57 protein-coding genes (1 of these 57 running past the window's edge) are annotated in these 55835 nt (G+C 62.8%); 34 read left to right on the forward strand and 23 right to left on the reverse strand.

The window, feature by feature from the left end; genetic code table 11:
• Positions 1-181 precede the first annotated feature (181 nt).
• A complete protein-coding gene (locus H7C86_RS27015; RefSeq protein ID WP_020908968.1) occupies positions 182-1144 on the reverse strand; it encodes a GGDEF domain-containing protein in 963 nt (320 codons plus the stop codon).
• Between the two features lie 175 nt (positions 1145-1319).
• Between H7C86_RS27015 and H7C86_RS27020 the strand changes: the two genes are divergently transcribed.
• Positions 1320-2585 (forward strand): VWA domain-containing protein, encoded by a 1266-nt coding sequence (locus H7C86_RS27020; protein WP_182262586.1) that lies wholly within the window; start codon positions 1320-1322, stop codon positions 2583-2585.
• A 1-nt stretch (position 2586) separates the two neighbouring features.
• Here H7C86_RS27020 and H7C86_RS27025 read toward each other — a convergent pair whose 3' ends face one another.
• From H7C86_RS27025 to H7C86_RS27040, 4 genes are all read right to left on the reverse strand, one after another.
• The gene (locus H7C86_RS27025; RefSeq protein ID WP_182262587.1) at positions 2587-3678 is read right to left on the reverse strand and encodes an alpha/beta fold hydrolase; all 1092 of its coding nucleotides are present in this window, start codon (positions 3676-3678) and stop codon (positions 2587-2589) included.
• 170 nt (positions 3679-3848) lie between these two features.
• Complete coding sequence (locus tag H7C86_RS27030; RefSeq protein ID WP_182262588.1) at positions 3849-4475, reverse strand: superoxide dismutase; 627 nt, start codon at positions 4473-4475, stop codon at positions 3849-3851.
• The gene (locus tag H7C86_RS27035) at positions 4468-5040 is read right to left on the reverse strand and encodes a flavin reductase (RefSeq protein ID WP_020970650.1); all 573 of its coding nucleotides are present in this window, start codon (positions 5038-5040) and stop codon (positions 4468-4470) included. The genes H7C86_RS27030 and H7C86_RS27035 overlap by 8 nt, the downstream gene beginning before the upstream one ends.
• A 105-nt stretch (positions 5041-5145) precedes the next feature.
• Positions 5146-5991, reverse strand: a complete 846-nt coding sequence (locus tag H7C86_RS27040) for an LLM class F420-dependent oxidoreductase (RefSeq protein WP_080909546.1) — start codon at positions 5989-5991, stop codon at positions 5146-5148.
• An 88-nt stretch (positions 5992-6079) separates the two neighbouring features.
• Here H7C86_RS27040 and H7C86_RS27045 point away from each other — a divergent pair, with 88 nt between their 5' ends.
• From H7C86_RS27045 to H7C86_RS27065, 5 genes are all read left to right on the forward strand, one after another.
• Positions 6080-6991, forward strand: coding sequence for a bifunctional 2-polyprenyl-6-hydroxyphenol methylase/3-demethylubiquinol 3-O-methyltransferase UbiG (locus H7C86_RS27045; protein ID WP_182262589.1), 912 nt, complete (start codon positions 6080-6082; stop codon positions 6989-6991).
• Between the two features lie 244 nt (positions 6992-7235).
• Complete coding sequence (locus H7C86_RS27050) at positions 7236-8093, forward strand: ABC transporter permease (RefSeq protein ID WP_020970648.1); 858 nt, start codon at positions 7236-7238, stop codon at positions 8091-8093.
• A complete protein-coding gene (locus H7C86_RS27055) occupies positions 8090-9205 on the forward strand; it encodes an aliphatic sulfonate ABC transporter substrate-binding protein (protein WP_092764288.1) in 1116 nt (371 codons plus the stop codon). The genes H7C86_RS27050 and H7C86_RS27055 overlap by 4 nt, the downstream gene beginning before the upstream one ends.
• Positions 9189-10016: an ABC transporter ATP-binding protein gene (locus H7C86_RS27060; RefSeq protein WP_019745131.1), complete on the forward strand. Its 828-nt coding sequence runs from the start codon at positions 9189-9191 to the stop codon at positions 10014-10016. The genes H7C86_RS27055 and H7C86_RS27060 overlap by 17 nt, the downstream gene beginning before the upstream one ends.
• Positions 10017-10097: 81 nt before the next feature.
• Positions 10098-10325 (forward strand): hypothetical protein, encoded by a 228-nt coding sequence (locus tag H7C86_RS27065; RefSeq protein WP_021345436.1) that lies wholly within the window; start codon positions 10098-10100, stop codon positions 10323-10325.
• Positions 10326-10348: 23 nt separating this feature from the next.
• Here the strand turns inward: H7C86_RS27065 and H7C86_RS27070 are convergent, their stop codons facing one another.
• The 6 genes from H7C86_RS27070 to H7C86_RS27095 all read right to left on the reverse strand — a co-directional run bounded on the left by H7C86_RS27070 (position 10349) and on the right by H7C86_RS27095 (position 15016).
• Entirely contained in the window at positions 10349-10537 is a 189-nt protein-coding gene (locus tag H7C86_RS27070) for a helix-turn-helix transcriptional regulator (protein WP_019745129.1), read from the reverse strand.
• On the reverse strand, positions 10537-10947 hold the full coding sequence (locus H7C86_RS27075) for a hypothetical protein (protein WP_020970646.1): 411 nt from the start codon (positions 10945-10947) through the stop codon (positions 10537-10539). Before H7C86_RS27075 ends, H7C86_RS27070 begins: the two co-directional genes overlap by 1 nt.
• Positions 10948-11037: 90 nt before the next feature.
• The gene (locus H7C86_RS27080) at positions 11038-11556 is read right to left on the reverse strand and encodes a GNAT family N-acetyltransferase (protein WP_092764286.1); all 519 of its coding nucleotides are present in this window, start codon (positions 11554-11556) and stop codon (positions 11038-11040) included.
• A gap of 19 nt (positions 11557-11575) precedes the next feature.
• Positions 11576-12454, reverse strand: coding sequence for an SDR family oxidoreductase (locus tag H7C86_RS27085; RefSeq protein WP_182262590.1), 879 nt, complete (start codon positions 12452-12454; stop codon positions 11576-11578).
• Positions 12451-14007 carry an NAD(P)/FAD-dependent oxidoreductase gene (locus tag H7C86_RS27090; RefSeq protein ID WP_182262591.1) on the reverse strand — a complete coding sequence of 519 codons (1557 nt, stop codon included), beginning with the start codon at positions 14005-14007 and terminating at the stop codon, positions 12451-12453. Before H7C86_RS27090 ends, H7C86_RS27085 begins: the two co-directional genes overlap by 4 nt.
• Before the next feature lie 13 nt (positions 14008-14020).
• Entirely contained in the window at positions 14021-15016 is a 996-nt protein-coding gene (locus H7C86_RS27095) for a patatin-like phospholipase family protein (protein WP_019745125.1), read from the reverse strand.
• Positions 15017-15146: 130 nt separating this feature from the next.
• Here H7C86_RS27095 and H7C86_RS27100 point away from each other — a divergent pair, with 130 nt between their 5' ends.
• Positions 15147-15737 carry a TetR/AcrR family transcriptional regulator gene (locus H7C86_RS27100; protein WP_019745124.1) on the forward strand — a complete coding sequence of 197 codons (591 nt, stop codon included), beginning with the start codon at positions 15147-15149 and terminating at the stop codon, positions 15735-15737.
• Here the strand turns inward: H7C86_RS27100 and H7C86_RS27105 are convergent.
• Positions 15673-16797: an alpha/beta hydrolase gene (locus H7C86_RS27105; RefSeq protein ID WP_259349308.1), complete on the reverse strand. Its 1125-nt coding sequence runs from the start codon at positions 16795-16797 to the stop codon at positions 15673-15675. The two genes, H7C86_RS27100 and H7C86_RS27105, sit on opposite strands and share 65 nt — an antisense overlap.
• Positions 16798-16816: 19 nt before the next feature.
• Between H7C86_RS27105 and H7C86_RS27110 the strand changes: the two genes are divergently transcribed.
• From H7C86_RS27110 to H7C86_RS27120, 3 genes are read left to right on the forward strand one after another with little or no spacing between them, the layout of a single operon-like run.
• Entirely contained in the window at positions 16817-17581 is a 765-nt protein-coding gene (locus H7C86_RS27110) for an MBL fold metallo-hydrolase (RefSeq protein WP_020970640.1), read from the forward strand.
• A complete protein-coding gene (locus H7C86_RS27115) occupies positions 17578-18225 on the forward strand; it encodes an alpha/beta fold hydrolase (protein ID WP_133727026.1) in 648 nt (215 codons plus the stop codon). Before H7C86_RS27110 ends, H7C86_RS27115 begins: the two co-directional genes overlap by 4 nt.
• 50 nt (positions 18226-18275) lie before the next feature.
• Positions 18276-18827: an SRPBCC family protein gene (locus H7C86_RS27120; protein WP_182262593.1), complete on the forward strand. Its 552-nt coding sequence runs from the start codon at positions 18276-18278 to the stop codon at positions 18825-18827.
• Between the two features lie 4 nt (positions 18828-18831).
• On the opposite strand, the gene H7C86_RS27125 is transcribed toward H7C86_RS27120, so the two are convergent.
• Positions 18832-19902, reverse strand: a complete 1071-nt coding sequence (locus H7C86_RS27125; protein ID WP_182262594.1) for a LacI family DNA-binding transcriptional regulator — start codon at positions 19900-19902, stop codon at positions 18832-18834.
• Between the two features lie 159 nt (positions 19903-20061).
• Between H7C86_RS27125 and H7C86_RS27130 the strand changes: the two genes are divergently transcribed.
• Positions 20062-21234: an acyl-CoA dehydrogenase family protein gene (locus tag H7C86_RS27130; RefSeq protein ID WP_029256136.1), complete on the forward strand. Its 1173-nt coding sequence runs from the start codon at positions 20062-20064 to the stop codon at positions 21232-21234.
• The gene (locus H7C86_RS27135) at positions 21231-22379 is read left to right on the forward strand and encodes a CaiB/BaiF CoA-transferase family protein (RefSeq protein ID WP_182262595.1); all 1149 of its coding nucleotides are present in this window, start codon (positions 21231-21233) and stop codon (positions 22377-22379) included. Before H7C86_RS27130 ends, H7C86_RS27135 begins: the two co-directional genes overlap by 4 nt.
• Positions 22380-22434: 55 nt before the next feature.
• On the opposite strand, the gene H7C86_RS27140 is transcribed toward H7C86_RS27135, so the two are convergent.
• Positions 22435-23436, reverse strand: coding sequence for an NADP-dependent oxidoreductase (locus tag H7C86_RS27140; RefSeq protein ID WP_003939765.1), 1002 nt, complete (start codon positions 23434-23436; stop codon positions 22435-22437).
• 111 nt (positions 23437-23547) lie between these two features.
• Between H7C86_RS27140 and H7C86_RS27145 the strand changes: the two genes are divergently transcribed.
• The gene (locus H7C86_RS27145; protein ID WP_182262596.1) at positions 23548-24471 is read left to right on the forward strand and encodes an alpha/beta fold hydrolase; all 924 of its coding nucleotides are present in this window, start codon (positions 23548-23550) and stop codon (positions 24469-24471) included.
• Positions 24468-24899, forward strand: a complete 432-nt coding sequence (locus H7C86_RS27150) for a nuclear transport factor 2 family protein (RefSeq protein WP_046379194.1) — start codon at positions 24468-24470, stop codon at positions 24897-24899. The genes H7C86_RS27145 and H7C86_RS27150 overlap by 4 nt, the downstream gene beginning before the upstream one ends.
• Before the next feature lie 32 nt (positions 24900-24931).
• Here H7C86_RS27150 and H7C86_RS27155 read toward each other — a convergent pair whose 3' ends face one another.
• Positions 24932-25705 (reverse strand): SDR family oxidoreductase, encoded by a 774-nt coding sequence (locus H7C86_RS27155; RefSeq protein ID WP_021332096.1) that lies wholly within the window; start codon positions 25703-25705, stop codon positions 24932-24934.
• A gap of 213 nt (positions 25706-25918) precedes the next feature.
• Here H7C86_RS27155 and H7C86_RS27160 point away from each other — a divergent pair, with 213 nt between their 5' ends.
• Positions 25919-26845, forward strand: coding sequence for a hypothetical protein (locus tag H7C86_RS27160; protein ID WP_182262597.1), 927 nt, complete (start codon positions 25919-25921; stop codon positions 26843-26845).
• Here the strand turns inward: H7C86_RS27160 and H7C86_RS27165 are convergent.
• Positions 26833-27444 (reverse strand): phosphoribosylanthranilate isomerase, encoded by a 612-nt coding sequence (locus tag H7C86_RS27165; protein ID WP_042952822.1) that lies wholly within the window; start codon positions 27442-27444, stop codon positions 26833-26835. The genes H7C86_RS27160 and H7C86_RS27165 overlap by 13 nt on opposite strands.
• Positions 27445-27530: 86 nt before the next feature.
• Between H7C86_RS27165 and H7C86_RS27170 the strand changes: the two genes are divergently transcribed.
• The 3 genes from H7C86_RS27170 to H7C86_RS27180 all read left to right on the forward strand — a co-directional run bounded on the left by H7C86_RS27170 (position 27531) and on the right by H7C86_RS27180 (position 30876).
• Positions 27531-28832: an esterase family protein gene (locus H7C86_RS27170; RefSeq protein WP_020908943.1), complete on the forward strand. Its 1302-nt coding sequence runs from the start codon at positions 27531-27533 to the stop codon at positions 28830-28832.
• Positions 28833-28923: 91 nt separating this feature from the next.
• A complete protein-coding gene (locus tag H7C86_RS27175; protein WP_007733810.1) occupies positions 28924-30153 on the forward strand; it encodes an acyl-CoA dehydrogenase family protein in 1230 nt (409 codons plus the stop codon).
• Between the two features lie 126 nt (positions 30154-30279).
• Positions 30280-30876 carry a CatB-related O-acetyltransferase gene (locus H7C86_RS27180; RefSeq protein WP_230090996.1) on the forward strand — a complete coding sequence of 199 codons (597 nt, stop codon included), beginning with the start codon at positions 30280-30282 and terminating at the stop codon, positions 30874-30876.
• A 12-nt stretch (positions 30877-30888) separates the two neighbouring features.
• On the opposite strand, the gene H7C86_RS27185 is transcribed toward H7C86_RS27180, so the two are convergent.
• Entirely contained in the window at positions 30889-31494 is a 606-nt protein-coding gene (locus H7C86_RS27185) for a hypothetical protein (protein ID WP_042952816.1), read from the reverse strand.
• A 67-nt stretch (positions 31495-31561) separates the two neighbouring features.
• Between H7C86_RS27185 and H7C86_RS27190 the strand changes: the two genes are divergently transcribed.
• Positions 31562-31915, forward strand: a complete 354-nt coding sequence (locus H7C86_RS27190) for a VOC family protein (protein WP_020970627.1) — start codon at positions 31562-31564, stop codon at positions 31913-31915.
• Between the two features lie 88 nt (positions 31916-32003).
• Positions 32004-33296 (forward strand): M18 family aminopeptidase, encoded by a 1293-nt coding sequence (locus H7C86_RS27195; RefSeq protein WP_024487294.1) that lies wholly within the window; start codon positions 32004-32006, stop codon positions 33294-33296.
• Positions 33297-33307: 11 nt separating this feature from the next.
• Here H7C86_RS27195 and H7C86_RS27200 read toward each other — a convergent pair whose 3' ends face one another.
• Positions 33308-34285: a Dyp-type peroxidase gene (locus tag H7C86_RS27200; RefSeq protein WP_182262599.1), complete on the reverse strand. Its 978-nt coding sequence runs from the start codon at positions 34283-34285 to the stop codon at positions 33308-33310.
• 250 nt (positions 34286-34535) lie between these two features.
• Between H7C86_RS27200 and purL the strand changes: the two genes are divergently transcribed.
• The 9 genes from purL to purM all read left to right on the forward strand — a co-directional run bounded on the left by purL (position 34536) and on the right by purM (position 44848).
• Positions 34536-36824 carry a phosphoribosylformylglycinamidine synthase subunit PurL gene (gene purL, locus H7C86_RS27205; RefSeq protein ID WP_019745104.1) on the forward strand — a complete coding sequence of 763 codons (2289 nt, stop codon included), beginning with the start codon at positions 34536-34538 and terminating at the stop codon, positions 36822-36824.
• 3 nt (positions 36825-36827) lie between these two features.
• On the forward strand, positions 36828-38612 hold the full coding sequence (locus H7C86_RS27210; RefSeq protein WP_020970624.1) for an alpha/beta-hydrolase family protein: 1785 nt from the start codon (positions 36828-36830) through the stop codon (positions 38610-38612).
• Positions 38609-39265 carry a CPBP family intramembrane glutamic endopeptidase gene (locus tag H7C86_RS27215; RefSeq protein WP_019745102.1) on the forward strand — a complete coding sequence of 219 codons (657 nt, stop codon included), beginning with the start codon at positions 38609-38611 and terminating at the stop codon, positions 39263-39265. Before H7C86_RS27210 ends, H7C86_RS27215 begins: the two co-directional genes overlap by 4 nt.
• On the forward strand, positions 39265-39654 hold the full coding sequence (locus H7C86_RS27220) for a sterol carrier family protein (protein ID WP_003939745.1): 390 nt from the start codon (positions 39265-39267) through the stop codon (positions 39652-39654). The genes H7C86_RS27215 and H7C86_RS27220 overlap by 1 nt, the downstream gene beginning before the upstream one ends.
• 126 nt (positions 39655-39780) lie before the next feature.
• Positions 39781-41358 (forward strand): amidophosphoribosyltransferase, encoded by a 1578-nt coding sequence (gene purF, locus H7C86_RS27225; RefSeq protein ID WP_003940541.1) that lies wholly within the window; start codon positions 39781-39783, stop codon positions 41356-41358.
• Between the two features lie 153 nt (positions 41359-41511).
• Complete coding sequence (locus H7C86_RS27230) at positions 41512-42120, forward strand: AIM24 family protein (protein ID WP_020970622.1); 609 nt, start codon at positions 41512-41514, stop codon at positions 42118-42120.
• Between the two features lie 3 nt (positions 42121-42123).
• Entirely contained in the window at positions 42124-42801 is a 678-nt protein-coding gene (locus H7C86_RS27235) for an AIM24 family protein (RefSeq protein ID WP_003939918.1), read from the forward strand.
• A gap of 13 nt (positions 42802-42814) precedes the next feature.
• A complete protein-coding gene (locus H7C86_RS27240) occupies positions 42815-43561 on the forward strand; it encodes an AIM24 family protein (RefSeq protein WP_019745100.1) in 747 nt (248 codons plus the stop codon).
• A gap of 207 nt (positions 43562-43768) precedes the next feature.
• A complete protein-coding gene (purM, locus tag H7C86_RS27245; protein WP_003940225.1) occupies positions 43769-44848 on the forward strand; it encodes a phosphoribosylformylglycinamidine cyclo-ligase in 1080 nt (359 codons plus the stop codon).
• A gap of 150 nt (positions 44849-44998) precedes the next feature.
• Here the strand turns inward: purM and H7C86_RS27250 are convergent, their stop codons facing one another.
• The 4 genes from H7C86_RS27250 to H7C86_RS27265 form a co-directional block, all read right to left on the reverse strand.
• Positions 44999-45202, reverse strand: a complete 204-nt coding sequence (locus H7C86_RS27250; protein ID WP_003940337.1) for a DUF3073 domain-containing protein — start codon at positions 45200-45202, stop codon at positions 44999-45001.
• Between the two features lie 202 nt (positions 45203-45404).
• The gene (locus tag H7C86_RS27255) at positions 45405-46358 is read right to left on the reverse strand and encodes an asparaginase (protein ID WP_003940365.1); all 954 of its coding nucleotides are present in this window, start codon (positions 46356-46358) and stop codon (positions 45405-45407) included.
• Complete coding sequence (locus H7C86_RS27260) at positions 46355-47023, reverse strand: MOSC domain-containing protein (protein ID WP_019745099.1); 669 nt, start codon at positions 47021-47023, stop codon at positions 46355-46357. The genes H7C86_RS27255 and H7C86_RS27260 overlap by 4 nt, the downstream gene beginning before the upstream one ends.
• Positions 47020-48141, reverse strand: coding sequence for a folate-binding protein YgfZ (locus H7C86_RS27265; protein WP_020908934.1), 1122 nt, complete (start codon positions 48139-48141; stop codon positions 47020-47022). Before H7C86_RS27265 ends, H7C86_RS27260 begins: the two co-directional genes overlap by 4 nt.
• Before the next feature lie 79 nt (positions 48142-48220).
• Here H7C86_RS27265 and H7C86_RS27270 point away from each other — a divergent pair, with 79 nt between their 5' ends.
• The 5 genes from H7C86_RS27270 (at position 48221) to cydC (ending at position 55216) form a co-directional block, all read left to right on the forward strand.
• A complete protein-coding gene (locus tag H7C86_RS27270; RefSeq protein WP_019745097.1) occupies positions 48221-49084 on the forward strand; it encodes an aminodeoxychorismate lyase in 864 nt (287 codons plus the stop codon).
• Positions 49085-49238: 154 nt separating this feature from the next.
• Positions 49239-50738: a cytochrome ubiquinol oxidase subunit I gene (locus tag H7C86_RS27275; RefSeq protein WP_020970618.1), complete on the forward strand. Its 1500-nt coding sequence runs from the start codon at positions 49239-49241 to the stop codon at positions 50736-50738.
• 9 nt (positions 50739-50747) lie between these two features.
• On the forward strand, positions 50748-51791 hold the full coding sequence (cydB, locus tag H7C86_RS27280) for a cytochrome d ubiquinol oxidase subunit II (RefSeq protein WP_021332107.1): 1044 nt from the start codon (positions 50748-50750) through the stop codon (positions 51789-51791).
• A gap of 58 nt (positions 51792-51849) precedes the next feature.
• Positions 51850-53538: a thiol reductant ABC exporter subunit CydD gene (gene cydD, locus H7C86_RS27285; RefSeq protein WP_182262600.1), complete on the forward strand. Its 1689-nt coding sequence runs from the start codon at positions 51850-51852 to the stop codon at positions 53536-53538.
• Positions 53528-55216 carry a thiol reductant ABC exporter subunit CydC gene (gene cydC / locus H7C86_RS27290; protein ID WP_182262601.1) on the forward strand — a complete coding sequence of 563 codons (1689 nt, stop codon included), beginning with the start codon at positions 53528-53530 and terminating at the stop codon, positions 55214-55216. The genes cydD and cydC overlap by 11 nt, the downstream gene beginning before the upstream one ends.
• A gap of 233 nt (positions 55217-55449) precedes the next feature.
• On the opposite strand, the gene H7C86_RS27295 is transcribed toward cydC, so the two are convergent.
• Positions 55450-55835, reverse strand: partial view of a type IV toxin-antitoxin system AbiEi family antitoxin domain-containing protein gene (locus tag H7C86_RS27295; protein ID WP_182262602.1) — the final stretch only. The gene runs 655 nt beyond the window's last position; only the last 386 of its 1041 coding nucleotides appear in the window; the start codon falls outside the window, past its right edge; it ends in the stop codon at positions 55450-55452.

A 55835-nucleotide genomic window follows, 5' to 3' on the forward strand; every position in this document is an offset into this window, starting at 1 on the left:
ATCGGCGTCGACAACAAACCCTGGTTCATCCCACCACCCTCGATCGACCCGCAGCGGCATCCGCGGCCCGCGAACACCACCTTCAAAACCTGAGAAGAACCTCGGGCACAACAGAACACGGGCCAGCACCGCATCGAAGGGATCCTCCGATGCGGTGCCAACAGGCCGTGGGGGAGTCGAATCAGTGCTTCGAGCGCTTGTGGCGGTACATCTCGGCATCGGCCGTATCCCAAGTCTCGGAAAGGCTTTGGAACATGGAAAAGTCGGCTCGACCGATCGAACAACAGACGTCGGCATTCCGGAACGCCTTCTCCAAACACTCGACCAGGTAGTCGACGGCGCGCGGCTGTGTATCGGGCAGAGCGATTCCGAACTCGTCTCCGCCCAACCGTGAAACCACCGCACCAGGGTGCGCGCATGCTGCCAAGATCTTGCCGGCCCGTTGAACATATTCGTCACCCGCGGCGTGACCGAGTTCGTCGTTGATGGTCTTCATGCCGTCCAGATCGACGATGATGATAGATCCCGGATCGGCGAATTGGCGGTACCGAGTTTGCTCGGCCTCGAGGATGCGGTTCCACCCGCGCCGATTGAGAAGACCTGTCAACGGGTCGGTCTCGGCATCGAGTTGCGCAGTTTCGGCCAGTCGCACTGACTGCGCGCGCTGATAGTCGACATCGAGAATGGTTCCGAGGAGTCGGCACAGGAGAGTGAGGAGGGCCAGGTTGTCCTCGAGTACGGAGTCGCCCGTAATCGGGTCGGCGCCACACAGAGTGCCGAAGAGACTGCCGTCGTTGTGAAGGATTGGGATGCTGACGTATGCGCCTATGCCTTCCCACCTGTCATCTCGGGAAAGTGCAGGTACGAGTGCGCGATTCGATGAGACTGGCGGCGCATTTCCGAGGACTACCTCGCTGCACATGGTGTTTTGCCAAGTACGGGTCTCGCCGACTTCGATGTGAAGTGGGTTGGGTGAGACGGTGAGAAAGATTTGATTCGACCCGTCGAACCGCGTGATCGACCACAGTGCCAGCGGAAGATATTCGTCGAGGTAGGACACGACCGAGCGACTTGCGTCGTCGAAATTCGTCAGTGGTGGCAGGAGTGGCAGCATCGGGATGGTGCGCGCCTGGCCGTGCGGCATTTGGTGACCTCCTGATCGACCCTAAGATTCTGTCGATGTTCAGGCTCTTGGTCCCGCGTGCGACAAATCTTCCACGAACAGTCTGCCTCGAGAATCCTGTCGATTGCTGAAAGTGTGCTGTGATTCTTCCGACCGCGGGGCCGTTGATTCTTTGGTGGCCCGCTAATCTTCCGGTATGGAGCTGGCGCGTGGAGCGAACACAGTCGTTGACGGAACTTCGCTGAAGGTGGCGGTGAACGGTAGCGCCCCGGGCACGGTGGACCTGATGGTGTTCCAGCTCGACGAACGGAACAAGGTGCGGAACGACGCAGATTTTGTCTTCTTCAATCAGCCGGTGTCGCCCGAAGGTGCGGTGCGCTTGGAGTCCGGCGGCGTCATCGAAATCGACATTGCGAGGTTGCCCGCCGACATCCACCAGCTGAGTGTTGCCGTGGCGCTTGATGCGGCGGCAAACGGAACCCTTTCTGCTGTCGGGGGCCTTGGTGTCGTGGTGGAGCAGGCTGGTTCCACCGCTATCGTGGCTCAGGCTTTGGGTTTGACGAGTGAGAGGGCAGCGGTCCTCGTCGAGATCTATCGCCGCGGCACGGACTGGAAGGTTCGGAACGTTTCGGCGGGTTGGGACAGCGGATTGGCAGATCTGGTCACTGCATTCGGAGTCTCGGTCGACGAGGAACCGCAGAGCCGACCCGACTCGGCTGAATCGGCAGATGGCATTCGGACCGTGCCCGACGAAGCCAAACTCTCGATGGTGAAGCGGGAAAAGCTGGACCTCCGAAAGCGCGAAGTGGCCAAGGTCTTGCTGACCAAGGGTGGCAACGGAATTTGGGCGCGAGTGGTCCTGGTGATCGACAAAACCGGAAGTATGGCCAAGCAGTACCGCACCAGAGTGGTGCATCGTGTTGTCGAACGCATGGTTCCCGTTGCGATCCAGCTCGATGACGACGGCAAGCTGGAGCCGTACTTGTATGCAGTCAGCTTCGTCAAGCTTCCCGAGATCTCTGTCCATGACGCGGAAGAGTGGTCGGATACCTACCTGCACTTGCGCGGCTCGCACGGCGGATTCAACTATGACAAGATCGGCGCCGCAAATCGTGAAGTGCCGATCATGACTGAGATTCTCTCCGGCCTGACACGTGGTTCGGCGCCGACGCTCGTCCTGTTCTTCACCGACGGAGGCTTCAGCGAGCGCAAGGAAATCACGAAATTGATGCGTGAAGCGTCTGGGCTCCCGGCCTTTTGGCAGTTCGTCGGAATCGGCAAGGCCAACTACGGAGTGCTGGAGAAGCTCGACGACCTCGACGGCAGGGTGGTCGACAATGCCGGATTCTTCGCGCTGGACGACATCGACACCGTCGACGACGCCAAGTTGTACACCCATTTGCTGAGTGAATTCCCGGATTGGCACAAGGCAGCTGTAGCCGCGGGCATCACGACGCCGTGATTTAGCTGGTCGAAACCAACTGCGGTGCATTCTCTTTCAAGAATTCGTCGATGTGCGCCCAGGTGGAGTCTCTCGCGGTGGGGCCGGCAACGAGCCCGAGGTGACTTCCCGGCGCCTTCTCGAACCGGACCGACGGCGCGCCGGTGAGGACCGACGTGATTGCTTCCACCGAAGCGATGGGTGCAATCACGTCAGTGGTGCCGCCGATCGCGAGAACGGGAACGCTCAGAGCTGACAGTTTGATCTCGCGTCCGGCAAGCGTGACGGCGTCGTTGTAGAGATTGTTGCCGAGCATGAGTTGTTCGCAGATCTGCTGAAATGCCTTGCCCGGGTATCCAGGCATGGCTGCCATGAACTTGTCTATCGATTCCATGCGAGCCAGAGTCTCGGTGTTGTGGAGGTTGCGCACGATGAACCATGGCTTGAGGACTTCGCGCTGCAACCCCGTCACCTTGTAACTCGCCTGAACGAGTGGAGCAGGTAGTCCGCCGACCAGATTGGTCGCGGAGGTGAGCGGGGTGTCGCCCGTGTATTTGCCGATCAGTCTCAACGGGCTGATAGCGGGAATCTTCGTGTAGTCGATTGGCGTGCCGATTGCCGTGATCGATGCGATCGGAAAGTCGGAGTGAGCGGAGCCCGTGAGCAGAGACATGGTCCCGCCGAGGCTCCACCCGATCAGCGAAACAGGTGCGCCGTCATGTAAGTCCGAGATCGTACGGATCGCTTCCGGGATGATGTCGTCGACCCAGGCCTCGAAACCCATTCCGCGGTCGGAGTACCGCATGGTCCCGTAGTCGAGGAGGTAGGGCGTGTTTGCGCCATCCAGTAGGTGTGCGGCGAGGCTCTGGCCTGCACGAAGGTCGTAGCAGTCGACTGAAACCGCGAGGGGAGGTACGAGGAGAACCGGATTGCCTCTGGGCGTCCACAATGCGCCGAAGCGATACAGATCGCGGTGTAGACCTTCGCTGATCAGTACCGACGGCGTGCGTTCGGCCTTCTCGACACCGTCGCCGAACGAGAGTCCCCATGCATTGCGCGCCGCGGTGTCCAGCGTCGGACGCCACGTCGCGATCAAACCACTGATATCGAGCACTGGTTCCCCTCGGAGTCGAATCGGCGGACGGCCGAGTCAGCCGCGCTCGGTGTATGTTACCTGCCTTCACATACATCGATCTCGGGGGTGCAAAAACCCAGCTCGGCAACGGAGCCACCGTGCCGAGCTGGGCTGATCGGGGTGATATGGCAGTGATCGGGTGGGGACGATCAGGCGGGGACGATCAAGCCGGTCGAGGCTGTGGCCGTCGCATATCGCTGTGCAACGTCTTCCCAGTTGATGACGTTCCAGTAGGCCTTCACGTAGTCGGCCTTGACGTTCTTGTACTGCAGGTAGAAGGCGTGCTCCCACATGTCGAGCATGAGCAACGGAACGATACCGATGCTGATGTTGCCTTGCTGGTCGGTGAGTTGCTCGATGACCAGGCGCTGCCCGACCGTGTCGTAGGCCAGTACCGCCCAGCCGGACCCCTGCAAAGTCGTTGCTACAGCAGAGAAGTGGTTGACGAATGCGTCGAAGGTGCCGAAGTGCTCGTCGATCGCGGCTGCCAAATCGCCTTCTGGTCGCTCACCGCCGTTGGGGGAGAGGTTCTTCCAGAAGATCGAGTGATTGGTGTGGCCGCCGAGGTGGAAGGCGAGGTTCTTACTGAGCAGCGGCGCCTTCGCAGTGATCGTGCCGTCTTCGCGTGCAGCAGCCAACTGCTCGATTGCGCTGTTGGCGCCCGCCACGTACGTGGCGTGGTGCTTGCTGTGGTGCAGTTCCATGATCTCGCCGGAGATGTGCGGTTCGAGTGCGGCGTAGTCGTAGTCCAGCTCGGGGAGAACGTATTCAGTCATGTGACATGCCTTCCTTTGAGGAAATGTTGTGAGACGAGAGATTTCGATAGGTTCGATCGTGATAGACGAGCGGCGCTGACACGTGCTGCGGATCGATGACGTCGACGACGCGCGCGGTGACAATCACTGCGGAGCCACACGTCGTGGCATTCAAGGGAACCGCCCGCAAGGCGTGGCCCGTGCCGTGCAGGAATGGTTCACCCGTCGACAGAAACGACCAGCGCATGTCGTCTCCGAAGCGGACAGCGCCGCGGGTCGCGAACGTGGCCGCCAGTCGCGCGTTCGCCGAATTTGCCAGGTGAACAACAAAACTGCTTGCGGAAGCAATGACGCTCGCAGAACCACGCAACGACTGCAGTGAGAACGCCAGAACTGCCGGATCGGCGCTGATCGAGATCACCGAAGACGACGTGATGCCGGCCGGGCCGTCATTGCCCGTCGCGGTGATGATCGAGACGCCGGCGGGATGATTTCGGAATGCCTCAACGAATGCGCTTCGGATGGACGGCGCCGAATCAACAGCGACATCCGAAACAGGTTGGGTGCCAACCAATTTTGTCGTCACACTTAGCACCTCTTCTGACTCGGGTTTTGCTGTCGTTGCACTGTCTTGTGCAATACCGACGTTAAAACCTCGAGTGCAGTTGAGGTCAAGGTGCTGTGGCGGACCTCACCGTCCGAGCTTGGCTGCCAGACGTTCCATGTATCCGACCACCTCTTCGGGGCTCTTGTCCGGAGTGCCGAACATCGCCTCCGTGACACCGATATCTGCCCAGTGGGCGAGCTTCTCCGGATCGGGTTTGCCTGCCAGGACGGTTATTTCAGGCTCGCCGACTCTACCTGCTTCGGCCCAGATCTTTCGGAGCAGTTCCACGTTTCCGTCGATCTCCTGCTCGATCGGTGTGGTGATCCACCCGTCGGCAGACTTTGCGATCCACTTGAAAGTCTTCTCGTTGCCGCCGCCGCCCAACAAGATGGGAGGACGGGGCTTCTGAACGGGCTTGGGCCAGGCCCAACTTGGCCCGTACTTCACGAATTGGCCATCGTACGAAGCTTCTTCCTTCGACCACAGTTCACCCATGGCTTCGAGATACTCGCGGAGTGCGGTCCGGCGTTTGTTGGGCGGTACGCCGTGGTCGGCGAGTTCCTCTGCATTCCAGCCGAATCCGACGCCGAAAACCACGCGTCCGCCGGAAAGATGGTCCAGCGATGCGATGGTTTTCGCGAGAGTGATCGGATCGTGTTCGAGGGGGAGGGCCACCGAGGTGCCCAATCGGATGGTGCTCGTGACCGAAGCGGCGGTGCCGAGGGCAACCCATGGGTCGAGTGTGCGCATGTAACGGTCGTCGGGCAATTCTGCCGACTGGGTTCCGGGGTGATCGGAATCCCTCGATACGGGGATGTGAGTGTGCTCCGGAACGTAGAAGGCGTCGAATCCATTCGCCTCCGCAGCCTTTGCTGCATCGGCAGGGCGGATGCCGCGATCACTGGTGAACAGGCTGAGTCCGTAGCGCACTGGTTCTCCTTCGATGGTCCGTCGAAAAACTGTAACCTGTTGCATCTTCGTTCGGATAGGTTTCCAGCCCAGTAAATCGATTGCCGACGTGACCGGGGGCGTGGTGAACTCGGGCGGAGTTGTTGTGGGCCGAGAGGTGGATGCAGTAGAGATGGACGCAGTGGAGATGAATCGGTTGTCGTGGAATGCGGCGACCGTCGCTCACAACAGTCACAAAGGTGACCAAGCACAGTTCTTTCGCAACGGCGGGTCGACCTTGTTTCCGGAAGAAGTGGCGCTGCTCGGCGAGATCGACGGCTCCTCGATTCTTCATCTGCAGTGCAATTCCGGTCAGGATTCGTTGAGTTTGGCTGCTCTCGGTGCCGCGGTGACCGGCGTCGACATCTCGGATTCTGCGATCGACTTCGCCCGAACGTTGTCTGCGGAATCCGGCATTGCCGCCGATTTCGAGCGAGCGGATGTATCTGCGTGGCTCCGAGCTGCTGGCGCTACCGGGAGGAAGTTCGATCGAGTCTTCTCTTCGTACGGAACGGTGATCTGGTTACCCGATCTCGACGAGTGGGCCGAGGGGATTGCCGGTGTTCTGGCGCCGAACGGTCGATTCGTTCTGGTGGAGTTTCATCCGTTTGCCATGTGTTTCGACGAGAAGTGGTCGCTGACATACCCGTACGGAGGCGGGACTCCCGTGACCGAACCCGGTGGCGTTGGCGACTACGTGGCAGATTCAGCCGATCTCGTCTTGCCGGGCGCTCAGGGAGACGGAGTCGAGGACTTCGAAAATCCCTTCCCTTCATGTGAATTCAACTGGTCCATCGCCGAGGTGCTCGGCGCCCTGCGGCGTGCCGGATTGACGCTCGAGTCCTTCGACGAGTACCCGTACGCCAACGGTTGGCAAGGATTCGAGGAGATGGCAGAACTCGGCGGCAAACGTTGGGGAGTCCAGGCCGGACGACCAGAGATACCGCTGATGTATTCGCTGTCTGTTCGCTTGGCCGACTGACGCCTATTTCCCCCGCATTTGCGGGTAATTGCAGACACAGGTAGTAATTACCCCCATGCCCACGACGCCACTGACACGACGCATCGCCGTCGACCTGTGCCGTCTTGGTGCCAACTGCTGTTGCTGTTGATTCCTTCCGACTCTCCTGAGTGAGAATGGCGCCGCTCTGTGTGCCTTCGCCCCTGCATGTGCGCTCGTTGCTGCATGTGTGCCGGAATTTTCCGTACGTCGAGGAAGAACAGCGATGTCGACTCCTGTCGAAGCAATAGAACCAACATCAGTCGCGGAACCGAACCGTGAGCCGCGTCGGCCGTGGACTTCGAGTGTGACCACTGTCGGACTGCCGGTGCTTTCCGTGATCGCATTCTTGGCCTTGTGGCAGGTCGCCGCGGCGAGCGGCACCTGGAGTGAGACCTTCGTGCCCTTTCCGAGCACGGTCTGGCATGCCTTCGTCAACACGATGACCACGCACGACGGAGTGCGTGGCTACCAGGGGTATTTGCTCTGGGAGCACCTCTACATGACGCTGCGACGGGTGCTGGTCGGTGTGATCATCGGCGTCGGATTGGGCGTGATCTTAGGTTTGGCAATGGGATCGGTGACATGGCTGCGGAGCCTGCTCGAACCGTGGTTGACCTTCCTGCGGGCACTGCCGCCCTTGGCGTACTTCTTCCTGCTGGTGATCTGGCTGGGAATCGACGAGGCGCCGAAGATCACGCTTCTGGCGCTGGCTGCGCTACCGCCGGCAGCAGTGGCCACCACAGCTGCTGTTGTCGCGGCACCCGTCGGGCTGGTCGAAGCTGCCAGGGCGCTGGGAGCCTCACGGGCGCAGGTGATCCGAGACGTGGTCGTCCCGTCGGCGCTGCCTGAGACTTTCACGGGCATTCGCTTGTCGGTGGGTATGGCGTACTCGTCAGTTGTCGCGGCTGAATTGTTCAACGGCATCCCCGGAATCGGCGGAATGGTCAAGGATGCAAGCAATTACAACAACACTCCGGTAGTGCTGGTGGGGATCTTCGCCATCGGATTCTCCGGTTTGATCATCGACGGACTGTTGCGGGCTGCTGAGCGCCGCGCCGTTCCCTGGAGGGGAAAAGTATGACCGACAATGAGAAATATGGCAGCATTTCCGAGCCCAGCGGCAATCTGAAGCGCAACAGCAATCCGAACCGCAACGAGGGAAGGGCTTCCCGGACGGCGTTCACGGTGCTGATCGGCGTTCTTGCCCTTGTTCTCGGTGCGTGCTCGGTGGATCATTCGGGCCAGGATTCGTCCAAGGAAACGATCCGTATCGCCTACCAGTCGTTCCCGAGCGGCGACTTGATAGTCAAGAACAATCGCTGGCTCGAAGACGCACTGCCCGAGTACAACGTGAAGTGGACGAAGTTCGATTCGGGAGCCGACATCAACACCGCCTTCATCGCCGGTGAAATCGATTTCGGCGCAATCGGTTCGAGTCCGGTTGCTCGTGGTCTCTCGGCACCGCTGAACATTCCGTACCAGGTCGCGTTTGTTCTCGACGTGGCCGGCGACAACGAAGCCCTGGTGGCGCGCAACGCAACCGGAATCAAGACCGTCGCAGATCTGCGTGGCAAGAAAGTGGCCACGGCATTCGCCTCGACCGCGCACTACAGTCTGCTGGCAGCACTGAACCAGGCCGGACTCAGTGCCGACGACGTCCAGTTGGTGGATCTCCAGCCGCAAGCATCCCTCGCTGCCTGGCAGCGCGGTGACATCGATGCCGTCTACACCTGGTTGCCCACGCTCGACGAACTCCGTAAGGACGGAACACAGTTGATCGCCAGCCGCGAGCTCGCGACGGCTGGAAAGCCGACACTCGATCTTGGTGTGGTGTCGACCGCGTTTGCCAAGGACCACCCCGAGATCGTCGACACCTGGCGAAAGGTTCAAGCCCGCGCGCTCACGACAATCGCCACAGACCCGGACGCGGCAGCGGAAGCTGTTGCCGCGCAATTGGGTGCCTCGAAGGAAGACGCGGCAGCACAGCTGAAGCAGGGAGTGTTCCTCACTCCCGAGCAGATCTCCTCGCCGGAATGGCTGGGCACCGAAGGCGCTCCCGGGAATCTTGCAGTGAACCTGCAGAGTGCAGCGCAATTCCTGGCCGAGCAGAAGCAGATCGACAGTGTGCCTGATCTGGCGGTCTTTCAGAATGCTCTCTATGTGAAGGGGCTTCCCGATGTCCTTGACCAGTAGCGAGACCGCACAGCAGGCCGCGGGAGGATTCGCTGCCGACCGCCCGGGCGCGATCCGAATCGACACCGTCTCGCACAAGTACGGCCACGGTCGAGAGTCCGTCACGGCACTCGGGCCGGTATCGATCGACGTCGCCCCTGGTGAGTTTCTGGTCCTCGTCGGAGCCTCGGGTTGCGGCAAGAGCACGTTGCTGCGGCTGATTGCGGGTTTCGAAAATCCTTCCAGTGGAACAGTTCAGGTATCAGGATCCGACCCGATTCCCGGGTCGAGTGCCGGCGTGGTGTTTCAGCAACCACGACTGTTTCCGTGGAAATCGGTGGGCGGCAACATCGATCTGGCACTCAAATATGCCGGGGTGACGAAGAGCGAACGCGGGCGAAGGCGCGACGAGCTTCTCGACCGCGTCGGTCTGGGCGGCACAGCGGACCGGCGTATCTGGGAAATATCCGGCGGGCAGCAGCAGCGGGTGGCAATTGCCCGGGCCTTGGCGGCCGAAACGTCGTTGCTGTTGCTGGACGAGCCCTTTGCCGCATTGGACGCCCTCACTCGCGAGCGTCTGCAGGAGGACCTCCGCAGTGTCAGTGCCGAATCGGGGCGAACAAGTGTCTTCGTCACTCACAGTGCCGACGAGGCGGCCTTTCTCGGCTCCCGCGTCGTAGTTCTGACAAGCCGGCCCGGCAAGGTCGCGCTGGACCTGAAAATCGATCTGCCACGAACCGGCGTCGATCCCGACGATCTCCGAGGCTCACCCGAATACGCGGCATTCCGAGCCGAAGTCGGCCATGCGGTCAAGGTTGCTGCTGCAGCGTAGGTACCCTGCGCGTCGACTACCAGGTGGCCGCGTCGATAATAGGAAGGAGAACGTGCAGGACACGACGAACAAGGAGTGGTCATGGCAACTGAGGTGGAGTCCGGTGACCTCGTGCAGGCAGCCGGCCATGCGGGTCCGTGGACGGTAGTCGAAGTTCGCCAGGGCATGGCGTTGCTCGAACACAGTGACGGGCACAGGTTGTCGCGTCGAACGACGACGTTGACCGTCGTCCGCAAGGGCTCGGGCAAGAAGACGACGGCGGTCGACGACGGGAAAGACGAAAACGGGTCGCCTACCCTGTTCGACTGACCTTCTGTCAGCCCGAGACGGCGTCAGCTGGAGAAGACGTCGTCGACGCGTTTGTCGAAGTACTCGGCGATTCGGAACGCCAGCGACAGACGCGGGTCGAAGTGGCCCTTCTCGATCGAGATGACGGTTTGGCGCGTGATTCCGAGTGCGTCGGCGCACGCTTGCTGTGACAATCCGGCTGCCGTACGAAGTTCTTGAAGGTTGTTGCGCATCAGATCTCGATCGTGGGGGCGCGGTCCCTCGACACCGCCCAGTACCGAATTCCGAAGTCGACCAGGCCGAGGGCAGTGAAGATCAGGAGCGGCAGTTCGGGAGCGCCGAAGACATTGTGCGCGATCAGCGCGATTCCCATGGCAGTGATCAAGTCTGTGAACGCGCCGAATCCGGCCTTGCGACTCCATTCTGTTTCGACGGTGTCCTCGGGATAGGCGGGAGCCTTGTTCTTTTCCGATGGGAAAAGGGCCCATACCGATCCGATGCAAGCCGGCGCCATGACGATTGCGAAGACGACGAAGGTCAACGTCTTCTGGTCGCCGGCGGTCAGTGCTGCGAAAAAGCCGAGGGTCAGCGTTACTGCGACGCCGATGCCGATAACCAGGCTCCACCGTGCCGTGGTGCTCATGAAGCCTCCCGGATGTAAGAGTTCTTTGACAGGGTTGAGCGTAGATTCACGCACGCCGTATGTCAAAGAACTCTTACATCGCGCTCCGGGTCACGCGATTCCGAAAGGCGCTGCGTATGAAAACTTCCCCGTCTGATCAGCGCGATGTGTGGTGAGCGTTCTGATCTGAAAGTGAGCGCCCCACTCAGCTTCCGGAGACTCCACTCCGACGTCCGTGCTGGTGACGAATCCGAACCGCGGGTAGTACTCGGTGCTGCCCAAGAGTGCGATCAGCGGCACGTCCAGGGCGTCGCACGCGCCGACCACCGCGTGCATCAGTGCCGAACCAACCCCGCTGCGCTGGTTACCCGGGGTGACAGCCAGCGGGCCGAGGCCAACAGCCTCCACGGGACCGACCCATCCGCGTGTCCCGATCACGAAGCCGACGATCTCACCGCCGGCTACGGCGACCAGCGACAACTTCGGTAAGTAGTCGTCCGAGGTGAAGAGTTGGCGTGTCAGTTCGATCTCGTAGGGAGTCTCGCCGGGCGGTGCCTGGTCGGCAAACGCCGCCCCGAGCAGTGAATAGATGGCGTCACGGTCGGAAGAAGTTTCGCGGCGGATGTACATGGCCACGAAACTACCCGGTTCACTTCGGATTGTGCTCCCCGTTTTCGGCCTGACGTGCCACTCGCTTTTCGTAGTCCGCACGCCCGTTCGGATCTACCGATGTCAGTGCGCGGCGATCATCGATCACCCGGCGGCCGATGTTGATGATCCATTCGGGGACCAGTGCGTCGACGAGATCCCAGCCCGCAAGGTAACGGGGAACTGCAGTTTCGGCTCGCCGATGCGCGACCGTGTCGACGACGGCCTTGGCCACTACCTCGGGCTCAACCGTCGGCATTCCCTTTCCGAGTGGCACGCCTGACGAGAGGCCGGTCCGCACCGCGCTGGGCAGGATCGCGCTGACGCTGACCCCGGAATCTGCGAATTCGACACGGGCAGAAGCCGAAAGACCCACTGCGCCGAACTTGCTGGCGTTGTACACGGCCATCCCGGGTACCGGAAGTTTGCCTGCCATCGATGCGATGTTGACGACGTGTCCGCGTCGTCGATCCACCATGCCGGGCAACACGGCGCGCATCCCGTGAATAGGCCCCCAGACGTTGACGTCGAGGGTGACTCGACTGGTGGCGTCGGACTCGTCGAGGAAGCTGCCGAGCGGCATCACTCCCGCGTTGTTGACGAGAATGTCGATGTGGCCGAATTCGCCGATCACCTTGGAGGCGAACACATCCCAGGAATCGCGCGAGGTGACGTCCAGCAGGTAACCGCGGGCACGTGGGCCGATGGACTCCGCTGTGTCGACGGCCGTCTCCTCGTCGAGATCGCCGACGCATACGAGTGCACCGCGAGCAGCGAACAACTTGGCTGTCGCCCTTCCGATTCCGCGGCCACCGCCCGAGATGACGACGACCGCTCCGTCGAGATCGATCGGCGGGTAGGTGGTGCCGAAGAGGCTCATGCGGTGTACTCCGGTTCCGGACTGGTGGTGGGCTCGGATGGCGTGGGTTCAGATGGCGTGGGTTCAGGGGGCGTGTTGTCTGACTCAGGGTTCGACGTGTGGTTGTAGGCATACGGATCGAAGTCCCGTAGCCGTCGACGCATGGCGCCGGACGACCACGGCCAGTTGAAACTGTTGCGGCCGTTGACGTCGAAGAAGTAGCTTTCGCAACCACCGGCGTTGTAGACCGTGGTCCCCAATGCCTCCTGAACCTGAGAGTTGAAGGCTGCCTGAACTTCCTCTCGCACGTCGATGGTCTGCCAGCCGTGACGACGGGCGTGGCCGATTGCCTGCGCCACATAGTTCAGTTGGGCTTCCAAGATCATGAACGCCGATGTGTGCCCGGTGCCGAGGCTCGGGCCCAGCAGGATGAACGCGTTGGGGAATCCACTGACGGCGGAACCGAAGTACGCCCGCGGGCTTCCCTGCCAATGATCGTCGAGTGATCGACCTTCTCCGTCGAATACCTTGGATGCGATGGGCATGTCGAGGATGTGGAAGCCCGTTCCGAAGATGATGGCGTCCACCTCCGCCTCCACTCCGTCGGCGCCGATCACGGTGTTACCGCGGATCTGCTCGACGGCGTTGGCATGGACGCTGACGTTGGGTTTGCCGAGGGCCGGATAGTACGAGTTCGACATGAGCAGTCGCTTGCAACCTAGGGTGTAGTCGGGAGTCAATGCCTTGCGCAGCTTCGGATCGCGTACCTGCAGGCGCAATTGGGCTGACCCGAGTTTCTGCACGATTCGCAGAATCCATGGATTACGGAATCCCAATCCGAGCGCTTCCATGATTCCGTATTCGATGCTGCGCAAGGCTTTCTGTGCTCCCGGCACGAATCGCATGACGGACCTTTCGATCCGCGGTACGTAGTGATCGGGTTTGGGAAGAACCCATTGAGCGGTTCGCTGGTAGAGGTGAAGGGCGGAGACCTGGGAGACGATGCGCGGAACGAACTGGACAGCCGAGGCTCCGGTTCCTACGACAGCGACGCGTTTTCCGGTCAGGTCGTAGTCGTGATTCCACTGCGAGGAATGAAACACCTCTCCCTCGAACGCTTCCAGTCCGGGGATCGCCGGTGTCAGGGGTTCGTTCCATGGGCCGGCAGCGGCTATCACGAAGCGAGCAGTCAGTTCGCCGCTGGAAGTTGTTATCTTCCAGAGTGATTGCGACGCATCCCATCGCGCGGAGAGCATTTCGACCCCGAAGCGAACGTGTTTGTCGACTCCGTGCGTGCCCGCCGTGGTCTCGATGTATTCGCGGATCTCCGGTTGCTCCGCGAACAAGCGCGTCCAATCCGGATTGGCGGCAAAGGAGTACGAGTACAGACCGGATGGAACGTCGCAGGCGCACCCGGGATAGGTGTTGGCGCGCCAGGTTCCACCGAGGGAGTCGGCCTTCTCGAGGAGTGCGAAGTTGTCGATTCCGAGACGCTGCAGGTGGATAGCCGCGCCGATTCCGGAAATTCCACCGCCGATGATCACGACCTCGAAGTGGTCAGATTCGTAGTTCACTGAGTCTGCGCTTTCACTGGTGGGAACGAGTGGGCTGGAACGGGTGCACATCGAGTTCGCGCTTGACGCTCGCACGTGTTGTACGCAGCGATGATTCGAAGGTGGCGAGCCGTCGGCGGCCGTCCATGAAGTTGGCGCCCATCACGGCAAGGTCGTCGTCGGTGGCATCGATTCGTATGACTCTGGTACCCGCGGAGCGGACCAGTTCGATCTCCTGATCGAGCCCCTTGGACATGGCATTGCGCAGTGCACCGCGTTCGATACGGGCGGCTCCGCGCGCCGGCCTCAGGGTTCGAGAAGCCATGGGCGCCAGTACAACCAGCTCGTCCAGTTGGAGGGGGAGCAGAAGGTCTACCGAAGCCGTGGATGCGGCGCCGCCGTCGATGTACCTGACGCCGTCGATCGTGACGGGTGGAAACCAGCCGGGAATCGCCCATGACGCTCGGAGTGCTTCACCGACGGTCACTTTCGGAGCCCCCTGTGCCCCGAATGCGACCCGTCGCCCCGTTCTGTAGTCCATGGATACCATGTACGCGTTCGGATGTGGGAGCCACGAATCGCCCGGAGCAAGTGATTCGGCGAGCGTAGTGAGCCAGGACGGGTCGCCGCCACCAACCGGTGCGATGCCGCTCATCCGGCTCAGAACCGGAAGGTCTCGACGCGTGAGGAGTCGTGGATTGCCGACGCCCAGTCTCGGAAGTGGCGGGAGCTTTCCGGGCGCCGACGCGATGTGGGTGAGGAGCTCGGGGCGTGCGGCGGCGTTGCCGAGTTGCATGGCAACCAACTCGTCGACACCGACTCCGCTGCCGAGCATCGTCACGAACTCGGCGCCGGCGGACGTCCCGATGATGGCTGTGGCTTCCCGTGGATCCCAGTCGAGCGCATCCCGGACCGAGGCGAGCGCGGCAACAGTCCAGGCAAAACCGAGAGTGCCGCCGCAGCCGATGGCCAAGCCGCGTCTCGGTGCGCTGTTTTGGCGCACGGTGGTACCGGTCACATCTGAAGTCATGTTTCGGAGACTATCAGTATCCGAATAACGTTGGTACCCCAAAAATTGGTTTCAGTACTCCACTCGACGACCGTTCGCGGTATTCGGCTACCGTGGGAATCTCGATACCGAGGACCACTGGGAGGTTCCGATGGCACGATTGACCAGGCAGGAAGCGCAGGCGTTGACCCGCGAGACCCTGTTGGCGACGGCCGTCGAGCACTTTCTCGATCGCGGATACGCCGCGGCCTCTCTCGATCAGATCGCCGAGGACGCCGGGTACTCCAAGGGGGCGGTGTACTCGAATTTCAAGAACAAGGATGAATTGTGTGCCGAAGTTCTCGGCCGGATCAGGCTGACCAAGGTCGGTGAGATCACTGCGCAACTCGGGGCGAAATCGACCCTCGACGATGCGGTGGCTGAATTCGCGCGGTGGGCCGAGCGAACAATCGGGGACCAGAGGTGGACGCTGCTCGAGGTCGAGTTCTCGGTGAGATCGCGGCACAGCGAGGACATTCGGGAGAAGATCGCGGCGGGTGCCGACCAGGTGCGCGGACTGATCGCCGGATTGGTCCAACACCTCACGGAATCCAACGGGGTGACGCCGACGCTGGATCCGGACGCAGCCGCGCTGCGAATGCTCAGCGTCGGAATCGGTTTGGGGCTACAGCGCGCAATCAGCCCAGAGCTTCCCGTCGATCCGCTGGTGGATACGGTGCGGGAAATTCTGTCGGGCGGCTGAGGAGTGCGCGGAGCATGCCGCCGATCTCGGCGACCGCTGCACGGGATCCGGCACTGGGCCCCAGAACGTTGACGAAGCCGTGGATGAAGCCGGGATAGCGTCTATCCGTGACGTGAACACCGTTGTCTCGCAATCGTGCTGCGTACGCTTCGCCTTCGTCTCGGAGTGGATCGAATCCCGCCGTGATCACGATGGCTGGTGGCAGTCCGGCCACGTCTGGGGCGCGTAGCGGCGATACCAACGGGTCGAGTCGATCGGCATCCTTGCCGAGGAAGCTGGACTCGTAGAAGTTCATATTGGCCTCGGTCAGGAAGAAGCCTTCACCGAACGTCGTTCTCGAGGGAGCCTTCTCGTGAAAGTCGGTCGCGGGGTAGATCAACAGCTGTGCTGCCGGTGGCGTCTTGCCGTCGTCGCGGGCACGCAACGCCACCGTCGCGGACAGGTGCCCGCCCGCACTGTCTCCTCCGACAGCGATGCGTGTCGGGTCTGCCCCGAACTCTTCGGCGCGGTCGACGATATCCTGGTACGCGGCATAGGCGTCGTCTACCGGTGTGGGGAAAGCGAATTCGGGTGAAAGCCGGTAGTCGACCGAGATGACCCGTGCGCCGGAGGTCTCGGCCAACAGGCGACACGGAGCGTCGTGGGATTCGATGCCGCCCTGTACCCAGCCGCCGCCGTGGAAGTAGACGAGCAGAGCGCCGGTGTCGGCAGTCGGAACGTAGAGCCGGGCGCGGAGCGGGCCGTCGGCACCCGAAACGGAGATCTCTTCGGTGCGGACCTGCGCGGGTCTGCCGCCCATCATGATCGCGGTTCGGGTGAGATTGGCGCGAGCAGCGGCGAGTGACTGGGGATCGGTGGAATGTGAGGGGAGTGGCCGCGTCTTCGCGAGCGTGAGCAGCAGGTGTGCGTCGGCGTCGAGCGTGTTGCCCTCGATGACGACGGGTGGCCCGGTGATTCGACGTTTCACCGCGCTGGGCAGCGCGAATGCGGCTGCTACCAAGGACGCTTCGGCGCGATCTCGAATGCTGCGGCTGCTGGCCTGCTTCACGGATTCCGACACGTGGCGCACACTACCAAGCATGACTACTGCGGCACTGTCGATCACGCAGATCGAGAACACACATCTGGTTCGGTGCGGTCACGCCAATTGGGTCCTGGTCGAAGAGGGGGCCGATCTGACGTTGATCGACGGCGGATACCCGGCCAACGGCGCCGACGTCGAACGCTCGATCGAGCAGATCGGTCACCAGCTCGGGGATGTTCGGGCAATCCTCGTCACTCACGCGCATGTCGATCACATCGGTGGAATCGCGGACATCGTGACTCGGCTCGAGGTTCCGGTCCTGATGGATCCGTTGGAAGTGCCCCACGCGAAGCGGGAGTACCTGCAGCAGTTGTCGCCGGCCAAAGTTCCGTTGCTGTTGTGGCGGCGAGGCGCTCCGAAGTGGCTACTCGACGTGATCGGAGCAGGCGCGTTGAAAGGCGCGGAACTGCCTCGAGCACAGGCCTTTGCGGCAGGTGGTGCGCTGGACGTTCCCGGTCGGATCGTGCCGATTCCTACCCACGGGCATACCGACGGCCACAGCGCTTACCTTGTCCCCGAGGCAGGAGTCATCGCGTCGGGTGACGCTCTGGTGACCGGACATGCGACGTCGAGCGTCGCCGGACCACAATTTCTGGTGTGCCCCTTCAACCATGACCGTGGAGCGACGGACCAGGCGTTGGACAATATTGCCGCTGCGCCCGCCGGCGCGCTGTTTCCCGGACACGGGCCGGTCTACGAAGGCAGCTTGGCTGCCGCAGTCGAACAGGCCCGAGCGGGCCGGACAAGGATGCGTCCATGAGTACTGTCGAAACGGTCGACGAAGGCGCGGTGCACGGTTTCCTGCACCGCCCCGAGTCAGTGCCCGTCGCAATCCTGGCATTGACCCACGGCGCCGGAAGTGATTGCGACACTGTGCTGTTGCGCGCTGTCGCCGACGGCTTTGCTGCAGCAGGAGTGCAAGTTCTGCGCTTCGATCTCGCGTTTCGGGTGCGTCGAGCTTCGGGGCCGCCGCATCCGTCGCGTGCTGCGGAGGATCGTGCGGGCATTGCCGAGGTGATTGCCGCTGTTCGCTCGGACTACTCGGTGCCCGGACCCGTTCTGCTCGGCGGACATTCGTACGGCGGTCGGCAGGCGTCGATGATGGCAGCGGAGAACCCGGGACTTGTCGACGGCCTGGTCCTGCTGTCCTATCCACTGCATCCACCGAAGAAGCCCGAGAAGCTCAGAACCGAACACCTGCCCGACCTGAACACCCCGACCGTTGTCGTCCACGGATCGAAGGACGAGTTCGCGACGACGGAGGAGATACAGGCAGCACTCGACCTGGTTCCCGCCGCGACACGTCTGGTGGAGTTCGAAGGAGCGCGACACGACTTGTCCGTGGTGAAATTTCCGGTGGTGGAGGCGACAGTCGCGGCCGCATCGGCTTTGTTCGTGTTCTGAACGCCGAGCGGGCAGTTGCCCGTGTCGGTGGTTCCTGGTGAGATCGAATCATGAGTGCCCAGCCGTATCAGCCCAGTGCCCTGTTCGACGTCACGGTGAGCGTCGACGGGGACGACACAGTCGTCAGCTTCCCTCGGGTGCTGCCGTATCCCGTCGAGAAGGTGTGGGAGGCGATCACCGACCCGGAGATGTTGGCGCAATGGACGCCGTACACCGCCGATCGGAATCTGAGCCGTACCGGTGACGCCGTGATCACCATGCTCACCGAGGACGGAGCCCCCGAAATGTCGCTGCCGGTCACCGTTCACGTTGTGGAGACCACTCGGCGGCTCGAACACGAGTGGGGCCCGGACGAATTGGTGTGGGACCTGACCTCGGTCGAGGGCGGCACCCGCGTCGTACTGACGCAGAGGTCGCGCGCCGAGGGGATGGCGTCGGCACTCGCTGCCGGGTGGCATTTGTGCTTCGACGTACTCGATGCCCTTCTGGCAGGCGAGCCCTTCGGACCGATCGTGGGCGAACGGGCGCGCGAGTACGGTTGGGACGCACTCAACTCCGGTTACGCGCGACAGTTGGGCATCGACGAATCTCAGGTTTGGTAGCTGCTCAGAGTTTGTGACTGGCAGGTTTTCTGGTGGAGGCTCGCACGATCAGTTCGACGGGAAGTTTCACGGATTCGACGTTCTTGCCAGAGATCAGTGCGAGTAGGTGCTCGAGCCCGGTCGCGCCGATCTTTCGGGCGGGGGACCTCACCGTTGTCAGGGGCACCGGGAGTTGGGAGACAACCGGAATGTCGTTGTAGCCGACCAGCGCAAGATCGTCGGGAATGCTCAACCCGAGATCACGGGCCACACCGAGTACGCCGATCGCGATGGTGTCGCTCACCGTGAAGACGGCGTCGGGGCGTGAATCCCCACCGAGCAATGTGGCCGCCGCATCGACACCCCCTTGAACTTCGAACTCGGACGCCACTATTCGGTTCGGCGGCAGTTCCAGACCGGCTTCGGTCAGGGCATCGCGGAAACCCGCGACGCGTTCCCGCGACGTGCTGGCGTGATCCGGCCCCGCGATCACTCCGAGATCGCGATAGCCGCAGTCCAGTAGATGCTTCCCCGCGAGGTAGCCGCCGAGTCGGTCGTCGCCGCTGACAAAGGGAAGACCTCGGTTCGGAGACGACGTCGCCGAGTCGATGTGCCGGTTCAGCAGCAGGATCGGCAGTGAGCGCAGGGGGAGCGAGTCGACGAAATCGGTACCCGGCAGGTGGATGCTGCTCAGCATGAGACCGTCGACCTGTCGGCTGACCAGGAACTCGACCGCTTTGCGCTGCGCGTCCAGATCGTCGGGTGGGCTGGAGAGCAGGACGGAGTACCCGGCTGCGGTGGCGGCTTCCTCGATGCCTTGGAACATCGTGGCCACCACGACGTCCGTCAGCCTCGGCATCACGACGCCGATGGTGGTGGTCTTGCGGGTACGCAGGCTGGCCGCCCACAGGTTCGGTTGGTAACCGAGTTCCTCGGCAACCTGACGAACTCGGAGTGCGGAGTCGGACCAACCGTCGGCGGGCTCGGGCTGACGGAGGACCCGCGACGCCGTCGAGATGTGGACCCCGGCCTGGTCGGCGATTTCGCGCAGCGTTGGCGGACGGCCGTTGCTGCGGTTCGACGGATCGGGCGTCATCTGCGTCGGGGCTCCTGGTGTGCGTCGGTTCTGAGTTGGTTCTGAGTCGGTTGGCTGTTCGGGGATTGACGGGTGTGCAACTGGGCTCTACTCTAGGCGATGCAAACGATTGCGCAATCGTTCTCGCAAAGGATTGCGCCCGAGAACACTGGAGGCCCCGTGACCACGCCGCAGTCCCTGTCCGAGCTTTTTGCCATCGACACCCTGCTGGACGCCGAGGAGATCGCGATCCGCGACACGGTCCGCAAGATGGTCGACGATCGCATTCGCCCGCACATAGGTGAATGGTTCGAAGCGGCAGCACTGCCGGCGCGTGAGCTGGCCAAGGAACTGGGCGCGCTCGGCGTTCTGGGCATGCACCTCGAGGGCTACGGCTGTGCCGGAATGAGTGCCACGGCGTACGGGTTGGCCTGCCAGGAACTCGAAGCTGTCGATTCGGGCATTCGCAGCCTCGTCTCGGTCCAGGGCTCGCTCGCCATGTTCGCGATCCACCACAACGGAAGTGAAGAGCAGAAGGAAGAATGGCTCCCGCGGATGGCGGCGGGTGAAGCCATCGGCTGCTTCGGTCTCACGGAACCCGATTTCGGATCCAACCCCGGCGGTATGCGAACCAACGCCAAGCGCGACGGCGACGACTGGATCCTCAACGGCACCAAGATGTGGATCACCAACGGCTCCATTGCGGACGTCGCCGTGGTCTGGGCGCGAACCGAAGACGGCGTGCGCGGATTTGTCGTTCCCACCGACACTCCGGGGTTCTCCGCCCCCGAGATCAAGAACAAGATGTCGCTGCGCGCGTCGGTCACCTCGGAACTGGTGCTCGAGGACGTGCGTCTTCCTGCCTCGGCGATGCTACCCAAGGCACGCGGACTTTCCGGGCCCCTCGGCTGCCTCAACGAGGCACGCTTCGGCATCATCTTCGGCGCGATGGGTGCCGCACGTGACTGCCTCGAGACCGCGATTTCCTACGCGCGTGATCGCAAGGTCTTCGACAAGTCGCTCGCTGCGTACCAGATCACCCAGGCCAAGATCGCCGACATGGCAGTCGAATTGGGCAAGGGTCAGTTGCTCGCCATCCACCTCGGACGCCTCAAGGATGCAGGGACGGTTCGCCCCGAGCAGGTCAGTACCGGCAAGCTCAACAATGTCCGCGAGGCCATCAAGATCGCCCGTGAATGCCGCACCATTTTGGGCGCCAACGGAATCACGCTCGAGTACCCTGTGATTCGCCACGCCAACAACCTCGAATCCGTTCTCACCTACGAGGGCACCTCCGAGGTTCACCAGCTCGTGATCGGTCGCGCTCTCACCGGTGAAGAAGCGTTCCGGTGACGGTCGACGCTGTCGGAGCGCTCGACGGGCTGGTGATCGCTGATTTCGGTCGCGTCCTCGCCGGCCCGTACGCCACGATGATTCTCGCCGACCTCGGCGCGGAGGTAGTCAAGATCGAACGTCCGGGTGTCGGCGACGACACTCGTAGTTGGGGTCCGCCATGGGTCGGGGACGAGTCGAGTTACTTCCTGTCGGTGAACCGCAACAAGAAGTCGGTCACTCTGGATCTGCGCGAGCCGGAGGATCTGGAGAGTGCGCGTGAGTTGGTTCGCGGCGCGGATGTAGTGGTTCAGAACTTCCTGCCGGGAACGATGGACCGGCTGGGATTGGGTTACGACTCTGTGCGAGAAATGAATCCGCGTGCCGTCTACTGCTCGATCAGCGGCTTCGGTGGCAACAACTCTTTGCCGGGATACGACCTGTTGATCCAGGCGGTGGGCGGATTGATGAGTATCACCGGCCCCGATCCCAAGACTCCCACCAAGGTCGGCGTCGCGGTGGTCGACGTCATCACGGGCCTACACGCCAGCGTGGGAATCCTTGCAGCGCTGCGCCATCGCGATCGAACGGGCGAAGGACAGCACGTCGAGGTCAATCTGTTGTCCTCGTTGCTCTCCGCGCTCGCCAACCAGTCGTCCGGCTATGTTGCCGCGGGCGTGGTGCCTCAGGCAATGGGCAATCGACATCCGAGCATCGCACCATATGAGGTATTCGACACCGCGGACCGTCCGCTGGTCCTCGCTGTCGGCAACGACCGGCAATTCGGTTCGTTGACAGAGGTTCTCGGAGTTCCCGAACTTGCCGCGGATGTGCGGTTCATCTCGAACCGGGATCGGGTCGCGCATCGAGAAGAGTTGTTCGATGCCGTCACTGCTGCGTTGGCCAAGGGCACTGCAGACTCGTGGTTCGAGGCGCTGACCGAGCGAGGTGTCCCGTGTGGACCTCTCAACGACATCGCCGACGCGATAGCGCTGGCGGAGCGACTGAATCTCGATCCGGTGGTGTCCATCGACGACCCGCGTCGCGATGCACCGACCCGGCAGGTAGCCAATCCGATTCGGATGAGCGGCACGCCGGCAACCTATCGGTCGGCCCCGCCGCGGTTGGGGGAGGACAGCGTTCCCACTCCGTCGGGAGTCAGTTGACCCAAGCGAATCGGCCACCGGAATACCCGGTGGCCGATCTGCGTGTGTGGGTGACTCAGCTGACCTTCAGGACCAGCTTTCCGGTGTTCGCACCGGCGAAGAGAAGATTGAGGCTGTCGCCGAACGCGTCGATACCCCCGTCGACGACGTGCTCGCGGGCAGTCAATTCGCCACTCTTGATCCACTTTCCGATCTGCTCCTGCGCTTCTGCGTAGCGATCGAGGTAGTCGAAGACCACGAAGCCGGCCATCGTGGCCCGATTGACGAGAAGTGACAGGTAGTGCGCGGGGCCTGGCTGAGGCTCGGTGGCGTTGTAACCCGCGATGGCGCCGCAGATGACCACCCGAGCGCCCAGGCGCAAACGGGAGAGAGCAGCGTCGAGAATTTCTCCGCCGACGTTGTCGAAGTAGACGTCGATACCGTCGGGAGCGTTGGACTTGAGCGCCTTGTAGACGGATTCGTTCTTGTAGTCGATGGCGACATCGAAGCCGAGGTCCTCGGTGAGCCACGCGCACTTCTCCGGACCGCCGGCGATGCCGATGACCTTGCATCCGTGGAGCTTTGCGATCTGACCGACCAGGCTGCCGACCGCGCCCGCGGCACCGGATACGACGACGGTGTCACCGTCTTTCAGCTTTCCGACGTCGAGCAGTCCGAAATATGCGGTGACGCCGGGGAATCCGAGAGCTCCGAGCCAGGTCGGTAAGGGAGCGATCGATTCGTCGACCCGGGTCACATCTGTTCCGTCGGACACTCCGTACTCGGAAGCGCCGAACGATCCCGCCACGATGTCCCCGACCTGGTAATCGGGGTGTTGGGATTCGGTGATGCGTCCGACGCCGTGGGCGCGCATGACGGAACCGAGCTTGACCGGCGGAACGTACGACTTGACGTCGTTGAGCCAACCGCGCATCGCGGGGTCGAGGGAGAGGTATTCGACCTTGACGACAAACTCACCCGGCCCGGCGGACGGGATCTCGGCGTCGACATATTCCCAGGTGGAAGCGTCGGGAAGTCCTGTCGGGCGGGCGGCGAGGCGTACTTGGCGGTTGGTCATCTCTCCCCTTCGGCGAAACGAATTGAACTTGAGGCCGGATTCAATATAGGTGATGGATCACGAACTGGGAAGAGTTGGATGAACCGATTGACGACTATGTATGTTCGATCGATGAGCAATGTCGTCGAAGACGCGCCTGGTTGGTTCACTCGGGCGCTGGAAGCGCCGGTCGAGACGGGGTCGGTGGAGGTCGAGGGCGCTTCGGTGCACTTTCGGGCTTGGGGGTCGGCGGGGCCGGGAATTGTGCTGATCCACGGCGGCGCAGCCCACAGTCGCTGGTGGGATCACATCGCGCCGCAGTTCGCCGAGGGGCGGCGCGTCGTCGCTCTCGACTTGACGGGCCACGGAGACAGTGACACTCGCGATGCCTACGCGATATCCCAGTGGGCTCGCGAGGTGCTGGCGGCGGCCGAGGCCGGGGGAATCGACGGCAAGCCGATTCTGGTGGGGCACAGTATGGGTGGGATTGTTTCCTTCGTGGCCTCGCATCTGCACGGCGAACTGTTGGACGGCGTTGTCATCATCGATTCGCCACTCAAGGCGCGGACGCCCGAAGAGGAGGCAGCTCGACGCCAGAATGCGTTCGGCCCCAAGAAGGTTTACCTCACCAGGGAAGACGCGATGGGTCGATTCCGCTTCGTTCCGCCCCAGGATTCGGGACTGCCTGCGGTGCGTGACCATGTGGCAGCCACGTCCATGGAGGAAGTCGATGGCGGTTGGTCATGGAAATTCGATCCGAACTTCTTTCTCCGAGTTGGTGCCGAAGATGTTCTCGACAGTGAACCACGTTGCCGCGTAGCCTATTTCCGAGCTGAGAACGGTATCGTGTCCGATCGACTCATGGAGCACATGCGCGGACTGTTCGGACCGGAGGCCATCGTGGCGGAGATTCCCGAAGCCGGCCATCACGTCATGATCGATCAGCCGTTGCAACTCGTGACCGGGGTGCGAACTGTGTTGAGTGCGTGGGCCGTCGCAAGTCAAGTGCCGGTAAATCAAGCGGCAGGTAACATCGAGGAAAGGGTAGAAGCATGAGCACGGAATTGACTCTCGAACCGAAAGTTGAAGCTGCACTGCAGTTGTGGCACACCATGATCGAAACCGGTGACCTGTCGGCACTACCGACCATTGTCGCGCCCGACGCGCAGTTCCGATCGCCCACCGGATTCAAGCCGTACCAGTCCGCGGATGCCGTTGTGCTCATTCTCAATACGGTGATCCAGGTGTTCGAGAATTTCGAGTACCACCGTCAGTTCGCCGGAGCCAACGGTCGGCAGGTCGTTCTCGAATTCAGTGCGAACATCGGAGACAAGAGCCTCAAGGGAATCGACATGGTCGAATTCGACGAGGACGGCAAGATCGTCGATTTCGAGGTCATGGTGCGTCCGGCCAGCGGGCTCGCCGCATTGGCTGCCGAGATGGGCCGCAGGCTCGGGCAGACGCTACCGACCTACAAGGCCTGACCTGAGTCCGGGCGCGGGCCCAGTCTGCCTGCTCAGCTGGTGCGGAATCCACCGTTGGAGTGAAGGAGTTGTCCTGTTATCCAGCCTCCGGCGTCGGACATCAGAAATCGAACGAGGTCTGCAGTGTCGCCGGGAGTACCCAGCCGGCCGGCAGGGGTCTGGAGGGTTGCGGCCTGTCTGATCTCCGGTGTCATCCACCCTGTGTCGATCGGTCCTGGGTTGATGACGTTTGCCCTCACGCCGCGTGATCCAAGTTCGAGTGCGGCGGCGATGACGATGCGGTCGAGAGCGCCCTTGCTGGCCCCGTACGGAAGATTGTGGGCCGCATGGTCGCTGGTGAGTGCGATGATCCGCCCAGTCACCTGACTGACGTCGCGCTGCTCCGGAAGGCGTTCAGCGAACGCTTTGATCAGCAGCCAAGAGGCGCGGGCGTTGACGGCGAAATGTCGTTCCCAGCTCTCGACGGTGGTATCGAGGATCGAGCTGTCGACGCTTTCGCAATGCGAGAGCACCAGCCCACGAAGGTCATTCCGCGATGCGGCAGCGTCAACGAGCTGTGCGGCCGCATCCGGCGAGGCCAGATCTCCGGGAACCAGGTCGACACGGCTCCCGAGTGCGCGACACTTCTCGGCAACGTCCTGCGGATCGTGCGCTCCGCGGACGAACCCGACGCGTTCGTCATAAGGCGCCCAGTAGCCGATCGTCAGATCCCAACCATCCTCGGCGAGACCCAATGCGAGGGCTGCTCCGATCGACTTGCTCCGGCCGACGCCGGTGATCAACACGGTCCCGCGCCTGTCAGACACTGCTCGCCTCCAGAGATGTCCTGCAATTCAAATGGGGTGAGGTCACTTCAGTTGGAAGCATCACTGTAGCGGGCGAGCTGTCGACTGTATCGAGCGAGCTGTCGCCGTAGGTGCCTCGACCTGACCAGTGTCTTGACACGGCGCTGGTCACAGCGTTTGACTGAGATGCAAGCTCGAGTTGATTCGCCGGACTGTGTCCCGGGAGGTTGACCTATGCGCGGCAATGGAATTGCAGGCAAGGCTTTCTCAGGCGAGGGCTGTAGACGTGGACAAGAATCTCACCGAGCAAGGTCTCATCGCGGGACCGTCTCGGTTCTGGCTTTGGTTGGGGTGTGCGTACTTTCGTTTGCCACCACTCAGATGGCCGGCGCGCAACCGGTTGCAGAGAATGTCGATACCGGGTTCGTGATCCCTTTTGCCGGGGCACCGGTCTACGAGAGCGTCGCGCCCACGCAGATGACTACTCCGGATCAACTCAACCAGCCACTCGGTCAGCAGACTGCGGAAGAGATTGCCGCGCAGATCGGACTCGAGCCAGCCGACGCTTTGACCGAGGAGCAGTATCGCGACCTCATGACCGGCGGTGGGATCGGTGGCAATCTCGAGGATGCCGAGGTGATCGACGAATGCGCTCGGATTCTCACCAATACGAACGGGCGGCCCCTCTATTCCGGCACTACGCCGTCGGTTCTGGCCAGTTACGGGTTGTACGTGAATCCCGACGGATTGCTGGAGAGTCCGGCCAACGCGGATGCGCCGACGCGACAGGTGAATACGCTGATCGCCCCTGGCGGTTTCGTGGGCACCTGGTTGCGCAACAACGGTGCGACGCACACTCTGATTGCGCTCTATCACTCGGCATACACGGTGCAGGCAGTCTACGGATTTGCAGCGCAACAGATTTCGGGAGAAGCACAGCTGGTGACCAACACCAAAGGCGATGTGAGTTCGGAAGTCGGCATGTCGATGGCGCCGCCGCTCTGGATAGTGAACTTCGCACTGCTCTACATCTTGAAGCCGTCACTGGCGGCGGCCATGCCTGCGCACTGGGCTCCCATTCCGCCTGCCGTTGCCGACGCCGTGAAGGCGAGTCCCACCGGTCAAATCGCCTTCAGTGACTATGCGTCCTATTTCGAGTGATCGGTCTGCCGGACAGCGCTGACGAACTTCTCGATCAAAGCGTGGTCCTTGACGCCGCGGGAAGACTCGACGCCGCTGGAGACATCGACGCCCCAGGCACCGGTGGCATCAAGAGCGTCACGGACGTTCTCCGGGGACAGTCCGCCCGCCAGGATCCACTGGCCTTGGGGGCGCGATTGCTGTTGTGCCCAGTCCCACGGCACGCCGGATCCGGCGTCGGCGCCGTCGATCAGAAGTTCGTCCTCGCCGAGGTCGAGGTTGTAACCGTCGCGGACGTTGCTGGAGACAACAGCGCGGATGACAGTGAGGCCGGCGTCGTGCAGCCGCTGCACTTGCTCGGCGTCGACCAGATCGTGAATCTGCACGGTACGAAGACCGGTGATCTCGGCGATCTCGAGGACCTGATCGATCGGGTTCCCGAGAAATACTCCGATTGCCCGGATGTGTTCGGGGATTCGTGCAAGAAGATCGACTGCGAGTGCGGGGTCGACTTTGCGGACGCTCTCGGCGAAGACGAAACCGATGGCGTCGACGCCCAGGCCCACCGCGAGGTCGACCGTGTCAGCGTCCCGCAGCCCACAGACCTTGATGAATGTCACCTGATACACAGTACTAGCGTCGTCGCCGTATCAGCGTGGTCGTCTAGCCTCGTGTGTGCGACATTTCTACGTGCGAGAGGCTTGACGTGGACTGGCTCTACCGAATCAGTTTGATCTCGGGACCACTGCCGGTGATCCTGACTGTGCTCGGGGTCCTGGGTGGTGTGTGGCTGCTCGGTTCGAGCGTTCGCTGGTACTACCGCAGAGCGGTACCGATCGCGGGGCTGATCGCACTGGTGATCATGATCGCCGTCTGGATCACCGTCGAAAAGGTGATCGTGCCGTTCCCGGATCCCATCGAGATGTCGATCTACGTGTGGATCGGAATCGGTATCTACGCGGTGCTACTTCTCGGGCCGCGAATCAAGGCGGGCGGAACGATCGCGAAGGCGGTGGTGTCCGTCGTTGCGACCGTTCTGGTCATCGTCACCGCCGCGACGCAGATCAATCTGGTCTTTGCTGCCTACCCGACGGTGGGAATTGCCTTCGGACACGATGATTTCGACCGCATTTCACTCAGCGAAGTTCCCGGTCCGACGGATCCTGTTGTCACCGGCGATCCCACCGACACGGTGTGGAAAGCGCCGGAAGGCATGCCGATTCGCGGACGAGTCACGACTTTGCCTGTTCCCGGAACGATTTCGGGATTCTCCGCGCGCGATGCCCAGGTGTATCTGCCGCCGTCGTACTTCACCAATCCGCGTCCACTACTGCCCGTCCTGGTGCTCATGGCCGGTCAGCCTGGCAAGCCCGAGGACTGGCTCCAGGGCGGAAAGCTCACCGCGACAATGGATGCTTTTGCCCGGGATCACGAGGGGTTGGCGCCGGTCGTCGTGATAGCCGATGGAACAGGCTCGCAGATGGCCAATCCGCTGTGCACCGACTCGTCGCAGGGCAAGGTCGGCACGTACCTGGCAAAGGATTTGCCCGCTGCAGTGGCGAATGCGTTCCAGATCGACACGAACCCGAGGGCGTGGGCCATCGGCGGACTCTCTTACGGCGGTACCTGCTCGCTGCAGATGGCTACCAACTACCCCGACGTGTATCCGACGTTCCTCGATCTCTCCGGTCAGTTGGAGCCCTCGCTCGGTGACCGACAGCGAACCGTCGACGAGATATTCGGCGGCGACGAGGCGGCATTCGTGAAGGTGAATCCGATGGACCTGCTGGCGACCCGGAAGTTCCCGAACTCGGGCGGAGTGTTTGTGGTCGGAACAGATGACAACGAGTTCAAGCCCGGCCAGCAAAAGGTGTACGAAGCGGCCAAAGCGGCCGGAATGGACGCCAGATATCTCGAGCTTCCCGGTGGTCACAGCTTTTCGGTGTGGTCGGCCGGCGTCGAGCAGGAGCTGACGTGGATCTCGCAGCGAATGGGTCTGATCAGCTGAATCCTGTTCCGGTTTTGGAACGTGTTCTATATTCGGTGTGTGGCTGCCGTTCGGCAGTCTCTCGATCGTTCACCGACTGGAGTTCAGGCACATGTACGAGTGGTCCGACACCGACCTGATGTTCCGCGACGCCTTGCGGGGCTTTATCGACAAAGAGGTGCGACCTCACGTCGACGAGCTCGAAAGTGGTGCGCTACCGCCGTTCGACATCATTCGCAAGCTGTACTCGACCTTCGGTCTGGCCGACATGGCACGCGAGGGCCTCGAGAAGTCGCTCGCACGCGAGCGCGGCGATGCTCCGTCCGGTGACGGTGAGAAGTCGAGCGCCTTCAGTGGCGCCGGCAGCATGGGCGTTGTGCTCAACAGCGAATTGGCCGGCGTCAGCCTCGGTCTTGTCGCGTCGTTGGGCGTCAGCCTCGGATTGGCCGCTGGAACTATCCGCAGCCGCGGCACACTCGCGCAGAAGGAACGCTGGCTCCCTGGCTTGGTGACTTTCGAAACCGTCGGTGCATGGGCGATCACCGAACCGGACTCCGGCTCGGATGCCTTCGGCGGTATGAAGTCCTACGTACGCCGCGACGGTGACGACTACATCCTCAACGGCAACAAGACCTTCATCACCAACGGTCCGTACGCCGACGTGATGATCGTCTACGCAAAGCTCGACGAGGGGGACGCGTCGGTTGATCGTCGTGACCGCAAGGTGCTCGCCTTCATCCTCGACAAGGGCATGGAGGGGCTCACGCAGAGCCCGCCGTTCAAGAAGATGGGAATGAACTCCTCGCCCACCGGTGAGCTGTTCTTCGACAACGTCCGCATCACCAAGGATCGTCTGCTCGGCGAAACCGAGGACAGCGGAAAGTCCGACGGAAAGTCCAGCGCCAAGGAGAGCTTTGCCGCCGAACGCATCGGAATCGCGTCGCTCTCACTGGGCATCATCAACGAATGTCACCGTCTGAGCATCGAATACGCGAAGTCCCGCAAACTGTGGGGACGTGAGATCGGGCAGTTCCAGCTCATCCAGCTCAAGCTCGCAGAGATGGAGGTCGCTCGAATCAACGTGCAGAACATGGTCTTCAACGCGATCGAACGCACCGCGGCCGGAGACAAAGTGAGCCTGGCGGAGGCGTCGGCGATGAAGCTGTACTCGTCGCGCGCAGCGACCGAGGTCGCGATGGAAGCCGTGCAGCTGTTCGGTGGAAACGGCTACATGGCCGAATACCGAGTCGAGCAGTTGGCGCGTGATGCCAAGTCGCTCATGATCTATGCGGGCAGCAACGAAATTCAGGTCACCCATATCGCCAAGGGCCTCCTGGGCTGACACCGGAACGTTTTCGCTGGTCGGTCGACCGCAGCAGGAACCGGATAGTCTTGCTGCGGTCGGCGACACCGCGCCGGCGGATTGGAGTAAGCAGTGAACGAGCCAGATCCCACAAATGTTCATCCGATGGCCGGGCAACCACGAGTGGTGTTGCTGAAGCCGTTGATCGACAACCCGTTGATCGAGGTAGGGGAGTACACCTACTACGACGATCCGGAGTTCGCCGAAGAGTTCGAGACTCGAAACGTGTTGCATCACTACGGTCCCGACAAACTGGTGATCGGAAAGTTCTGCGCCCTGGCCACCGGTGTCACCTTCATCATGAACGGCGCGAACCATCGTATGAACGGTGTCTCCACCTACCCGTTCCCGATCATGGGCGGCGATTGGGCCAGGCACATTGATTTGGTGCAGGATTTGCCGTCGCGCGGTGACACCGTCGTGGGGAACGACGTGTGGTTCGGCGGGAACGTGACAGTCATGCCCGGTGTCCGGATCGGCCACGGGTCGATCGTGTCCACCGGCGCCGTCGTAACGCGCGACGTCCCGGACTACGCAATTGTCGGCGGCAACCCGGCGATGGAGATCAAGCGCCGCTTCAGCGCTGAAGACATCGAGAAGTTGGTGCGAATTGCGTGGTGGGACTGGCCGATCGAGAAGATCACCCGCCACGTCCGAGTGATCTCGGACGGAAGTGTCGCGGAACTCGAAGCGGTCGAGTGATCTCCGCGCCCGCTAGTTCGTTCGTGTGAGCGAGTAGTTCCGGACATAAAGCAGGGCGGCCGCGAGAAGGCCGACGGCAAGACCTGTTGCGGTGAAGGTGATCAGGTTCGGCTCGAGGTCGAAGTGGATAACGGCCGATGCCGGGTAGGGGTTCTGAGGGTCGCGCGGTTCGGGAAGGACCACCGAATAGAAGGTGGGCGGCCAGATTCGTCCGACAACGGCAACCGCGAGTCCGTAGGCTGCGCCGAAAGCTGAAAGGGCAAGCGGAAGAGCAAATTTTCTACCGTGCGCGTCGCGGGCCAGTCGCCATCCCGTCGCGTTCAGTATCGCCGAGACGACAACGGCGACAGCCGTTCCGACCATCAGGAACCAAGCGGCCGCGGGGAACCAATGTGGTGCGTCGGAGTAGCTGTAGCCGTCGATCACCCACATGTACCCCGTCTTGCCGTCCTCTATCGGCGGCGGTGGTGGAGGTTGGATGCCGATATGTTCTGTCCGCGTGGATGGCGTGGCAAATCGCCAGGCGAGCACTCCGAGGACGCTCAGGAGTAATCCGGTCGCGATGAAAACTGCGAAGAGTGGTTCTGCAACACGGTCGCGCAGCGTTGTGAATCGCATTCGAGGATCGTCTCATCTCAGCCCGAGATCGAGACTCTTTGTCGGTGGCTTGTATTAGCTTGTGCGCATGACTCTCACACTCGGCATGATCACTTTCGACAGTCTCGATCCCGGTCCGCTCGCAACGTGGTGGGCGGCGCAGTTGGGCGGAAACATCGTCGAGGAGAACGACGGTTGGTTCTACATCGTCGCGGTCCCTGACAGCGCCACCAACTTCGCATTCCAGAAGGTCCCGGACCCCACTGCCGGCAAGAATCGCATCCATCTCGATTTGGGGAGTCCGGATCTCGACGCCGAGGTGGCGCGGCTCGTCGAGGCCGGAGCAACCGAGCACCACCGGGAGAACATGGACGGTTTCCGTTGGGTGACGCTCCTCGATCCTGATGGGAACCAGTTCTGCGTGTCCGGTCCTCACGCCTGAGCTGACAGGTTCTGAGCTCACCCGATTCGCGCCCACTGATTTCGTGCCCACTGATTTCGCGGGCACCGATTCGGGCATGATGAGGGGCATGACTTCTCAGACTTCTCGGACCGGGGCCGACGCAGTCGGCCTGTGCAGCTTCGTCGATTCGTCACCGTCGCCGTTCCATGTGTGCGCGACGGTGGCGACCGAGCTGACGGCCGGTGGGTTCGTCGAAGTCCACGAAACGCAGTCGTGGCCCGCCGAGCCCGGACGGTACTTCCTCGTGCGCGGTGGTTCGCTGATTGCCTGGAGCACCGAGGGCGTGGGAAACACCGCTCCGTTCCGGATCGTCGGAGGTCATACCGACAGCCCGAACCTGCGGGTCAAACAGCATCCCGACCTCACTTCGGCCGGGTGGCAGATGGTGGGCCTCGAACCGTATGGCGGTGCGTGGCTGAACTCCTGGCTCGACCGCGATCTCGGTATCTCCGGACGATTGAGTGTCCGGGTGGGAAACACGGTGGAGCAGAAGCTGGTTCGCATCGACGACCCGATTCTGCGTGTTCCGCAGCTGGCTATCCACCTGTCCGAAGATCGCAAGGGCGTGACGCTGGATCCGCAGCGGCACGTCAACGGAATCTGGGGCGTGGGTTCGAAACCCAAGTCGTTCATCGGATTTGTCGCCGAGCGTGCGGGTGTAGCCGCGTCGTCGGTTCTCGGCTGGGAATTGATGACACACGATCTTGCGCCCAGCGCAGTCGTGGGGGTGGACAAGGAATTGGTCAGCGCCCCTCGGCTGGACAATCAGGGCACGTGTTATGCAGGGACACAAGCACTTCTGGCCGCAGTCGAGTCGCCCGGTCAGCAGGTCCCGGTGCTCGCACTCTTCGATCATGAAGAGGTCGGCAGCATGTCCGACCGTGGAGCTTTCTCAGATCTGCTGAACACCGTGCTCGAACGGATCGTGTTGGGGCGCGGTGGTGGCCGCGAAGAATTCCTGCAGGCGATGGCGGGCTCGGTGTGTGCGTCGGGCGACATGGCTCACGCGACGCACCCCAACTACCCGGACCGCCACGAGCCCGCTCATCGGATCGAGATCAACGGTGGGCCTGTACTCAAGGTGAACCAGAACCTGCGATACGCCACCGATGCGGCCGGTGCAGGCGAATTCGCGCTCGCGTGTGATCAGGCGGGAGTGCCGATGCAGCGCTACGTCCACCGCGCCGATCTGCCGTGCGGCTCCACCATCGGACCCATCACGGCATCACGGACCGGACTGTCCACCGTCGACGTCGGCGCACCCCAGCTCGCGATGCACTCGGCCCGCGAGTTGATGGGCGCGGCAGACGTCCGCATGTATGCCGACGCGCTCGGTGCCTTCCTCACGCCTCGAAGTTAGAGGGCGCGTAGTCAAAGTGCCGAGAGCCCGGCGGGTGCGGCCGGGAGACCCTCGAAGAAGTCGGCGCTCGGTGTGAAGAACATCGAGCCCGTCACGGCCGTCGAGAAGTCGAGTAGTCGGTCGTAGTTGCCGCGGGGGTCGCCGAGAAACATGTTCTCCAGCATCCGTTCGGTGATCGCAGGCGTGCGGCAGTAGCCGATGAAAAAGGTGCCGATCTCGTCGTCACCGAGGCGCCCGTACGGCATGTTGGCACGCAGGATCTCGAGAGCCTTGCCGTTCTCGTCCTTGATTGCGTTGAGCGCGACGTGCGAGTTGGCCGGCTTCACGTCGGACGTCATCTCGATGTCCTCGAGCTTGCTGCGCCCGATCACACCCTCCTGCTCGTCGACGGTGATTGCTTCCCAATCGCGCATCTTGTGGATGTAGCGCTGGATATGGACGTAGCTGCCGCCGGTGAACGCAGGATCCTCGTCGCCGACCGTCACTGCAGCGACGGCGTCGCGGCCGACCGGATTCTCGGTGCCGTCGACGAAGCCGATGAGGTCGCGGTTCTCGAAGTACTGGAAGCCGTGAACCTCGTCGACCACCGTGGCCGCGCCGTGCAGTCGCTTCGTGATCTGCCGAGCCACCTCGAAACACGCGTCCATACTCATCGCGCGGATGTGGAAGAGCAGATCACCGGGAGTCGACGGCGCCGAGTGAACGTCACCCTGCAAAGCGGTGAACGGGTGCAGCAGCGCAGGGCGCTGACCGGCGAACAGTCGATCCCAGGCCAGCGAACCGATGCTCGTCACGACGTCCAAACCCGATCCAGGGACACGCAGCCCCACAGCCCGCTGCAGGCCGGCGACATCGGCGAGCACTTCTCGTGTGGTGTTCTCGCCACCCGGATTCACGGTCGCGACCAGGAAAATTGCAGCCGGAGTGAGGGGAGTGGTCACCGACTGGGACTGTGCCGTGAGGTCGGCTTGACGAACATCCTGGGGCATGCGAGACCTTTCGAGGGAAAGAATGAACCGGCCTGACCTTAAGAAAACCGACCGGATTACCCAAACCGGGGCGGGTGTGACGGGCGATACTTCGCAGGCCCGGAGGTGTTGCGGGTGCTGCCGTCTGCGGAAGTCGTCGGCCCACACCGATAGACTGTCCCCCGGCACGTTCTTTCGTTGGGCACATTCGTGGTGTCCCGCTCCGCGCCGGCTTGCCTCTTGACTCCCGTAGGGAAGGGACCACTCTCCAGTGTCTGCTCACCAGGTCGATACCGTCACGCACGCATCGGCTGATCCCGATGCCGCTCAGCCGTTCAAGGAGCTCGGTCTCAAGGACGACGAATACGCACGCATCAAGGAGATCCTGGGCCGCCGTCCCACGGACGCCGAACTGGCGATGTACTCGGTGATGTGGAGCGAGCACTGCTCGTACAAGTCCTCGAAGGTCCACCTCGGATACTTCGGCAAGACCACCACCGACGAGATGCGCGCCAACATGCTGGCCGGAATCGGCGAGAACGCCGGCGTCGTCGACATCGGTGACGGCTGGGCAGTCACGTTCAAGGTCGAGAGCCACAACCACCCGTCGTACGTCGAGCCCTACCAGGGTGCGGCAACCGGTGTCGGTGGCATCGTCCGCGACATCATGGCCATGGGTGCTCGTCCGATCGCCGTCATGGATCAGCTTCGGTTCGGTGCTGCTGACGCCCCCGATACCCGTCGCGTCGTCGACGGTGTCGTGCGTGGTGTCGGTGGATACGGAAACTCCCTCGGCCTCCCCAACATCGGCGGCGAGACGGTCTTCGACGAGTCCTACGCAGGCAACCCGCTGGTCAACGCACTGGCAGCCGGCGTCATGCGCGTCGAGGATCTGCATCTGGCCTTCGCTTCGGGTGCAGGCAACAAGATCATCCTGTTCGGCGCGCGCACCGGTCTCGACGGCATCGGCGGCGTCTCGGTCCTCGCGTCGGCGACGTTCGACGACGAGGGTGGAGACACCGGCGGACGTAAGAAGCTCCCTGCGGTTCAGGTTGGCGACCCCTTCACCGAGAAGGTGCTCATCGAGTGCTGTCTCGACCTCTACAAGGCCGGCCTCGTTGTCGGTATCCAGGACCTCGGCGGCGCCGGACTGTCCTGCGCCACCTCCGAGTTGGCTGCGGCCGGCGACGGCGGCATGCACATCAACCTCGAGAAGGTTCCGATGCGCGCCACCGGCATGACCCCGGCCGAGGTGCTCTCGAGCGAATCGCAGGAGCGCATGTGCGCCGTGGTCACGCCCGAGAACGTCGATGCGTTCATGGAGGTCTGCAAGAAGTGGGACGTCCTGGCCACCGACATCGGCGAGGTCACCGACGGTGAGCACCTCACCATCTCCTGGCACGGCGAGACCGTCGTCGACGTTCCCCCGCGCACCGTCGCTCACGAAGGCCCGGTCTACAACCGTCCCGTCGAGCGCCCGGCAAGCCAGGACGCGTTGATCGCGAACACGACCGCCGGACTGAAGCGTCCCGAAACCGACGCCGAGCTCGAAGCGACCCTGCTGAAGATGATCGCCTCGCCTGCCCTGTGCAGCCGCAAGTGGATCACCGAGCAGTACGACCGCTACGTCCGCGGTAACACCGTCCTGGCCGAGAACGCCGACGGCGGTGTCATCCGCATCGACGAGAAGACCGGACGCGGCATCGCACTGTCCACCGACGCTTCGGGCCGCTACACCGCGCTCGATCCGTACACCGGCGCCCAGCTCGCATTGGCTGAGGCTTTCCGCAACGTGGCAGTCACGGGCGCAACGCCCAAGGCCGTCTCCAACTGCTTGAACTTCGGTTCGCCCGAGGACCCGGGTGTCATGTGGCAGTTCCAGCAGGCTGTTCGCGGCCTCGCCGACGGTTGCGCCACCCTCGGCATCCCCGTCACCGGCGGCAACGTCAGCTTCTACAACCAGACCGGATCCACGGCCATCCTGCCGACGCCGGTGGTTGCCGTCCTCGGTGTGATCGACGACGTTCACCGCCGTATCCCGACGGGCCTCGGACTCGAGCCTGGCGAGACGCTGATCCTGCTCGGCGACACCCACGACGAGTTCGACGGTTCCATCTGGTCGCAGGTCGAGCACGGTCACCTCGGTGGCGTGCCGCCGAAGGTCGACCTCGCCCGTGAGCAGCTGCTTGCGGACATCCTGCTCGCCTCCTCGCGTGACGGACTGGTCACCGCAGCTCACGACCTCTCCGAGGGTGGACTGGCCCAGGCTGTCGTCGAAGCCGCGCTGGCCGGCGAAACCGGTTGCCGCATCCTGATTCCCGAGGGCGCAGATCCGTTCGTGACCCTGTTCTCGGAATCGTCCGGACGCGTCCTGGTTGCGGTTCCTCGCACCGAGGAGACCCGCTTCACCGGTATGTGCACCGCTCGCGGCTTGCCGTGGACGCGTATCGGGGTCGTCGACGAGGGCAGCGACTCCGTCGAGGTCCAGGGACACTTCTCCGTCACGATGGCCAAGCTCCGTGAGGCCTTCGAGGGAACGCTGCCCGCACTGTTCGGGTGATAGATGGTCGATTCCGGAGAACTGACTTCTTCTGACAGCCAGCCGCAGGAACACCACCTGCGGCTGGCTGTTCCCGCATCTCTCGAGAAGTTCGACAACCGCTTCACCGAGTGGGCGTGGGGGCTCCTCAAACTCGACTTCACCGGCATCGCGTTTGCCGCGTTCTTCTTCTGCTGGTCTCTGACGCCGTCGTTGCTGCCGCGCGATTGGCTCTTCCAAGGTCTGATCGGCGGCATCAACTCGGCCATCGGCTACGGCGTCGGCACCGCGATCGGTTGGGCTGTGGAGCGATACCTGCTCAGCGGTCGACGGTGGTGGCCCCTGCCCGAGCCGGTGCCTTCCGCGATCAAGGTCTTCGTACCGGTCGCATCCATCGTCGCGGCGATCATCATGTTGGTCTACGCCGCCGGGTGGCAACGCGAAATTGCGGCGCTGACCGACGCCGAAGGCACAACCACCTCCGGCTACATCCGAACCCTCGGATTGAGCCTCTTCATCGGCGGCCTGCTCATCTCGATCTGGCGGGTCCTCCACGATCTGGTGAAACTGATTGCCCGACAGCTGATGCGGCGGTTCCACTGGTCGCGGTCTGTGGCCAATGGTGTCGGCGTCCTGGTTGTCACCGTCCTGTTCTTCATGTTGGTCGACGGCGTCCTCGTTCGCGGAATCTATGCCGCGACCAACTCGATCTTCAGTCTGCAGAACTCGACCACTCGAGACGGCGTCGTCGAACCGCAGGATCCGATGAAATCGGGCAGCCCCGAATCTGCTGCTCCCTGGGACACATTGGGGTTCGAGGGGCGCAACTTCGTCTCGCGTGGACTGGACGCCCAGGAACTCGAAGCGGCAACCGGTAACCCTGCGATGGATCCGATTCGCGTGTATGCCGGACTCGAAAGCGCCGAAGATCCCGAAGAGCGTATGGATCTGGTCATCAAGGAACTGGAGCGAACCGGCGCCTTCCAACGCAAGGTCCTCGTGGTCATTCCGACGACAGGTACAGGGTGGGTCAATCCCACTGCGGCACAGGCAATCGAGCTTGTACATGGCGGCGACACTGCTCTCGTCGCCAGCCAGTACTCGTACCTGCCGAGTTGGATCTCGTTCCTCGCAGACCAGGAGAAGGCGCAAGCTGCCGGTCGCCTGTTGATCGAGCGGGTACACGAAAGATGGCTTCAGGAACCGGAAGCCACCAGGCCGAAGTTCATGGTCTACGGCGAGAGCCTCGGCGTCATGGCCGGCGCGGGGGCATTCGACACACTGCAAGCGGCGCGCGATACCGCCGACGGAATTCTGTGGGTAGGTCCACCGAACGCGACGCAGTTGTGGCGTTCGATCGAGAAGAGGCGCGATCCCGGCACTCCCGAAGTGGCGCCCGTGTACGCGGACGGTCTGGCCGGAGTCCGGTTCGCGGATCGCTCCGAAGACATCCCGACCGACGGTATGACGTGGCCGCAGCCGCGAGTTCTGTTTGTCCAGCATCCTTCCGATCCGGTGGTGTGGTGGTCACCCGACCTCATGTTCAACCGGCCCGAGTGGCTCAAGGAAGTACCGGGATTCGACCGCTCACCGTCGATGAAATGGTTCCCGGTCGTGACGTTCTGGCAGGTGTCTGCAGACCTCGGTAACGCCGCGGGAGTTCCGGACGGTCACGGTCACAATTACGGAACCTCCGTTCTGGACGCCTGGATCAGCGTCGCCCAGCCCGAGGGATGGACGGCCGCAGAAACCGAGCGGGTGCGTTCGGCGTTGGTTGTCGCCGTGAAATCCGAGGGCCCAGAGAAGTGAGGGGAGTCGCCTCGATCGCGCTCTCCGCCGCAGCGATCACCTGGAGCAACGTCGTGCTTCCGGCATTCGGTCTTTCGCCTCGCGCTCGCGCCGTGGTCAACACCGCGGCCGGTCTGTCGGCCATCGGAGTCTTACTCGCACGTGGTTACACCCGCGAGGAACTCGGATTGGCACACACCGGAATTCGTGGTGGTGCCCAGTTCGGCGGAGCCGCGGCCGGGGCGGTCCTCACCGGCTACAGCGCCGCTCTGGTTGTCCCGTCCTTGCGTGCGACACTCGCTGCCGACGAGCGAGCAGACGGCCGTGAGGACTTCCTCGAATGGATCATCTTGCACATCCCCTTCGGCACGGTGCTTTCCGAGGAACTGTTGTTCCGTAGCGCGATGTCCGCAGTCTGGAATCGTGAGCTGAACCGTCCCACCGCGCAGGCTGTTCATGCACTGACTTTCGGGTTGTGGCACGTCGCCCCCGCCCGCGGTGCCGGCGACAACGTTCCCGCTGCAGTGGCATTCACCGGCGCGTCGGCACTGCTGTTCGAGTGGCTGCATCGCAGGGGTGGCAGCGTCCTCGCACCGGCATTGCTGCACCTCGCGACCAATGCCGGTGGCGCACTTGCCGTTCGTATCGCTACTCGAAGACAAGGAGTGAACTGATGCCGCCCCGCCGCGCCGTCGACCCCGCCGAATTCCGTGCCGCAGTCCTGGCTGTCGGCCCGTGGCTTCGCGATCCGGAACTTCCGAAGCCTTCTCGCGCTGAACTCGGCGCCGCAGTGAAGATGAGTGCGCGCACTCTCGAACAGATCGCCCCCGGATCGAGCGTCGAGGTGCGGGTGCCGCCGTTTGTCGCCGTGCAATGCATCGAAGGTCCACGTCATACGCGCGGAACCCCGCCAAACGTCGTCGAGACGGACGCTCGCACGTGGTTGCAGATGGTCACCGGACTGCTCGAGTTCTCCGAGGCCGCAGGTGACGGACGAGTCGACGCATCAGGTAGCCGCGCCCCCGAAATTGCGCACTGGCTCCCACTGCTCCGGTTGGCGTAGTGACAGAGACCATCCGGTTCGCTTCGGCGTGATCTGAGGCCCAAGGCTGCCCTCAGGGGAAGTGTGTCCCAAAATGGCCGTAGACTGTGGATGCCCCCCAACCCCTGCCCACAAAGGGAGCGCCCGGTGACTCGTGCCGATCTGTCGGTCAACAGTCCAAATCTCCTCGCTTCGAACCCGTCCGACGAGGACGAGAACGAGCCCCGCGAAGAATGCGGTGTATTCGGCGTCTGGGCGCCGGGAGAGGATGTGGCGAAGCTCACTTATTACGGCCTGTACGCACTTCAGCACCGTGGTCAAGAAGCTGCCGGCATTGCGGTAGCCGACGGCTCCCAGGTGTTGGTGTTCAAGGATCTCGGCCTGGTCAGCCAGGTATTCGACGAGCAGACTCTCGCAGCGATGCCAGGACATGTCGCCGTCGGACATTGCCGTTACTCCACCACCGGTTCCACGACGTGGGAGAACGCGCAGCCCATCTTCCGTACGACCACTGCCGGTACCGGCATCGCGCTCGGCCACAACGGCAACCTGGTCAACACCGCTGAACTCGCGAGCCGCACCCGTGCAGCCGGCCTGGTCAACGACAAGCGCCCCAATGCCGCGACTTCCGACTCCGACCTCATCGGTGGTCTCCTGGCACACGCTGCCGGCGACAGCACCATCGAACAGGCCGCGATGGAATTGCTTCCCACGTTGGAGGGCGCGTTCTGCCTCACCTTCATGGACGAGCACACGCTGTACGCAGCGCGCGATCCGCACGGCATCCGCCCGCTCTGCCTCGGTCGACTCGACCGCGGTTGGGTAGTCGCCAGCGAGACCGCAGCCCTCGACATCGTCGGCGCGTCGTTCGTTCGCGACATCGAGCCCGGTGAGCTACTCGCGATCGACGCAGACGGCGTCCGCTCCTCGCGTTTCGCGAACCCGACTCCCAAGGGTTGTGTCTTCGAGTACGTCTACCTCGCGCGTCCCGACAGCGTCATCGGTGGCCGTTCGGTCCACTCGACCCGCGTCGAGATCGGCCGTCTGCTCGCCAGCGAGCACCCCGCCGAAGGCGACCTGGTCATCCCCGTTCCCGAGTCCGGCACCCCCGCCGCCGTCGGGTATGCCCAGGGTTCGGGCATTCCTTACGGCCAGGGTTTGATGAAGAACGCTTACGTCGGCCGTACCTTCATCCAGCCGTCGCAGACGATCCGTCAGCTCGGTATCAGGCTCAAGCTCAACCCGCTCAAGGAAGTCATCCGCGGCAAGCGGCTTGTGGTGGTGGACGATTCGATCGTCCGCGGTAACACTCAGCGTGCGCTCATCCGGATGCTCCGCGAAGCCGGCGCCCTCGAAATTCACGTCCGTATCGCCTCGCCGCCGGTCAAGTGGCCCTGCTTCTACGGCATCGACTTCGCCTCACCGGCCGAATTGATTGCCAACGGAGCAGGCGGACAGGATGCGACGTTCGAGGAAATGCTCGACGGTGTGCGTCGTTCCATCGGAGCGGACACGCTCGGATACATCTCCACCGAAGGCATGATCGCCGCGACCGAGCAGCCGGCCAGCCGTCTGTGCGCCGCGTGCTTCGACGGGACCTACCCGATCGCGCTTCCCAAGGAAACGTCGATCGGCAAGAACGTCCTCGAGGGGATGCTCGAGAGCACCGCAGGTTCGACGGCCACTCGCGACAACGACAACGCGAGCGCGCTCAGCCGCCCCTGAACACCGAAAGCTGCAGAGCACCGAAAATCGATAGCCGAGAATCTGCCGTCCACAACATGTGGGCGGCAGATTTTCTGTTCCACGACTTTCCGTTCGACGACACGGCATACGTCGTGAGCATCTGGCATAGTGCCCTCCGTGGCGCAACTGAGAATGGATGGGCACCGGGTACTGGTCGCAGACCTGGTGGGGGACACCATCAAAGCGATCAACGGTTCGATGGTGGCGTACGAGGGTGCGATCACCTTCAAGAACGCCGGTATGGGCGGTGGCGGAGGGTTACGTGCCGCGCTGAAACAGAAGGCGGCAGGTGAATCACTGTCCCTGATGGAAGTCAGCGGACAAGGCACCGTCTACTTCGCGGTCGACGCCCAGGACATCACGATCATCGAACTCGACAACGACGCTCTGCACGTGGAAGCGTCACAGTTGCTCGCACTGGTCGGACAGCTGCGAACCGATGTGAAATTTGCCGGCCTCCGCGGCGCAGGTTCCGGACAGGGCTTGTTCACGACGGTCGTCAGCGGCACCGGTCTGGTGGCCGTGCTGTCGAAGGGCGGACCGATCATCGCGCTCGAAGTCAGCCCGCAGTATCCGCTGGTTGCCGATCCCGACGCATTCGTCGCTCACCGCGGCCAGCTCAACCAGAGCTTCGTCACCGACGTCACCTGGCGCTCCGCGATCGGCGGTGGCAGCGGTGAAGCGTTCTCGCTGCGATTCGACGGATCCGGAGTCGTCTACATCCAGCCCGAGGAGCGCTGAACCATGCCGTTGGAATTGGTGAACAGCAAGGTCGTCAAGTCGACCCTCGCGCCTGGCCAGAACGTGCTCGCCCGCACCGGGTCGATGCTCTACTACACCGGTGACGTCCGCTTCATCCCGCACAGCATGGGCGGTGGGCCAGGCGCCATGCCGAACATGGGCGGTATCGCCGGGATGGCCGGCCGCATGATGTCCGGCGAGCATGCACGCATGATGGCGGCCGAGGGAAACGGTGAGGTCTTCTACGGGCACGCCGGTTTGTATGTCGAGGTCATCCACCTCGACGGTTCGTCGATGCTCACGGTCGAAGCCGACCGACTCCTCGCACACGACGGTTACCTCCAGAGTTCGATAGTCGCTCTCACGTCGCAGGGCGGTGTGCGCGGAGCGGTACGCGGAGCGATGACCGGTCAAGGGCTGTTCACGACGCAGTTGCACGGACAGGGAAGCGTCGCGGTTCTCTCGCACGGGGGCGCGATTCCGTTGCAGGTCGGTCCGAACAATCCTCAGGTCGTCGTCGACCCGCAGGCATACGTGTGCCACATCGGTCAGATCAACGTCGACATCTCCGCGAACGTCGGCTGGCGCGAGGCCGTCGGCAAGGGCTCGGGGGAGTCCATCCAGCTGAAGATGACCGGCGCCGGCACCGTCTGGGTCCAGGCGTCCGAGCAGAAGTTCTGAGAGGGCAAAGAGCATGGGTATCGAAATTCACAATCCGGCAACTCTGCCCGCCAACGACAACGTCCCGGGCAACGACTACGCCTTCTGCGTCGAGATGGCCGGACAACCGTGGTTCACGTCCAAGGGCGCGATGATCGCGTACTACGGAAACATCAACTTCGAGCCGCTCGGGCGCACGAGCATGACGGCGATCGTCGCGGCCAGGTTCTCTTCGCCGCTCTACGCGGACGACTGGGTGCTCGCCCAGGGGCAGGGCAAGTTGATCCTCGGCGACCGCGGATTCAACATCAATTCCTACGACCTCGACGACGGCAACCTCACGATTCGCGCGGCCAATCTCCTCGCCTTCGAGACGAGCCTGGACCTCAAACAGTCCATCGTCCCAGGCTTTTTGACGCTGCTGGGAACGGGCAAGTTCCTGGCGTCGTCCAACGGCCCGGTCATGTTCGCGGAGCCGCCGCTGCGCATCGACCCGCAGGCGTTGGTGGGTTGGGCCGACTGCCCGTCGCCGTCCCATCACTTCGATGCGGACTGGATGCAGAGCTTCCTGGGCGCGGTTCGGGGAAGCATGTTCGGCGCGAATACCGGTGAAGAACGCCAGTTCGATTTCACCGGAGCCGGCACGGTGCTGATCCAGTCGAGCGAGAAGGTCGTCCACGACGGGCACCTCCTCAAACACATCGAATCCGAGACCGTTGCACTCGGGCAGAACAGTCTGCGAGCGCTGCACTCCTCGATCGGTGCGCGGCTGCAGAACTGACGTCTCGGGGTACGCGAGGTCTCACCGAGGGGGGCGGTCCGGTAGCGTATGGGCGTAATCGTCGGTATTTGTGTGCGCGCTCTGGGTCTCGAGTCGAACGATCCATCTCGCGTCACGAGGATTGCAAACACTTCACATTGCAAGACCACTTACCTGTGCACGAGCAATACGTGCTCGCGAGAAATACAAGGCTGGAGTAGTAACCCGATGACCGAGGACAGTCACCGCACCGCAGGCGCCTCCTACGCGGCAGCAGGAGTCGATATCGCCGCAGGCGACCGGGCGGTGGAACTCTTCGCCCCTCTGGCCAAGAAGGCCAGCCGCCCCGAGGTCATGGGTGGCCTCGGTGGTTTCGCCGGCTTGTTCTCCCTCAAGGGTGACTACAAGGAGCCGCTGCTCGCCGCATCGACCGACGGCGTCGGAACCAAGCTCGCTGTCGCGCAGGCGATGGACAAGCACGACACGGTCGGACTCGACCTCGTCGCCATGGTTGTCGACGACCTCGTCGTCTGTGGCGCCGAGCCGCTGTTCCTTCAGGACTACATCGCTGTCGGCCGAGTCATCCCCGAGCGCGTCGCGGAATTGGTCAGCGGCATCGCTGAGGGCTGCATCCAGGCCGGTTGCGCTCTCCTCGGTGGCGAGACCGCCGAGCACCCCGGCATCATGGCCGACGGTGACTACGACCTCTCCGCCACCGGCGTCGGTGTCGTGGAGGCCGAGAAGCTGCTCGGACCGGACCGCGTTCGCCCCGGCGACGTCGTCATCGCCATGGGCTCGTCGGGACTTCACTCCAACGGTTACTCGCTGGCCCGCAAGGTCCTGCTCGAGATCGACCGCATGAACCTGAGCGCACACGTCGACGAGTTCGGCCGCACCCTCGGTGAGGAACTGCTCGAGCCCACCAAGATCTACGCCAAGGACTGCCTGGCACTCGCTGCCGAGACCGACGTGCGCACGTTCTGCCACGTCACGGGTGGTGGCCTTGCCAACAACCTCGCGCGCGTCATGCCCAAGGGCTTGGTCGCCGAACTCGATCGCGGAACCTGGAGCCCCGCTCCGGTGTTCGCGATGATCGCGCAGCGCGGACGCGTCGAGCGCGCCGAGATGGAGCAGACCTTCAACATGGGTGTCGGCATGGTTGCCGTCGTGGCGCCCGAGGACGTCGACCGCGCACTTGCCGTCCTGACTGCACGCCACATCGACTGCTGGACGCTCGGTAGCGTCAAGAAGGCGTCGGACGCCGCTGCAGAGCGTGCGTTCCTGGCCGGAGACCACCCGCGCTTCTAGACCGCAACGTCAGCTGCCCCATCGGAGAGATCCGGTGGGGCAGTTTTGTGTGTCCGTACAAGCAGGCGCGGGGCAGAAAATGGAACGCAAAAATGAGGAAGAGCGATCAGCTCTTCCTCATTTCACAGTCTGCGCGGTGGCAGTGCGCGGTCAACGCCGCCAGTCGTCGTAGTCGTCCTCTCGCGCATGCCCTTCCCTATCGGAAGTCTGGTCCGATCGGACACTGCTCCGATGCGAGTTGGTCGATCCACCTGCGAGCTCTCTTTGCAGGCTGTCGAAATCCGTGGTCGGTACGCTGTACTTCAATTCGCGTGCAACCTTGGTCTGCTTTGCCTTAGCCCGGCCGCGGCCCATGGCTGACCCCCTCGCGCTTTCGCGGGGCGGCCTGGGGAATTTGGCGGCCCCGTTTGAGTGTGTAAGTTTCCTGACACACACTCTAGCGTGGAAAAGTCGCTTCCGCTTCCACGAACGCCTCACCGCCGTGTCTGATTGCTCTCACTATGGCCGCGAGCTGCCAGGATGCTGAAAGAACTCGTCAGAACTTTGTGAGAACTGCTCAGAAGTTTCCGGGAATTGCGCGAATCGTCCCCACTCGGGCGTCCCCGCCGAAGACCGGAGCGGATGCGAGAGCCGCCAATTCCTCGGTCCACTCGGTGTTCATTCGCTTGAGCAGAGCTGCCGCCAATGGCAGGAGCGCCCGCTCGTGGCCGTCGTCGATCTTGAGGGCGAAAGCGGAACCGTCGGGAAGCGCTCCGGCGTAGATGCCGTCGTATCCGGTCTTGGAGAACAGACCCGGCACGGCGGACATCAGGCGCTGATCGTTGCGGCCCGTGCCCGAGACGAGGAAGGGGTTTTCGCGGACCGCGTCGGCCACAGCCCGTTCAGGGGAGTCCGGCTCAGCCGAGGGCAGGCGTCCGAATGCCCGAGCCAGGTTCGTGAGCGAAAGCGGGACGATCGGGAGACCACAACCGTCGATGCCGAGTTCCTGCTCTTCCTCGCCGCTGAGATCGAAGATCGTCTCCTGGATCGCGAGTTGGAGGGGATGGGTCGGCTCCATGTACGTCTCGAGCGGCCAGTCGTTCACGACGCACGTCGCGAGCATCGCGGAGTGCTTGCCCGAGCAGGTCATGTAGATCGGACTGGGAAGTTCGCCCGCTGCGATCAGTTCGGCTCGGGCCAGCTCGTTGCCCGGCAGATCGGAGGGGCACTGCAACTGGTCGACACCGAGCTGGTAGCGAGCGAGAAGCGCGGCGACCAATTCGATGTGATCGGCCTCGCCCGCATGTGAGGACGACGCGACGGCCAACTCTTCCGGACTGGTGGGTGCAAAGCCGTTACGAAGCGCAGCGACGGCTTGCAGCGGCTTGTTCGCCGAGCGCGGGTAGATGGGTGTGTGAATCTCCCCGAGTCCGACAACGACCTCGCCGTCGGCGCCCAGAATGACGGCCGATCCGCGATGCACGCATTCGCGGAATCCGGAGCGGACCACTTCCACCAATTCGATACTCACGAGTGCACCTGCGCTTCTGCTTGTTCGATGAACCTCTGGACGCGCGCGGCGACGTTCGGTGCAAGATCGGTGTGTTCTGCGAGGAGCCGTCGGAGTCTCTCGGGGTCGGTTCCGGCAAAGACTTCTCGAACAGTCACGCCGTGATCCGGTACGTGGACTCGGGTGACCGAGTCGCCCGCGGCGATCGTGCCGGTCCGGTTGACGCGAAGGTAGGCGCCGACGTCGGTCCGCTCGGTGAATCTTTTGACCCAGCCCTTTTCCGCGGCCCAGATGCCGAAGGTGCCGCACGGGACGCGGGGAGCGGTTACCTCGAGTTCGAGAACGTCCGACGCCTCGGCTCCGGTGATGTGCCAACGCTCGCCGATCACGGCGTCCGTGACGAGCATTCCGCTGATGTGGAGGTTCTCGCCGAACCACCCCGGGGCGAGCGGTCGGCCCAACTCGTCCGACCATCGCTGCGCTTCGTCGCGCTGATACGCGTAGACAGCTTGGAAGGCGCCGCCGTGGAATTCGGTGTCGCAGACGTAGTCGCCACCCAGGCCGAGTCGGCCGACCGCTACGCGGCCGTCGACGGGACGCTTGTCGATCGCGGTCCGGGGGACTCGCCTGACGCCACTGTCACGTTCGGTGTGGACGACGCAGACCGCGTCGACCATGCCCGTCACTTTCCGCGCAATCGGTTGACAGCCTCACGTCCGGCCTGGGGTGCGTCGTCCGCGACGATCGAATCCGGATCGATGGACGCAGCGCTGGGGCCGGCCATCAGTTCGGTGTCGACCGGAATGTTGCGCTTGATCAGAGCGAGCGCGATCGGGCCGAGTTCGTGATGATTGACGACGGTCCCGACACGTCCGACTGCCCGTCCGCCCGCCGTGATCGGATCACCCGGTTCCGGGACCGCTTCGGCGCTGCCGTCGAGGTGCAACATGACGAGATGGCGCGGGGGCTTGCCGAGATTGTGAACCCGGGCGACGGTTTCCTGACCGCGGTAGCAGCCCTTGTCGAGGTGGACGGCGCCGTGTTCGGCCGGCCCGCCGATCCAGTGGACCTCGTGCGGGATCGTCCGCTCGTCGGTGTCCAGTCCGAGGCGAGGCCTCCTCGCTTCGACGCGGAGCGCCTCGAAGGCCCAACTTCCGGCGGGCTTGGCACCGGCATCGGTCAGCTTGGTCCACCACGCCGCCAGTTGCTCACGTGGGACGAGCAGATCGAAAGAGTCCTCGGTGGGCCACGGCATGCGGCGGACGAACCCGCCGTCGGCCAGCGCGAGAGCGTCGTAGGCATCGGTTGGTGTCTGCACGCCGATCGCGGAGAGGACAGCTGGGGATTCGGGACCGACCAGGCTCAATACCGCGAGTTCGTTGCCGTCCCGAGGCTCGGCCTTGGACCAGAACACCATCTTCTTCAAGAAGGAGAGGAGGTCTGGCCCGCGGTCGGCTTCGGTGTCGATCCAGGTGACACCGGCCAGGTCCGTCTGCACGAAGTGGTGCTCGACGCGTCCGTTGACATCCAGGCTCAGGTTCTCGGCACTCTTGCCGTCGGGGAGCGCGGCGATGTGCTGGCTCGAAATCGTGTGCAGCCACGTGAGGCGTTCGTCGCCGGGAATGGCGATCACGAATCTGTGACTGCGGTCGACCACCACTGCTGCGCGCTGCGCGGTTCGCTGTTCACCGAGGGGATCGCCGTAGTGCCATGCGACACCGATGTCGGCCGAACCGTCCGGTGCGGTGACCGCGCCGGGGGAAGTCAGAAGTGGGCTGTTGGGCACAAGAGCGTTGTCGACCACAAGACCAGTCTAGGAGTGTGGGCGGGATCGCGGTTACAGGGCGGCCCCGGCGGCTTGGCGGATCGTTAGGGTTGATGGCATGCCTGATCGCGTATTGGTGACTCTCGACCATGAGGTGCTCGATGCTGACGCACCGTTTCTGCACGCCGACGACCTGGCGGTGGTGCGCGGCGACGGAGTCTTCGAGACGCTGTTGGTACGCGACGGTAGGGCGCGGGTGGTCGAGGGACATCTGAGTCGACTGGTTCTGAGCGCGCGGGCACTGGGTCTGCCCGCCCCCGTTCTCGATGACTGGCGTCTGGCGATCGAGATGGCAGCCGAGGAGTGGGGGACCGAGAAGGAAGGCGCTCTTCGTCTCGTTCTGACTCGCGGCAGGGAGAGCGGCGACAAGCCGACAGCCTTCGTGATGGTCGGTCCGGTGGCCGATCGGGTCAGACAGGTCCGCGAATCGGGGCTGTCGGTGATGACTCTCGAGCGAGGTTTCTCGGTCGATCTCTCTGCCCGGGCACCCTGGCAGCTACTGGGCGCGAAGACGTTGTCCTACGCAACCAACATGGCAGCGCTCCGATATGCGGCGAATTTGGGTGCCGACGATGTGATCTTCGTCAGTTCCGAGGGCAATGTGTTGGAGGGGCCACGCTCGACGGTGGTGATCGTTCGGGACAGGACTTTGATCACACCGCCTCCCGCACAGGGCATTTTGATGGGTACGACGCAGCGTGCCCTCTTCGACGTTGCCGGCAGTGCTCGCTTCGATTGCCGATACGAAACCCTCCGACCTGCGGATTTGATTGCGGCCGACGGAGTGTGGATGGTTTCGAGCGTCACGCTGGCCGCACGCGTCCATACACTCGACGGGCTCGCATTGCCAGAGCCGAAGGTCTCCGAGGAATTCGCGGAATTGGTTGAACGTGCAATTGATTCGGATTCAGCAGGGCGATAGGCGAATAGGAATCGCGACAGGTCTCTACTACATTTGGTAGTAGCAAAGTCCTGCGGTCCAAACCGGACAGCAGTACCGTGTCCGCAGGGGCCGAGCGACTGCCCGCGTCTCGAACCCCGAAGCCTGTCCCAGGGCCCTACTCTCGGAGTAGCCAATGGATACTTTGGACGTCTCCAGGTGGCAGTTCGGTATCACTACCGTCTACCACTTCATCCTTGTTCCGCTGACCATCGGACTTGCACCGATGATCGCGATCATGCAGACGATGTGGGTGGTCACCAAAAAGGACCACTGGTATCGCCTCACCAAGTTTTTCGGCAAGCTCTTTCTCATCAACTTCGCACTCGGTGTAGCCACCGGCATCGTGCAGGAGTTCCAGTTCGGAATGAACTGGAGCGAGTACTCGCGATTCGTCGGCGACGTCTTCGGAGCTCCGCTCGCATTGGAAGGCCTTGTCGCCTTCTTCATGGAGTCCGTCTTCATCGGACTCTGGATCTTCGGTTGGGGCAGGCTGCCCAAACTTGTACACCTGGCGTGTATTTGGCTCGTGGCGATCGGCGTCAACGCGTCGGCGTTCTTCATAATCGCGGCCAACTCGTTCATGCAGCATCCGGTCGGTGCGACGTACAACCCTGAAACGGGTCGTGCCGAACTCACCAGCATCTGGGAGTTGTTGACCAACAACACCGCTCTTGCTGCCTTCCCGCACGCGGTTGCCGGCGCCTTCCTGACGGCGGCGACGTTTGTTGCCGGCATCAGTGGTTGGTGGATGGTGCGGAACATGCGCCGCGCCAAGCAGGCTGAGGCCGCCGAAGCCGAGCGTCTCGAAACCGACGCACGAACGATGTACCGCCCGGCAACACGATTCGCCTTGCTCGTCATGATCGTGGCCGGGATCGGCATCATCTACACCGGTGACGTTCAAGGCAAGCTCATGTTCCAGCAACAACCCATGAAGATGGCGTCGGCAGAATCGCTGTGCGACACCGAGATGGATCCGGATTTCTCGATTCTCACCATCGGTACACACAACAACTGTGACAGCGTGACGCACGTTCTGAAGGTGCCGTTCGTTCTACCGTGGTTGGCCGAGGGCAAGTTCACCGGCGTCGAACTGCAAGGCGTGAACCAACTGCAGGAGCAGGCGGAGCAGGACTTCGGACCGGGCAACTACCGACCGAATCTCTTTGTCACGTACTGGTCTTTCCGCGCCATGATCGGTCTCGCCGCCGGTTCGGCAGCACTGGCTCTCGCGGGACTGTGGGTCACACGTAAGGGGCGGGTCCCGGACCAGAAGTGGTTCGGAATCCTCAGTCTCGTCGCGATTCCCACTCCGTTCATGGCGAACAGCGCCGGCTGGATCTTTACCGAGATGGGCCGTCAGCCCTGGGTGGTGCATCCCAATCCGACCGGCGTCGACATGATCAGACTGACTGTCGACCAAGGTGTTTCGGACCACGCATCGGCTACCGTCTGGGCTTCGCTGATCACCTTCACCCTCCTGTATGGAGCGCTGGGTGTGGTCTGGTTCAAGCTGATCGTGCGGTACGCGAAGGAAGGTCCGTTGGAGCACGACATGCATCCACCGGGCGATACGGATCATGACGAGCCGGAAGATCCGGACAAGCCCAAACAACTGTCGTTCGCGTACTAGGAGGCGATCATGGGACTTCAAGAAGTATGGTTCGTGCTCGTCGCAGTGCTCTTCATCGGTTACTTCGTCCTCGAAGGGTTCGACTTCGGTGTCGGAATGCTCATGCCGATCGTCGGCAGAGGCAGTGACCTCCCGGCCGATACGCGTCGACGGGTGGCGCTCAACACGATCGGCCCGGTGTGGGACGGCAACGAGGTGTGGCTGATCACCGCCGGTGGCGCGATGTTCGCGGCATTCCCGGAGTGGTACGCGACATTGTTCTCCGGGTTCTATCTGCCGCTGCTGATCATCCTGGTGGCCTTGATCGTTCGAATCTGTGCCATCGAATGGCGAAGCAAGATCGACGACGACAAATGGCGTCAGCGCTGCGACTGGGGCATCATCTTCGGCTCCTGGGTCCCGGCAGTTCTCTGGGGCGTGGCTTTCGCGAACATCGTTCGGGGCGTGGCGATCAACGCCGACAAGCAGGTCGAGTCGGGATTCTTCGATCTGCTCAACCCGTACGCACTGCTCGGCGGTCTGACCACCGCGCTGGTGTTCGCTCTCCACGGCGCTGTGTTCCTGGCGCTCAAGAGTGCCGACGAGGTTCGTGAAGACGCAGTGAAAATTGCTGCACGACTCGCAATTCCGGCTATTCCTGTCGCCGGCGGATTCGTCCTGTGGACGCAGCTCGCCTACGGCAAGGGATGGACGTGGATTCTGGTAGCCGTCGCTGCTGCTGCACTGATCGGCGTCGTCTTCCTGACGCGGGCCGAGCGCGAAGGCTGGGCCTTCGTTCTCACCTGTGTGGCCGTCATCGCCACCGTCGTGCTGCTGTTCGCCTCGCTGTTCCCGAACGTCATGCCGTCGACGCTCGATCCGGCGTACAGCCTGACCATCGAGAACGCGTCGTCGAGTCCGTACACGCTCAAGGTGATGACGTGGGCCGCGGCATTCATGACGCCGGTGGTGATCATCTACCAGGGTTGGACGTACTGGGTGTTCCGACAGCGCATCTCCTCCAAGCAGATTCCGGCGTCGATCGGTCTGCGATTCAAGGAGAAGACGTGGTAGTCACCAACCTTGAATCACGAAACATTCGAATGCCGAAAGAACTGACGGTCGAATTCACGTGACTATCGAAGTAGGCGACGCTCCCACCACTCGGGAGCGTCGCCGGGGGCCGATCGACCCGCGGCTGTGGCGACATTCCGCTTCTGCGCGCGGCTATCTGATCCTGACGGTCGCTCTGTCGATGGTGAACGTCGTGATGGTCATCGTCGCGGCGCTCATGATCGGCCGAGTCCTGGCCGGAGTGATCACCACTCGAACTGTGGATGTTTCTTCGTGGACAACCGAATTGGTTGTTCTGGCCGCAGCTGTGACGGTCCGAGTTCTGGGGACCTGGCTGCAGACCAGGTATGCGCACCGGGCGTCGACTCGCGTCGTTGCCGAGATCAAGAACGGCGTGCTGACGTCGGCGACGGCGATGAGTCCGCGCGATCTGGATCCTCGGCGTGACGAGATCGCGACCGTGGTCACCCGCGGTGTCGATGGCCTCGGTCCGTACCTGACGGGATACCTGCCGGCTCTGGTCCTGTCGGTGACACTGACGCCCATCACCCTGATAGTCATTGCGGTGCAGGACATGACGTCTGCGGTCATCATTTTCGTGACGCTGCCGCTGATCCCGATCTTCATGATTCTCATCGGCTTGCTGACGAAGGGTAAGTCGGAGAAGACACTGGCCGCGATGACCACGCTGTCTTCGCAACTGCTCGATCTACTTGCCGGACTGCCGACACTGCGAGCGCTCGGTCGTCAGCAAGGCCCTGCCGAGCGTGTCCGTGAACTCGGTGACGCCCATCGACGGACGACCATGTCTGCTCTGCGCGTAGCGTTCCTGTCCTCGATGGTGCTTGAACTGCTCGCAACACTCTGCGTCGCATTGGTGGCCGTGAGCATCGGCTTGCGACTCGTGTATGGGGACATGTCACTCGAGCCGGGGATAGTCGCGTTGATCCTCGCACCCGAGGTGTATCTGCCACTTCGGATGGTGGGAACCCAGTTCCACGCCGCCGAGGACGGAATGGCAGCAGCCGACAAGGCATTCGAGGTGATCGAGGCGGATTCTGCCGCACCGGAGGGTGGTATCACGACGGTGGTCGCTCGCGGTGCCGACATCGTCTTCGACGGACTCGGCGTGACCTCTCGTGGGGGAGTCGCACCGTCTCAACTTTCCGCCGTGGCGTTGCCAGGGGCGATCACCGTGCTCACCGGTCCCAACGGCTGCGGCAAGTCGACGGCAGTGCACGCGCTACTCGGGCTGATCGAACCGAGCAGTGGCCGCGTGACGGTCGCCGGCGTCGATGTCCGAGACCTGGACGAGCACGCGTGGTGGAGTCAGTTGGCATGGCTTCCCCAACATCCGGTCCTCCTACCCGGCACCGTTCGTGAAAATCTCGATCTCACCGGGGTCGTCGATGCGCAAGCATTGGCTCGCGCCGCTGCTGCGACGGGATTCGACGCGGTATTGGCCGAGCTGCCTGCGGGTGTCGAGACCGTTATCGGCGTCGGCGGCACAGGTTTGTCGCTGGGGCAGCGACAACGACTGGCGCTGACACGCGTGCTCGCCTCCGACCGCGCAGTTCTTGTCCTGGACGAACCCACCGCTCACCTCGATTCCGATTCTGAAGGGACAGTGTTGGCTTCTCTGAGAGCACTGGCGGAGCGCGGCGACACAGTCGTCGTGATCGGCCACCGTCCGAGTGTGCTCGCCGCAGCTGACCGGATCGTCGAGGTGCGCGCTCATGAGAAGTGACGCTCACGATCCGCTTCTGCGTGCTCTTCGGCTACTGGAACTTCGACCACGACGCGTACTGACTGCGGTGGCCGCCGGTGTGGCAACACTTGGTAGCGCACTCGCCTTGGCCGCGCTGTCCGCATGGTTGATCACGCGCGCATGGGAGATGCCTCCCGTTCTCGATCTCAGCGTCGCGGTGGTTGCCGTACGCGCGTTGGGAATCTCACGTGGTGTCTTCCGCTATCTCGAACGATTGACGACGCACGACGTCGCATTGCGCGGCACCACCGCAGCGCGGTCGAGGATCTACCAGCAGTTGGCAGCGGGAGATCCCGCGGCCGCCGCCGGACTACGACGCGGTGACCTGCTCTCCCGTACGGGCTCCGACGTGGACGCGCTGGGCGACGTCGTCGTCAAAGCGCTGATCCCGATTGCTGTTTCGGTTGTCCTCGCCTTCGCCGCGGTGGGAATCCTGTTGTTCATCTCGGTTCCGGCCGCACTCATTCTGGCTGTTGCGCTGGCGGTGTCCGGGATTGCGGCGCCCTGGCTGTCGGCGCGAGCTGCTCGACTTGCGGAGGCCGACAGTTCAGCTGCCGCAGCGCGATTCAGTGAGTCGGCGGTGACCGCGCTCGACCATTCCGCTGAGCTTCGAGTATCAGGTCGCTTGGATCAGGCGGTGAGCGAGGCTGTGTCCGCCGAGAACGAGGTGGTCGATGCAACCGATCGCGCGGCGGTACCGAGTGCCTTTGCCGCCGCTGCGACGCCCCTGGCAATCGGTGTGAGCGTCCTCGGTGCCCTGTTGATCGGAATTACGCTGTACGGAACCACCGACATGTCACCGATGTCCATGGGAATCCTTGTACTGCTTCCGCTGTCGGCTTTCGAGGGAACCGCGATACTGCCCAGCGCGGCGGTGGCGTTGACCAAGGCGCGGCTGGCGTCGGCTCGCATCATGGCGGTACTCGATCGAGCCGACGCGGAACACGTCGAAGGAAATCGTGCGTGGCCGGAGAACGGGATTCTCAGCGTGCATGCATTGCAGGCGGGTTGGCCCGGGGGAAAGGTGACCGAACCGCTCTCCGTGGATCTTCCTCGCGGTGCCCGCGTTGCCGTCGTCGGGGAGAGCGGATCCGGAAAGACCACCGCACTGATGACGATCGCGGGGTTGCTGCCGCCCGTCGCGGGAACAGTTCGCGTTGGCGCAGTGGATATTTCGGATATCGATCCGGCCGAACTGCGCAGGCACGTCGGGTACTTCGCCGAAGACGCACACCTCTTCGAGACGTCGGTACTCGAGAACCTGCGCGTTGCGCGGGGTGACCTCACAGCCGAGGACGCGGAGAAGGCACTTGCCGCAGTTGGTCTCGGCGACTGGTTGTCGGAACTGCCGGAAGGGCTCGACACCTACCTGGTCGGCGGTATGCGAGCGGTTTCGGGCGGTGAGCGTCGTCGGTTGCTGTTGGCACGCGCGATCGTCTCGCCTGCGGAGGTGCTGCTGCTCGACGAGCCGACCGAGCACATCGACGCGGATGCGGGCGCTCAGTTGCTCCGCGAGTTGCTCAGTCGCGACGCAACGCTGGTCGATTCTTCGCGAACCGTTGTTGTCGTCACCCACCAACTTCCGGACGGCACAGCAGCTGACCAGGTGATATGCGTCGGAAAAGTTTCTGTGGAAAATACGTTGCCGTCGTCGTGAAGTGGGCGTACTTTCTCCTTTACACAAGGAAGGAGGTGGTCTGAAATTGAAGTACAGACGGACGCGTGAGGTGGCTGCCAGCTAGCCGCAATCGCTGATGGAATTCACTTACCGCGTGAGCGGCCGGCGAATCCCAGGCAGCCACCCGACCCCCGAGCCCCCGATCAGTCCGACCGGGATCCGCGCGAAAGCGTGGGTGTGGCTCGGGGGTCGCTTCGTGCTGTGCGCCTTTATTAACCCCCGGCGGTTAATAAAGGCGCACAGCGTGGACAAGGATTAGGCCCCCACCATCCACCGCGCTCGAGGATCGCTCTGACCTCGGCTGCAGTTCGGCACGAGGCCCCCTCCACCTCCTCCCAACCGAAGACCAGTGTGGCGTTGCCTGACAGTTCGGATGCGTTACCTCGCCGCCGATCCCGCAGTGCAGTCGCCCGAGAAGAGTGGAAGGCGAATCCGTCGAGTCGAACGATCAGTGCGACTCCGCAATTGCGGTAGTCGACGTCCTCGTAGAGAGTTCTCCCGTCGACGATGACCGGCGATTGCCGTCGTGCTTCCGGCAAACCGTGTGCGCGCTCGACTTCGATTGCGTAGCGATGTTCGAGTACCGACTGGACGCCGC

The organism is Rhodococcus sp. UFZ-B548, assembly GCF_903819475.1.
Taxonomy (GTDB): domain Bacteria; phylum Actinomycetota; class Actinomycetes; order Mycobacteriales; family Mycobacteriaceae; genus Rhodococcus_F; species Rhodococcus_F erythropolis.

What these genes read in the sequence shown, in the direction of transcription:
- H7C86_RS27015 (WP_020908968.1), bottom strand. Translation starts at nt 1,144, where the DNA reads ATGCCGCACGGCCAGGCGCGCACCATCCCGATGCTGCCACTCCTGCCA.
- H7C86_RS27020 (WP_182262586.1), top strand. Translation starts at nt 1,320, where the DNA reads ATGGAGCTGGCGCGTGGAGCGAACACAGTCGTTGACGGAACTTCGCTG.
- H7C86_RS27030 (WP_182262588.1), bottom strand. Translation starts at nt 4,475, where the DNA reads ATGACTGAATACGTTCTCCCCGAGCTGGACTACGACTACGCCGCACTC.
- H7C86_RS27050 (WP_020970648.1), top strand. Translation starts at nt 7,236, where the DNA reads ATGTCGACTCCTGTCGAAGCAATAGAACCAACATCAGTCGCGGAACCG.
- H7C86_RS27055 (WP_092764288.1), top strand. Translation starts at nt 8,090, where the DNA reads ATGACCGACAATGAGAAATATGGCAGCATTTCCGAGCCCAGCGGCAAT.
- H7C86_RS27060 (WP_019745131.1), top strand. Translation starts at nt 9,189, where the DNA reads ATGTCCTTGACCAGTAGCGAGACCGCACAGCAGGCCGCGGGAGGATTC.
- H7C86_RS27065 (WP_021345436.1), top strand. Translation starts at nt 10,098, where the DNA reads ATGGCAACTGAGGTGGAGTCCGGTGACCTCGTGCAGGCAGCCGGCCAT.
- H7C86_RS27070 (WP_019745129.1), bottom strand. Translation starts at nt 10,537, where the DNA reads ATGCGCAACAACCTTCAAGAACTTCGTACGGCAGCCGGATTGTCACAG.
- H7C86_RS27075 (WP_020970646.1), bottom strand. Translation starts at nt 10,947, where the DNA reads ATGAGCACCACGGCACGGTGGAGCCTGGTTATCGGCATCGGCGTCGCA.
- H7C86_RS27080 (WP_092764286.1), bottom strand. Translation starts at nt 11,556, where the DNA reads ATGTACATCCGCCGCGAAACTTCTTCCGACCGTGACGCCATCTATTCA.
- H7C86_RS27085 (WP_182262590.1), bottom strand. Translation starts at nt 12,454, where the DNA reads ATGAGCCTCTTCGGCACCACCTACCCGCCGATCGATCTCGACGGAGCG.
- H7C86_RS27095 (WP_019745125.1), bottom strand. Translation starts at nt 15,016, where the DNA reads ATGACTTCAGATGTGACCGGTACCACCGTGCGCCAAAACAGCGCACCG.
- H7C86_RS27100 (WP_019745124.1), top strand. Translation starts at nt 15,147, where the DNA reads ATGGCACGATTGACCAGGCAGGAAGCGCAGGCGTTGACCCGCGAGACC.
- H7C86_RS27110 (WP_020970640.1), top strand. Translation starts at nt 16,817, where the DNA reads ATGACTACTGCGGCACTGTCGATCACGCAGATCGAGAACACACATCTG.
- H7C86_RS27115 (WP_133727026.1), top strand. Translation starts at nt 17,578, where the DNA reads ATGAGTACTGTCGAAACGGTCGACGAAGGCGCGGTGCACGGTTTCCTG.
- H7C86_RS27120 (WP_182262593.1), top strand. Translation starts at nt 18,276, where the DNA reads ATGAGTGCCCAGCCGTATCAGCCCAGTGCCCTGTTCGACGTCACGGTG.
- H7C86_RS27125 (WP_182262594.1), bottom strand. Translation starts at nt 19,902, where the DNA reads ATGACGCCCGATCCGTCGAACCGCAGCAACGGCCGTCCGCCAACGCTG.
- H7C86_RS27140 (WP_003939765.1), bottom strand. Translation starts at nt 23,436, where the DNA reads ATGACCAACCGCCAAGTACGCCTCGCCGCCCGCCCGACAGGACTTCCC.
- H7C86_RS27145 (WP_182262596.1), top strand. Translation starts at nt 23,548, where the DNA reads ATGAGCAATGTCGTCGAAGACGCGCCTGGTTGGTTCACTCGGGCGCTG.
- H7C86_RS27150 (WP_046379194.1), top strand. Translation starts at nt 24,468, where the DNA reads ATGAGCACGGAATTGACTCTCGAACCGAAAGTTGAAGCTGCACTGCAG.
- H7C86_RS27160 (WP_182262597.1), top strand. Translation starts at nt 25,919, where the DNA reads ATGCGCGGCAATGGAATTGCAGGCAAGGCTTTCTCAGGCGAGGGCTGT.
- H7C86_RS27175 (WP_007733810.1), top strand. Translation starts at nt 28,924, where the DNA reads ATGTACGAGTGGTCCGACACCGACCTGATGTTCCGCGACGCCTTGCGG.
- H7C86_RS27180 (WP_230090996.1), top strand. Translation starts at nt 30,280, where the DNA reads ATGGCCGGGCAACCACGAGTGGTGTTGCTGAAGCCGTTGATCGACAAC.
- H7C86_RS27185 (WP_042952816.1), bottom strand. Translation starts at nt 31,494, where the DNA reads ATGCGATTCACAACGCTGCGCGACCGTGTTGCAGAACCACTCTTCGCA.
- H7C86_RS27190 (WP_020970627.1), top strand. Translation starts at nt 31,562, where the DNA reads ATGACTCTCACACTCGGCATGATCACTTTCGACAGTCTCGATCCCGGT.
- H7C86_RS27195 (WP_024487294.1), top strand. Translation starts at nt 32,004, where the DNA reads ATGACTTCTCAGACTTCTCGGACCGGGGCCGACGCAGTCGGCCTGTGC.
- H7C86_RS27200 (WP_182262599.1), bottom strand. Translation starts at nt 34,285, where the DNA reads ATGCCCCAGGATGTTCGTCAAGCCGACCTCACGGCACAGTCCCAGTCG.
- H7C86_RS27210 (WP_020970624.1), top strand. Translation starts at nt 36,828, where the DNA reads ATGGTCGATTCCGGAGAACTGACTTCTTCTGACAGCCAGCCGCAGGAA.
- H7C86_RS27220 (WP_003939745.1), top strand. Translation starts at nt 39,265, where the DNA reads ATGCCGCCCCGCCGCGCCGTCGACCCCGCCGAATTCCGTGCCGCAGTC.
- H7C86_RS27230 (WP_020970622.1), top strand. Translation starts at nt 41,512, where the DNA reads ATGGATGGGCACCGGGTACTGGTCGCAGACCTGGTGGGGGACACCATC.
- H7C86_RS27235 (WP_003939918.1), top strand. Translation starts at nt 42,124, where the DNA reads ATGCCGTTGGAATTGGTGAACAGCAAGGTCGTCAAGTCGACCCTCGCG.
- H7C86_RS27240 (WP_019745100.1), top strand. Translation starts at nt 42,815, where the DNA reads ATGGGTATCGAAATTCACAATCCGGCAACTCTGCCCGCCAACGACAAC.
- purM (WP_003940225.1), top strand. Translation starts at nt 43,769, where the DNA reads ATGACCGAGGACAGTCACCGCACCGCAGGCGCCTCCTACGCGGCAGCA.
- H7C86_RS27250 (WP_003940337.1), bottom strand. Translation starts at nt 45,202, where the DNA reads ATGGGCCGCGGCCGGGCTAAGGCAAAGCAGACCAAGGTTGCACGCGAA.
- H7C86_RS27270 (WP_019745097.1), top strand. Translation starts at nt 48,221, where the DNA reads ATGCCTGATCGCGTATTGGTGACTCTCGACCATGAGGTGCTCGATGCT.
- H7C86_RS27275 (WP_020970618.1), top strand. Translation starts at nt 49,239, where the DNA reads ATGGATACTTTGGACGTCTCCAGGTGGCAGTTCGGTATCACTACCGTC.
- cydB (WP_021332107.1), top strand. Translation starts at nt 50,748, where the DNA reads ATGGGACTTCAAGAAGTATGGTTCGTGCTCGTCGCAGTGCTCTTCATC.
- cydC (WP_182262601.1), top strand. Translation starts at nt 53,528, where the DNA reads ATGAGAAGTGACGCTCACGATCCGCTTCTGCGTGCTCTTCGGCTACTG.